This window comes from Acidovorax sp. GW821-FHT09B03 (genome assembly GCF_059418305.1).
Window position 1 is genome coordinate 1 of record NZ_JBWKPP010000014.1, and the last position, 53,864, is coordinate 53,864.

A 53,864-nucleotide genomic window follows, 5' to 3' on the forward strand; every position below is an offset into this window, starting at 1 on the left:
GGGGTCGCCTTTTCTTGGCCTACGTTCTTTTGGCGAAGCAAAAGAAGGTAGGTGCGCCGCCGGGCGCACACCCCGGCCTCCGCCCTCTGCAAAAGCATGCGTCATCAACCACCAACTCCCAACTCCCAACTCCCAATCATCAACCATCAACCCCCACATTCGCAGCGCTCGAACAGCGCATGCTGTCTTACACGCTCGTGCGCGGCATTCCGGCGCGGGGCGCGGGTCGTGCCTTCCCACAATCGGCCCCATCACACGCAGCACCACAACCGCCAGCGCAGGCCCGACATGAGCACCCACACCACCACCAGCCGCAAGACCGCCCAGCCCCCCTCGGCCCCTGCATCCATCGCTATCGCCAGCCCCGACGCCATCCAGAAAACCCTGCGCAAGGTCTTCGGCTTCCAGCGCCTGCGCCCCGGCCAGCTGGACGTGGTGCAGCGCGTGCTGCAGGGTGCCAGCACGCTGGCGGTGATGCCCACCGGCGCGGGCAAGTCGCTGTGCTACCAGTTGCCGGCCCTGCTGCTGCCGGGCACCACCGTCGTGGTGTCGCCCCTGGTCGCACTGATGAAGGACCAGTGCGACGCCTTGCGCGCCTTGGGCGTGGCCGTGGTGCAAGTCAACAGCGCCATCGGCAGCGATGAGCTGGCCGCGGCGCGCCAGGCCATCGAGAGCGGCAGCGCGCGCATCGTGCTGACCACGCCCGAGCAGATGGCCGACCCGGCGCTGATAGCCGCGCTGGCCCGGCACACGGTGAGCCTGCTGGTGGTGGATGAGGCGCACTGCATCGCCCAGTGGGGCCACGACTTTCGGCCCGCCTTCCTGGAGATCGCGCCGGCCGTGCGCGCGCTGGGGCGGCCCACGGTTCTGGCGCTCACGGCCACGGCCAAGCCGGCGGTGATGAAGGAGATCGTGTCCCAGTTCGGCATTGCCGCGGCCAACGTGGTGCAGACCGGCGCCTACCGGCCCAACCTGCAGCTGGCGGTGGAGCAACTGGGCCGCGCTGCCGACCGGCTGCCGCGTGCGCTGCAACTGGTGGCGGCCAGCCAGGGCCCGGCCATCGTCTATACCGCCACGGTCAAGAATGCGCAGGAGCTGCACGCCAAACTGGCCGCCGCTGGCGAAAGCGTCGGCCTGTACCACGGACGCCTGCCCGCTGCGCAGCGCACGCAGGCGCAGGACGACTTCATGGACGGCAGGGTGCGCGTGATGGTGGCCACCAACGCCTTCGGCCTGGGCATCGACAAGCCGGACATCCGCTTCGTGCTGCACTACCAGATGCCCGCCAGCGTGGACGCCTACTACCAGGAGGCCGGTCGCGCAGGGCGCGACGGTAACGACTCGCATTGCACGCTGCTCTACGTGCGACAGGATCGCGCGCTGCAGCAGTTCTTCGCCTCGGGCCGATATCCCACGCTGGATGACCTGCAGGCCGTGCATGCCGCACTGCTGCACACGGCACCCGAAGGGGGCTGGACGGCCGATGCAATGGTCGACGCCGTGTCGAGCCCCCGGGCCAAGGCCCTGGTGGCGCTGAGCCTGCTGCGCAGCCACAAGGTGGTGCGGCGCGACCGGGCCGGCCGTTTCACCCTGGCCCGCGAACTGGACGATGCGGCGCTGGAACCCCTGCTGGCCAGCTACCGCAGCCGCCGCGAGCAGGACAGCGCGACGCTGGAGGCCATGGTGGCCTACTCCCAGAGCGGCAGTTGCCGTTGGCAGGCGGTGCTGTCGGCACTGGGCGACGAGTCTGCTGCCGCCGATGGTTGTGGCCGCTGCGACAACTGCCTGCGCATTGCCGCGCTGTCGCGCCTGGCGCCGGCCGTGGCCACGCCAGAGCAGCCCATCGAGGTGCGCACGCAGCCGACGAGCGCCAAGCCGGCCTTCACCGGCGGCGAGGCCGTGCGCGCCAAGCGCTATGGCACCGGCCAGGTGGTCGAGGCCAATGCGCATGGGGTGACGGTGGAGTTCCCGAACGGGGCGCGGCGCACCTTTTTGCCGGAGTTCGTGCGCGCGGTGCGGCGGTCCGCGCAGGTGGCGCTCGCGGCGTGAAGCGGCCCGCCCAGCCCATGCGCAGGCGCATCCAGCGCGTTGGAGGGGCATTGCGGGTCCCCGCACCCAGTGCCAGCCCCTAGACTCGCTGGATGAACCAAACCTTCGTCAAGCTGCACGCCACCTGCCACATGACACTGTCCGCCGACGCAGACTGTGCCGTGGTGGCGGTGCTGCGCCCAAGAAGCGGGGATGCGCAGTGGATGGTGCAGGAGCGCTACGAGCTGACTCCGGTCGTGCCGATGACGGAGTATGTGGACGACCATGGCAACCTGTGCCAGCGGCTGAAGATTCCGCAGGGCCAGATGCGCATCGAGGTCGACATGATCATGATCACCGACACGCACATCGCGGTGGACGGCAGTGCCAAGGCCGTGCCGGTGGAAGACCTGCCGTTCGAGGCGCTCAAGTACCTGCTGCAAAGCCGCTACTGCCCGTCCGACAAGATGCAGGACAAGGCGCGCGAGATCGTGGGCGATGCCTCGCCGGGCTACGGCCAGGTCGAGGCCATCCGCAGCTGGGTGCACCACAACCTGGAGTACCGCTACAACGTCAGCAGCGGCACCACCGATGCGCTGGACACCCTGAACGACGGCGCGGGCGTGTGCCGCGATTTCTCGCACGTGGCCATCGGCCTGTGCCGGGCCCTCGATATCCCGGCGCGCTACGTGGTGGGCTACCTGCACGAACTCGATCCCATGGACATGCACGCCTGGTTCGAGGCCTTCGTGGGAGACCGGTGGTATGCGTTCGACGGAACCCAGGCCCATGCAAGGGGCGGGCGCATCGTGGTAGCCTACGGCCGGGATGCGGCAGACGTCGCGTTCCTGTCGTACTACGGCCCGCTCGAAATCACGCTGATGGACGTGCGGGTGCAGGAGATTGCGCTGGAGGCCCCGCTGACCTTTCCGATCAGCGCCTGATACGGGTACCCGCACAGGCCCCCCGGCACTGCAGCGCCCGCACCGCCGGTGCGGCCGCGTGCATGCACGCACCGCGTTCCGACACAGGCCATTGCGCCCAGCCCAACCATTGAATGAAGCCCATGCAGCGCCTTTGCCGGGCGCTGCATTCCCATTGAAGATGTCCCTCATCACCCTTCTTGTAGAAGACAACAAACCCATCTGCGACACCCTGGTCCCGGCGCTGGAAGAAACGGCCAACGCCCAGGTGGTTGCCATTGCCAAGACATCGAAAGGGGCCGGGCAGGCGCTGGCGCGCTGGCGCGGCAAGTGGCACCTGCTGGTGGTGGACCTGCACCTGGGCCAGGGCTCGGGCCTCGATGTGCTGCAGGCCGTCGGGCCGCGCTCGCCAGACCAGCATGTGCTCGTGCTTTCCAACCATGCCACGCCGGAGATGCGCGCACGCTGCCTCGCACTGGGTGCCGACGCGGTGTTCGACAAGGTGACCGAGCTGGCGGCCTTCTTCGAGCACTGCACGCAGCTGCCCGAAGTGGTGGCCTGAGAGGCTCACCAGCGCAGCGGTGCGGCCTCGTTGCCCCAGAAGACCCAGCGGCGCAGTTCCACATACGGTGATGTGCCGATGGCGTAGGGGTCCGCGCCCACCATGGCGTCGGCCTGTGTGCGCCGCTCCAGCCGCACCAGGTAGCCGCCACTGGTGCCGACCAGCAGCAGGCTGCCGTCGGGCGACACCTCCAGCGCGCTGATGGTGCCGCCGATGTAGTGGCGCCACAGTGCCTTGCCGCTGTCGTCCCGGGCGTGCAGGTAGCCATAGGCGTCGCCCATGATCACCATGCCCGGCAGCGTGGCCGATGCGTAGACGCGGCATTCGGTGTCGAACGGTGTGCCCTCGCTGTCCTGTGCATCGCCCACGCGGCTGGCCACGGTGTAGCCGTTGTAGAAGTGGCAGGAGTTGGCCCACAGCAGCGCGCCGTCGTGCGAGAAGCGGGTGTGGTGCGGGTAGGACTCGGTCATCAGCGTGCGCAGCACCCGGCCCTGCGCGTCGAGCAGGATGTGCATGCTGTCCTGGTCGCCCAGGGCAATGTGCCGCTCGTCGGGCGACAGCGCCATGTGCAGCATGTCCAGCGCCAGCTGGCGGGGGCCGGTGTTCTCGTCCCCGCCATCCTGGTCGTCGTCTTCGCCATCATCACTGGCGTCCGCGCCGTTCTCCACCCCCTCCTGCAGCTGGTTCTTGGGCCAGCTGCAGGGGCCGTCTTCCTCGAACTCCTGCGGGTGGATGCGCTGCACGCCGCCGGGTGTGAGCAGGTACACGCCCGTGGGGTTGCGCAGCAGCGCGCGCTGGCCGTCGTTGAAGGGGATGAGCTCGTCGCAGCGCTGGCCCAGCGCGCCTGCGGACAGGCCCAGCGCGGTGGGCAGCCCCTCGTTGCCCTGCGGCAGCGGCAGTTGCGCGATCTGGGGCCCGCCAAAGCCCTGGTGCGTGGTGATGTGCGTGCCATCGCTCTGCGCATAGCAGCGCCCGTCGTGCGAGCGGCCCAGGCCCTTGAGCGCCGGCAGTGGTGTGAGCGCCGGGCCCTGCAGCTGCACCCAGTGCAAGTCGGGGCTGTAGTCGGCACCCCTGCGCAGCACCGTGCCGGCACCGTCCGCCAGCTGGAACACCGGGCCGATGCACTGCCCCTGTTCCGACGCCAGGGCGGCATAGGCATCGGGCGCAAACGCAAAGCGCCGGCGAAACCGCCCGGTGAGGGCTTCGTCCGCCTGGCGGCTCACCACCCGGGCCAGCTGCAGCACCGTGGCGGCGCTGGCCCCGCGCGGGTCGTCGGGCAGCGGGTCGCCGGCGCCTTGCTGCCCTGCGCCGGCCTCGTCGTCCCACCGTGGTGGCTGGTAACCGGCCGCTTCGGCGGCAGCGGCGGCTGCCTGCGCCGCGCGCTGATGGGCGAGGACGGCCGCCACATAGGCCTGGCCACCGGCCTGCCATTCCCCGGACAGCCGCAGCAGTTCGGGCGGGAACACGGCCGTATCCGGCAAACCAGGGGCCAGCGGCGGCGTTGCCAGCAGCTGCACCGCGGCTTCGATGCGCCGGGTCTCGGCGTTCTGGGCCTGCTCCTGGGCCCGCTCGGCCAACTGCTTGTCGTGCGCCTCCAGCAGCGATGCCTCCGCCATGCCCACCAGGCGCAGCAGCCGCGCGCAGTGGTCGGCTGCACCGCGTGGCAGCGGCGGCCGGTGTTCGCTTTGCCGCTGGCTGTAGGTGAACTCCACCGGCTCCCGGCCCTCGCCTGGCCGGTCGATGTCGATCTGGTAGTTGCCGTGGGCGTCGTGCTCCACGTCGCCTGGGGCGTCCTCGCCGTTCTCCCAGCTCACATCGAGCGCGCGGCACCAGAACTCGCCATCGTGCATGGCGGGCTGGCGTGCGCCCAGCCACACGTCGTCGAACCAAGTGCCGCGCTTGTCGGCGTCCCACCAGTCGTTGTACTCGTGGGTGAACACGGGCAGGCGGGTGATGCGTTCGATGCGCTGGGCGCTGAGCTCTGCCTTCAGCCGCTGGTGCAGCGGGTAGCCCGCGCGCGCCTGGCCCACGGCGCGGCGCACATAGTCGAGCACGCCGCGCCATGCTGCTTCGCAGGCCTCGTGCACCTCCTCGTCGGCGTCTTCGTCCAGCGTGGTCCATTCGCCGGGTTCGCCATCGGTGAACTCGCGGTACAGCAGGGTGATGGACTCGACTGCTGCCGCAGCACGCCGGCGCCGCGTGGCCCGGCCCGGGGTTGCGCAAGCCTGCGGCACAGCCAGGTAGAACTCCCAGGTCTTCCACACCGTGATGTACACCCGGTCGTCATGCTGCGTGCCTTCCGCGTCCACATGGCGGCGGCACAGCGAGAAATGGGTCTGCCCGAACCAGCCGTCGGTGTGCTCCTCATCATCACCCTCCAGCACGGGCGAGTTCACCATGGCCTGGATATTGGCCGCGCTGATGGCCTCGTCGGCAAACAGGTCGTCGGCCAGGGGCAGGTCGGCGTGGATGTCGCGGCTGCTGCGCACCGGGCTCTGGCCTGCACGCACGGCGGCCAACACACGGTCGCGGTCCAGCAGGTCGGCCAGGCCGCCTTCGCCATCGTCGATGCCGTTGTAGAAGCCCGGGAAAAACACCAGGCCTGCGGCCTCGTTGGAGAACTCCACCAGGTTCGGTACGCCGCGCACCTCGTCGAGCAGAAACTCCACTTCCTCATCACCGTCGATGTGCACGGCGCAGTCTTCGGTGAACAGCGCCACGCGCGCCGCAAGGCCGCCGTCCACGTGCAGTTCGCCTGGCTCGCCGTGGGCCCACAGCAGGCCGTCGACCTGCAGCGTGCCCTGCACATGCAGTAGCAGTCCTTCCACCACGGCGTGCTGCAGCTGCGCATTGCCCAGCACGGTGAGGTGGCTGCTGCCATAGGCGTCGCCACCGCTCAGTGCCCCGTCGATCTGCAGATTGCCTTCGATGAGCACGAGGTACAGATGACCTGGGGGCGGCCCTGGCAGACCGGAGCTGGCCTGGGCCAGGGCGCGCAGCGCGCTGCCGGGCTGAAGGGGCGCGTCCAGGTCCAGCGCGGGCAACTGCAGGTCACCGCTGACCCAGGCCACAGTGGCCTCGGCCAGGGTGTCGGGCTCCGACTGCCATTGCGCGGCGGTCGGGCCATCGGCAGGGAGCAGGTGGGCCACTTCGGCCAGGGGTACGAAACGCAGGGTGGGCATGGGCAAGACAGGCGTGGCACGCCCGAGGGTCGTTGGGGGAATGGGCGGGGCGGTGGAGCGGGGCGCGGACAGCGGTCCGCAGTGGGCATGGCGCGACGCACCCGTGTGTTGTTGACCCCCTCCGTTCAGCCAATGTATGCGCCAACGGCGTGTGGCCGCGGCCTTCCGTCGCAATGAAGAGCCCATCCGTCGATTTGTTCCGGATTGGCGTGCCATCCTCGAACAGGTTCTAAGATGGCGGCCATCCGTTCTGTTCTGTTTCACGCCAGGAGCCGTGCTGTGAGCTTTTCCCACAAGGCGTTTGCGTTCGATGGGCACGCATTCGAACGCCAGTTGGCGCCAACGCTGCGCCAGGCGCTGGCCCAGGGCGGTACCTCGGCCCTGGAGGCTTTCATCGACACCCATCGGGCGTCGCTCAAGGACCCGTACGAAGGGGAGCCTCTGTCGCCCGACTGGCGCTCGCAGCTCGAGGCCGGCGATGTGCAGGAGCTCGCCGACTTTGCGCTCACCCGCTACTACGACCCCAAGGCGGACTTCGGTATCGGCGCAGAGTGGGCCGGCCTGGAGCCGGACCTGCCCGGCGTGCAGCGGCAGGCGTTGCTGGGCACCGCGCTGGAAGAGGGCGGCCAGGCCTTCGATCCAGGCCGCATGGGCAGTTACTTCCAGGATCAGCCGTGTGCCGCCAAGTCCCTGCAGGTGCTTGGGCATGTGGACGATGGCGGAGCACTGGGTACCTTCAAGCGCGGGTTGCAGCAGGCCGTCCGCGCGGGGCGGGGGATTTATGTCAGCTTTTGAGGCGAGCGCACTGCCGTTGGCAGCAGGCACTCATGGCAGCGGATAAAAATCGCAGCCGTTCAGTGCATGGTGCTGGCTTACTGCGCCGCCCAGCCCCCATCCATGTTCCACGCCACGCCGCGCACGTTGTTGGCGGCGGGGGAGCAGAAGAACACGGCCAGTTCGCCCAGTTCTTCGGGGGTGGTGAACTGCATCGAGGGCTCTTTTTCGCCCAGCAGCAGCTTCTTGGCGTCTTCGTTCGACAGGCCGTGCTCGGCGGCCTTGGCGTCCACCTGTTTTTGCACCAGGGGGGTCAGCACCCAGCCGGGGCAAATCGCGTTGCAGGTGACGCCGGTGGTGGCGTTCTCCAGTGCGGTCACCTTGGTCAGGCCGACGATGCCGTGCTTGGCGGCCACGTAGGCGGCTTTCTGGGCCGAGCCGACCAGGCCGTGCACCGATGCCAGGTTGATGATGCGGCCCCAGTTGGCGGCCTTCATGGCGGGCAGGGCCAGGCGCGATGCGTGGAAGGCGCTGGACAGGTTGATTGCGATGATGGCGTCCCACTTCTCGACGGGGAAGTCTTCCACGTTGGCCACGTGCTGGATGCCGGCGTTGTTGACCAGGATGTCCACGCGGCCGAACTGGCTGGCGCTGTACTTCATCATGTCTTCGATGTCGGCCACGCGGCTCATGTCGGCACCGTGGTAGGCCACCTGGGCGCCGGCTTCCTTGCCGGCGGCCAGCACTTCGGCGCGGGGCGTGTCCACATCGCCAAAACCGTTCAGTACCACGTTGGCGCCTTGTCGCGCGAGGGCTTTGGCGATACCGAGGCCGATGCCGCTGGTGGAGCCAGTGACGAGGGCCGTTTTGCCTTTGAGCATGAGTGTCACTCCGAATGAAAGATGAATATGAATTACGATGAAGGCAACGCCTTGCCAGGGCTCCTGGCCGGCGCTGATTGAACGCAGGCATTATCAAGTGCCGCTACCGGATTTCGCACCCATGATAGAACCTACGCTGAACTACGTACTGTGCCCTGGCCCCGGGGCCGCTGCGGTGCCCGCCGGTCAAGACCCTGCTGCCGCCAGGCCTGTCACAGGCCCGCAGCACCGCATGGCGTATTGGGAGTGGAATGCCACGGGCAACCCCGCGCATCCGCACGTGATCGTCTGCGTGCACGGCCTGTCGCGCCAGGGGCGCGATTTCGACGTGCTGGCCCGTCAATTGAGCCAGCACGCCCGCGTGGTCTGCCCCGACGTGGTGGGCCGCGGCCAGAGCGACTGGCTGGCCGACCCCATGGGCTACCAGATCCCGCAGTACGGCGCCGACATGGTGGCCCTGCTGGCGCAATTGCACCAGCAGGCACCCATCACCACGCTCGACTGGGTGGGTACCAGCATGGGCGGGCTGATCGGCATGGGCATTACGGGCCAGCCCGATCTGCCGCTGCCCGTGCCGGTGCGCCGCCTGGTGCTCAACGACGTGGGCCCGGTGATCCAGTGGCAGGCGCTGCAGCGCATCGGCCAGTACCTGGGCTTTCTCGCCAAATTCGAATCGCTGCAGCAGGCGGCCGATGCCATGTGGGCCATCTCCACCAGCTTTGGCCCGCACACGCCGGCCCAGTGGCTGGAGCTGTCGCGCGCCATGGTGCGCAGCCTGCCCGAAGGCGGCGTCACGCTGCACTACGACCCGGCCATTGCCGTGCCTTTCAGGTCCCTGACGCAGGAGGCCGCCACCGCGGGCGAAGCCTTCCTGTGGCAGCTGTACGACCAGATCACCGCGCGCACCCTGCTGCTGCGCGGCGCGCAGTCGGACCTGCTCTCGCACGAGACCGCGCAGGCCATGGCCGCGCGCGGCCCGCGTGCGCAACTGGTGGAGTTTGCGGGCGTGGGCCATGCGCCCACCCTGGTCGCAGCCGACCAGGTGGCGGCGGTGCGCGATTTTCTGCTGGCGGAGGAAGGTACTGCCGCCGCATGAAGACGCTTGCCCCGCCCCCCGGCCCGCTGCTGAACACGGCCGAGGCCGTACCCCAGCTGATCGCGGCCACGGCCCACACCTTGCCCGAACAGGTGAATGCGCTGGTGCGTGCCCGCGCCTTTGCCGAACCGCTGATCGCCAGCGAAGCGCTGGACTCCGGCGAGAACACCCTGGCCCATGCCGATGCGGTGGCCGCCATCCTCAAAAGCATTGGCGGGTCCGAAGCCATGCAGGCCGCCAGCTACCTGGTGTACTCGTGCGTGCACCTGAACAAGCCCGAGGAAGTGATCACCAAGGCCTTTGGCGCCAACTTTGCCGCGTTGGCGGTAGAGACCACCAAGCTCGTGCGCGTGCAGCAGCAGGCGCGCGGCGCCCAGGCGCTGGACGACCCGGCCCTGCAGACCGAGAACGTGCGCAAGATGCTGCTGGCCTTCTCGCGCGACCTGCGCGTGGTCATGCTGCGCCTGGCCTCGCGGCTGCAGACGCTGCGCTTTCACGCGGCCACCAAGCTGCCCATGTCGCCCAGCCTGGCGCGCGAGTCGCTGCAGGTGTTTGCCCAACTGGCCAACCGCCTGGGCATCTGGCAGGTGAAGTGGGAGCTCGAAGACCTGTCCTTCCGCTTTCTGGAGCCCGACACCTACAAGGAGGTGGCGCGCCTGCTCGACGAGAAGCGCGGCGAGCGCGAGGTCTACATGGAGCAGCTGCGCGCGCGGCTCGAATCGGACCTGCGTGCGCGCAGCATCAGCGCCAGCGTGCAGGGCCGGCCCAAGCACATCTACAGCATCGTCAAGAAGATGCGCGGCAAGTCGCTCAACTTCGACCAGGTGTATGACATCCGCGCGTTGCGCGTGGTGGTGCCCACGGTGAAGGACTGCTACGCCGCGCTGAGCTGGGTGCACCAGCGCTTTGCGCCCATCGTCGAGGAGTTCGACGACTACATCGCCAAGCCCAAGGCCAACGGCTACCAGTCGCTGCACACCATCGTGCGCGACGACCTCAACGGCAAGCCCATCGAGATCCAGATCCGCACCCAGGCCATGCACGAGCATGCCGAGCACGGCGTGGCCGCGCACTGGGCCTACAAGGAGGCGGGTGCCAAGGGCTATGTGGGCGTGTCGGCCACCGGCGAGTACGACGCCAAGATCGCCGTGCTGCGCCAGCTGCTGGCGTGGGAGCGCGACCTGGCCGGCCATGCGCAAAAGAGCAACGGCCTGTTCGAGGACCGCATTTACGTGCTGACCCCCGAGGCCGCCGTGGTCGACCTGCCCCAGGGTGCCACCCCGGTGGACTTTGCCTACAGCGTGCACACCAGCCTGGGCCACCGCTGCCGCGGCGCCAAGGTCGACGGCGTGATGGTGCCGCTGAACACCCCGCTGCAGAACGGCCAGACGGTGGAGATCGTCACCGTGAAGGAGGGCCGCCCCTCGCGCGACTGGCTCAACGCAGAGCTGGGCTACCTCACCAGCAACCGTGCCAAGGCCAAGGTGCGCGCCTGGTTCAACGCCCAGGCCACGCACGAAACCGTGGCCCGTGGCCGCGAGGCCGTGGAGCGCCTGCTGCAGCGCGAGGGCAAGACGGCCGTGAAGCTCGACGACCTGGCCGTGCAGCTGGGCTTCAAGTCGGCCGAGGCCCTGTTCGAGGTGGTGGGCAAGGACGAGTTCTCGCTGCGCAACATCGAGACCGTGCTGCGCCCGGCCGAGCCGCCGCCCAACAGCGACGACTACCTGCTGCTGAAAAAGCCGCGCGGCAACGAATCATCGAGCCCCAAGGGCGGGGTGCTGGTGGTGGGCATCGACTCGCTCATGACCCAGCTGGCCAAGTGCTGCAAGCCCGCGCCGCCGGACGACATACGCGGCTTTGTCACGCGCGGCAAGGGCGTGAGCGTGCACCGCTCGGACTGCAGCAACTTCCGCGAAATGGCCGCCAAGAGCGGAGAGCGCGTGATCGACGTCGATTGGGGCCTGCCCAAGGCCACGGCCGCAGACAAACCCGCCGTCTACCCCGTGGACGTGGCCGTGGAAGCCGCCGACCGCCAGGGCCTGCTGCGCGACATATCGGAAGTGTTTGCGCGCGAGAAGACCAACGTCATCGGCGTGCAGACCCAGTCCGTCAAGGGCACGGCGTGGATGACCTTCACCGTGGAGGTGGCGGATTCGGGGCGGCTGAACAAGGTGCTGGGGATTGTGGCGGGGGTGCAAGGGGTTCGGTCGGCCCGGCGCCGGTAAGGCGGTTGTGATGGGCGCCTGGAGGATGTTTAGCAAAATTTTGCTGAGACTTTCCAGGACGACCTTTTTTTGTGGCTATAATCGTGGTCTTGAACAGAACAACACAGGCGCGTAGCTCAGCTGGTTAGAGCACCACCTTGACATGGTGGGGGTCGTTGGTTCGAGTCCAATCGCGCCTACCAAGGTTCCTTCTGAAGAGACCAGCTTCAGAAATCAACGGGATCTTGAAGAAGACTGCAAACAAGCAGTCTTGGAAAAAGCAAACAGCCACCTTCGGGTGGCTTTTTTGTTTCCCCACCGGTTCCAGCTTGGCGCGCTCGCTGTCATGGCGGCTCCTGCCAGCCCACTCCGCCGTACGCCTGGAGCAGCATCTTTGCATTCTTGTGTCCCTCACCGGCCTCCCCCATGCCGACTTCTGCCCCGCATAGGCTCGCCCGTAGGTGCTTCTGCGTCCGCCCTGGCTGGGATCGACCGGCCCGAGGGACATGATGTGCAACTGCGCGCCACGCTGTGGCGTTGTCTATCACCCGTAGAGGTGGATACAAATTGAAACAGTGCGGTGTACTATCTCCGGCGGAAACCCCCGATTCGTGCCGTCGCAAGCGGTGCACTCGGCACTGCAATTGAGGCCGAGCCGAAATCAGGCGACGCGCAGCGCCCCGACTGCGCAGGAGGAGAACTCGATGCTCAAGAAAATAGCGGCCCTCGCGGCCATGCTCGTAGCGGGCGCAGCACAAGCAGCAGGGCCATATGACGGCATTTACTTCAACCCAAGCAGCAGCTCCTATTTTTCCGTCCATACCAACGGAACCTCGATGATTGCAGTGGGCCTTTCAGCGGTGCCGGCCAGCAACCTTCAGTTCACAACCGCGCTCGGCGTCGTACGGGTGAATTCAGTCGCGACGTGGGAGGTGGCCACCGGAGGCATCTCAGGCAACAATGCCATCCTTCTCGGCACCAATCTCTACGGCGCCTGCGATGTCACCTATGACATCGATTTCGTACCGGGCGCAGCCATCGTTCGCATTGCCGGTTCCATCCAATCCGCCGTCGGCCGGCAAAGCGGGATTAACTGCGCGGCGCTGACCTCGACGCCTGTGCTGACACTTCCGAAGGCATTCTGAAGGTTTCATGCCATGTGGCGGCTCGGGATCCATGCGCACCAACCCAGAGTGGCTAGAACGAGGAGAGAGGGATGAAGAAAATTGCAATCGCAGCGGCCTGCCTGGTCGTCTTTTCCGCCCTGGCCCAGAAGAAGCCCGCAGGCTGGCCGAACGAACCCACTGCCGTGTTTGGCGTGCCCATCGGTCAGAAGCTTGAAAACGACCGAATTGGCCAGTGTGGCGGCGTCAAGGCCGATGCGGAGAAGAACCCAGTTGCCGTCTGCGCAATGGAACGGCCTGGCTATGGAGGAATCATCATTGCAGGCTTCCCTGTGCCAGTGTTCGACGGCGGTTACATAGACCGGGACGATGGGGTGGTGACCTCAGTCATCCTCCATGGGAAGCACTCCAACTACCGGGACATCAAGGCGTTGCTGATGGAGCGGTATGGCAAGCCCACACGAACATGGATCGAGAAGCTGCAGAACAAGATGGGAGCCACCTTCTCCTCAGAAGCTTTGGACTGGGAGGGTAAGTCGGTAACGCTGAAACTCCGCGAGCGCTCCGACACAGTTGATCAGACGTCAGTTTTCTTCACCAGCCAGTCCCATCTCAACAAGAAGGCAACCGAGCGCGAGAAGTCGCTGAAAGAGTCGGCAACGAAGATGTGACCGCCACCCCAGAGTAGCTAGAACAAGGAGGGGAGATGAAAGCCATTCTTTTAGGCATCGCTCTTGCCACAGGTTCCGCAACGGCATGTGCCCAGGCGAGATCTGTTGCTGTGTCGGCCACGTCTGAAGATGTAGTTGGGCAGCGGTTGGTCTATCAGGTTAAAGAGGGCATTCGCAAAAGTAGTCTGATGCGCTATCAGGAATCAACGACGAATGCCGTTGTTGTAGTGCACATAGTCACGATGCCAGGTACCACGAACTCTTCGACGGTGTACTCGGCGGTGTGGACCTTAGGTCCGGATATGTTGTTCTACGATAACGTAGTGGGAGTGTGCGGAACCGAGCGTGTGGCGACCTGCGCGGAGGGGGTTGTCGCAAAGACTGACGTGTTGCGAGAGCGGTTGGCCAAGAAGTGATTCCGGCCCTTTTCTGTCCTGTCATCTCAATTACTGACGGCGAAACCATACAAGCTCGTTGCGGCGATCCTGCTGCCTATCAGCAGATCACCGTGCGCATGGCTCCATCGATGCGCCCAAGAAGCGCCAGCCCTTCGGCGAGGCCTCGCTGGCCGGCCTGTGCTTCAAGACTTGGGATCGCATTACCCCCGCCCATGTACACCGGCCGCTACGCACGCACTGAAGGAGATTTGGAGTGCCGCGGGCAGGATGTGGCGGCCGAGCAGGTGCGAGTGCGGATGGCTTCGTACTGCGGCAAATACGGGCGGGGGTATGAGGCCCTGGTCGGGCTGGAAGCCGGCGCGCGGGCTGCAGGTCGGGGCCTGTGGGTTCTACTTGGGGCGGTGGGGTCTTGGGAGTGGCGAAGAAAAGCTAGCCATGCTGATGGCAATACGTCATGATGTGTTTCAGAACGTTTCTTTGAGTATGGCAGATTGGGAAATCTCCAATACGGGAATTTTTACTAAAAATATGGAGTGAGTTAATGGGCGATAAGTTGACCGCAACGCTACTCAAGTCGATGAACATCATTAAATTTCGCGGGCTTGAGGATTTGAAATTTACTCTCGGCAATCAAGTTACGCTGATCTGCGGAAAGAATGGCACTTCGAAGTCCTCGCTTCTAGGAATTGCAGCGCAAATCTTTAGCTTTGAAAAAGACAACGTTGACGGCAGCGACTTGTCGTTTAGAACGATAACTGGAAAGCAGTTCAAGTCGTTGCCGGGCGAGCATTTTCGATTCTCTCAAGAACATGACAGTCCATCTTCAATGTCCGTTAATTTCAGTGTTTTCGACGGATATTCGGAAGCAGACTATGACTCGTCATTGGAACTGACGACTAGAACGACTGATTCTGGAATGAAGAAGGCGCGCCCGGTGGTGAGGGGCAACACTTCCGAGCCCAGCAATAAAAACACCAGTAGAAATTATACACACCCCGTTATTTATCTCAGTCTTCGTCGTTTGATGCCAATTACCAGCCGCCTGAACTACAAGGTTCATGAATATGCATATTTGGAGGAAAATCGAGAAGAATTCATGAATCTGAATAACGAATTGCTGAACAGGACCTCAACCGATTTTGCAGGAACGAAAGGAACAGTAAATTCAGCTGTAACTTTTGGAGACAATTACAATCAAGACTCAGTCTCAACGGGCGAGGATAATGTGGGGCAGATAGCATTGGCGCTATTTTCATTTAGAAAATTAAAAGAAGAGTATACAAACTATCGAGGTGGGCTGCTGCTAATCGACGAAGCAGACGCCGGGCTTTTCCCAGCCGCACAAATCAAACTCCTCGACATACTGCACAGGGAGTGCAACCATCTGAAAATTCAGGTCATAATGACCTCGCACTCCCCGACAATGATTGAACACGTGTACGGCCTCAGTCAGGTCTACAAGAGGAATTTTAAAACGCTATATCTCACAGATACATTTGGGCCTGTCCAGGCCATGGATAATTTCTCTTGGCCCGAGATATATGCTGACATTCACACGACAACCATCGCTGTTGCCGACAATGCAAAAGCACCACTGATAAATGTCTATTTCGAAGATGCGGAAGCTCAAGACTTTTATTTTCAGCTAACAATGCGTCAGCCGGTGAAGAAAATTACAAAGCCGGTCAAAAATGTTTCCCTAGGGTGCACTAACTACGTCAATTTGATTGATGTAGGAATTGACGAGTTTTCAAAAAAGAGTATTGTCGATACTCGACGCGGACGCAAGAAGTAAAGGCTCCCATTGCAAGACCATCGTATTCTTGCCGGGAGATCTTCCGCCAGATCAGCTAATCTTCGAGCATCTTTTCAACCTGCCGCCAAATGATGAAATTTGGGTCAATGAAGTCAAATTCACTAGAAAAGTCTTGACGCAGTTGGCAAGTGCTATAATTTCTGAGCTAAATATCAAAGGCGACAAAATCCGCCTGTTGGCAATGATTGAGCAAAGAAAAAATTCTTCGAAAGAGCAGAAGGCAAAACTTAGAGGTTTATTTAAAAACTTCTATAAAACCAGGGATTTTCAGGCATTCCTGAAAAAGGTTAATCCATGGAAGCACTGGATGTCTTCACACGAGTCAGAAGTTGAGGAGTTTCGGCAACAAATGAATAATACGGCTACCTATGCACTGAAAAATGGCTATGGGATGGACACTGCATTGATTGCGAGCCTCCTCCCGTTAGCGGGCAAAGGGCTGGCCAAGCCTACAAAAACCGAATAGAGTTCGCTACTATGTTCTCTAACAAGCTCTACACCCCGCTCCGCTACCCCGGCGGCAAGGCGAAGTTCGCGCCTTACGTTGCTCGCGTAATGGAGGTAAACAAGCTGGATGGGGGGCACTACCTGGAACCGTATGCGGGCGGGGCTGGAGTGGCACTTGAGTTGCTCTTTCATGGCACAGCAGCGCACATTCACATCAACGACTTCGACTCTGCAGTTTTCGACTTCTGGAGCGCTGTCACAGTCGAGCCAGAGGCCATGCTCCGCCTTCTGGCAGACACTCCAGTGAACATCAGCCAGTGGCATCACTGGCGCGCAGTTCTTCGAGGTGAAATTGAAGTTGGGCAAGTGGAGCGCGGTTTTGCCACCTTGTTCATGAACCGGACTAATCGATCCGGCGTATTGAAGGGCGGCGTCATCGGGGGGCTTGGCCAAGATGGACCTTACAAGTTGGACGCGCGCTTCAAGAAAGAAGTGTTGGCCAAGCGGATCGAAAAAATCGCCCCGCATGCTTCGCGGATCAGCGTCTACAACGAGGATGCCCTTGGCCTACTAAAGCGAAGTTCCAAGTTCCTTCCCACCAAGTCCCTCATCTATCTGGACCCTCCCTACTACGTCAAGGGCCAGGGGCTGTACCGAAACTTCTACGAGCACGATGATCATGTTCGTATTGCGAAGTTTCTACAATCTGCGACATTCCGGCGCCCTTGGATGGTCTCCTATGACAACGTTGCAGAGATCGCGGCAATGTATGCGCTGGCCAATGACCTTCAGTACGGCCTGAACTACACGGCGCAGAAAAGATATTGCGGTTCCGAGATCATGTTTTTCAAGCCTTCCCTTGAATTGCCGAGTGACATCCTGCCAGGCGAGGCTTTAGCAGCCTGAGTCTTATCCCCAAGCCCGCCCATTGCGGGCTTTTTCACGCCCACCTCCTACGCCCAATTCGTTCCTCATGCCGCCCAATGGATCCTTGCCCCAAGGAGCGCACCATGGGCAGAGACCCAGCCCCAACCAGTCCCGACTGGGGCCCCCTTTCGAAAGACTTTGCCGACCGACCAAGTCGAGGGTTCCAAACTAAACCGTGGGAACCGTCCCGCCATCGATCACATGCTCTGAACCCGCCACCGATGCCGCGCGCGGCGACACAAGGAAGGTGATCAGGTCCGCAACCTCCTGCGGCCTGGCGGGCCGCCCGACGGGGATTCCGCCGAGCCAGTCCATCACCATCTTCTTGCCGCCCTCGTAGTCGGTGCCTGCCTGGGCTGCCATTCGCTCGGCGAACACCACCGAAGCCTCGGTCTCGATCCAGCCTGGCGAGACGCGCAGCACCCGAACCCCCTTGGGCGTGACCTCCTTCGACAAGGATTTGCTGTAGGTCGAAAGGGCCCCCTTGGCCGCGGCGTAGGCGGTGGTCGATTCCGGCAGCGGAAGCACGTGCTGGATCGAGGTCACGTGCAGGATGACGCCTGCGCCCTGTGCCAGCATGGCGGGCAGCAGTGCCCGGTCAAGACGAACCGCAGACATGAGGTTCAGGTTCAGCTCGCTGAACCACATGGCGTCATCGAGGGCTGCGAAACCACCTGCTGGCGCGTTGGAGCCGCCGAGGGAATTGATCACGATGTCCGCGCCGCCCCAGCGTTCGGTGACTGCGCGCGCAAGCTGTGCCACGCCTTCTGCGGTGGTCAAGTCGGTCTGGACATACGCCACACCCTCCAGCGGCTTGTCGGGAGCAGAGCGCGCAGTGGTCATCACCTGCACGCCCGCATCCTGCAGGCTCTGGACGAGGGCCGCGCCCAAACCCTTGGTGCCGCCCGTGACCACGGCACGCTTGCCTTGAAGTTGGAGGTCGAAGCTCATGCTGTGATCTCCAGCGATGCGATCAGCCCGCGTTCAAGGCGAAAGCGGTAGGACAGGTCGATGGGGCTGCCTGGAAAGTTGCCCGTCACCTTGGCCTTAACGATCTGACAACCGTCCTCACGCTCCAACGCGAACGGCACGGTGGTAGCGCTGTACTTGGCAGATGCCTCGGCCATGAATGCCTTGATGGCATCGACGCCCGTGTACGTGTGGCCCTCGTCCTTCATGACGGCTTGCGCGGTGAAGCAACGCGCCAGCGCCTCGGGCTTGTGTTCGGCCGCAAAGTACGCGGCAATGGGTTCGGGAAGGGTCAAGGCGTTCATGTCGATGGCTCCATGGGGTTGATGAAGACCTGAGGATGCGCGCCGGGGTCCATTTAGGGAATATCCTAGAATCCGCATGGGCTGTGTAGAAAGGAATACATAATGCGCGGGTTCGAATTTGCCGAGCTGAAAGCCTTCGCTGCCGTGGTCGAACGCAAGAGCTTTGCCCGGGCGGCAGAACATCTGGGCCTTTCGCCTTCTGCGCTCAGCCAGACCATTCGGCAGCTCGAAGTCCGCATCGGCACGCGCCTTCTCAATCGCACCACACGCAGCGTTGCGCCGTCGGCCAGTGGCGAGCAGCTCTATGGGCGCATCGCCCCGCTGTTCCGGGAAATGGATGCTGCAGTGGCCGAAGCCAGTGAAGCCGCAGGACAGACCACGGGCACGCTGCGCATCAATACGCTGGGGATCGCAGCGAGAACCATCATTGCGCCCAGGCTGTCACGCTTTCATCAGGCGTACCCTGACGTGGTGCTCGACATCGTGGTCGACGACGCGCTGGCCGATATCGTTGTGGGCCGCTTCGATGCGGGCATCCGCGTGGGTGGGAGGGTTGAGAAGGACATGATTGCTGTTCGCCTCACACCCGACCTGGACATGGTTGCCGTGGCGTCCCCCGGCTACCTTGCGGCCCGGGGCACACCCAGAACACCCGCCGATCTGCACCGCCACGCCTGCATCAACTGGCGGCTGCAGATGGACGGCAGGCACTACCACTGGGAGTTCGAGAAAAAGGGGCAACGGCTTGATGTGGCGGTGGACGGCCCCGTCGTGACCAACCATGCCGACATTGGCGTTGCTGCTGCGCTGAATGGGCTCGGTATTGCCTACCACTTTGAGCGAGACGGCGTGGGTGAGCTCCTGGCCCAGGGCCGCCTGGTCCAGGTGCTGGCGGACTGGTCGATCTCGCGCCCGGGGCTGTTCCTGTATTACCCGAACAGGCAACATCGACCCGCCCTTCTCAGTGCTTTCATCGACTGCCTGCTGGACAAGGACCTGGAGGCGGCCGCGCGCAGGCCGCAGATCGCCTGATGACGCTGCGGGGCTTTGCAAAAACATCCATCACCGCGCCGAGATGATCATGCGGTGCGGCGGGTGGGTCAGCGAAAATTGGTTTGGCGATATTTCAAGTCCGGTGCACGCACAGGTCCCATGAGTGGCCATCCGCCCCGGTGAGAGTTTTGCATGTAATGCTGTGCAATCATTGCACTGTGCAACCATTGCGCATAAAATTACCCCGTGCCGACACTTGCGCGATTCCCCCAAAGCAAGATCACTATGTACGCTGGTGACCATCTTCCTCCCCACTTCCATGTGCTGATAAGCGACGGTCGCGAAGCCCTGGTGGAAATCTCAACGCTGGCCGTCATGCGTGGTTCGGTTCCCGCACGCGAACTGACCGACGCCCTGACCTGGGCAGCAGCCAACGGCGTGTATCTGTCTCAACAATGGAAGGTACTGAACCCATGAGCAAAGCTTTCACCCTCACCGCGGTGAAGGCCAAGGCAGGCGGCATTCTGCATTTGGTCTTCGCCGACGAAGCGACTTTTGATGTGGACCTGAACAAGGTCATCCAGCGGCACCCGACCCTGGCCTCCCTGGCCGATCCCGCCACCTTCAAGCGGGCCAAGCTGGGCGATTGGGGCCGCACCGTCACCTGGGGAACCGACGACCTCGAGCTGGCGGCCGACAACCTGCGCGCGCGCGCCGTGGAGCAGGCGGGCGGTTACTCGCATGAAGGCATCGTGGTGTGGATGCACAGGCACGGCATGACCCAGCAGCAGGCCGCCGACGCTCTGGGCCTGTCGCGGCGCATGCTGGGCTACTACCTGAGCGGGGAAAAGCCCGTTCCTCGCGTGGTGGCCCTGGCTTGCATCGGTTGGGTGCATGCGGCAGAGGATGAGCGGTTCGCCCTGGCCGTCTGAGTTCAGCCGGCACCTTGCCCAGGTAGTTGGCGGCCTTGCTGGAGCGGTTCCGTCACTTCGTGCTGCCCCCGCGTCGCACCGAGCGCAGCTTTCCCAGGGTTTTCAAAAATCGCGCTCCCGAATTTCCAACAAAAAATCCAGTCAGGGTTAACTGACTGGCATTGCGGCAGCGCCAGGGCTTTTTCACGCCCACCTCCTACGGCCCGGCGCCGCGACAGGGCGCCCAATGTTTCTTTCAACAGGAGCGCACGATGGCCACAGACCCCAAAGACCACCCCCTGCACCAAGTGCCGGACAACCTGCCCCGGCCGCCCGGCGACCTGCCGCCCAGCACCGAGCAGCCGGCTCGCCCCAACGAGCCGTTGGACCCGAGCGCGCCAGACACTGCGCCCTGAGTCGGACGCTGGCGCGCTGTCAGCACCCTTTCGCTTCCGCCCGCTCAGTGCGGGCTGCTACCTCGCTCCTGCACAATTGCCCCATGCTGTCATCCCTGCGCATGGACAAGCCGAGCCCAGCCACTCGCGTTGTGCTCGTGCTCATCAATCTTTTAGGCCTCAGCCTGTGCGCAGGGGTTGTCGCACTGCTACGAAGCCCTTGGCATAGCCCAGCCATGCTGGTGAACCAGCTGGCTGCGGTGGCTTTTGTGCTGGCACTGTGCGCTGCGGCGCTTGGCGGCGTTCCGGGTCGGCTACACGCTCTGGCCGGCGCGGCCAACGCACTCGCGCTGGTCGGTGTGTTGGGCTTGGCAGCGTGGGAGTTGGCGAAGGCTGCGCCGTGGCAATCGGCAGCAGGATTTGCTGCCATGGCGGGGGCCATCCCGGCTATCAATACCGCTTGGTGGCTTCTGCAAACGCGCATCCATAGCGACAGGGCTGGATGATCAGGCTGGTTGCGGCCTGAGGGCCTTTTCAATACATCCTGCAAAGCGCCCTGGACCGTGCGGTATGGGCATCACACCGGCAAGGTGTCGAGGAGGGACCGGTTGATCCGCAGGTGCTCCTCGATCTGGGTGATTCGGGCGTCGATGGCTGCCGTGGCTTCGCGGCCGTTGTCCATGGGCAGCCGGGCTCTTTTGTAGACCCAGATCGGAGCAGCAATCAAGGCCGCCAGCCAGGCATATGCAAGTACGGTCCCCATGACTCCATCGATGTCAGGGATGGTGAGCAGACCGAGGAGGAAAGTCACGCCAAAGGTGATCTGCGCGTACTTGCGGCGGGCCCGCTTGGCGCTTTCCAGCTTCGCCTTGGCAGCCAGGAGGATGCCGGCCCTGGCCAGCTCTGCCTCGGTGAGTTCTTTGGTCAGGCGCGGTATGGCCAGTTCTGCTGCGGTACGGGCCGTTGCGCGCTGCACGGCCTTCAGGTCGGTCTCGGCTTTTGGTGCCGGGATGGCGACGCCAGAGCGCTCGATGATCTGCGCGGTCCCGCAGTAGTCGCACGAAAAGTACCCGAGATCCTCCCCGACCTCCAGGGGGGCGGTACAGCTTGCGCAGGACAGTTTCAGCAAACGCACGCAGGTCTCCTGTTCATTCAATCAGCCAATGCCATGGCGGTGACTGAATGTAATCGGATTGGGTGATTTCTGCGGGCCGGTCGGGTCACCCAAACCGGTGATCCAAGACCCCGACGGGCCTTCACCCCGCATGAGGACGCGGCGCTGCTGTGCGCCGATGCCTCAGCCTCTCAGGCCCCACCCGTGCGGGACGGGCGCAGATTTCAGGCGCGCTGGGCGCACTGCTCGCGCTGCCCGGCACGATCTCCATGGGAGATCGTGAACGGGCCTTCACAGCCGCGTATAGCAGCCCTTGCCCGCGATCGAAAGGTCGGCCGTGCGCTCGACGGTGGCTGCGTCCGGCAGTACCGACGGCGTGCTGTCGGCAAGGATGCACAGCGAAGCGCCCTTGCGTGCCCAGACCGCGGGCGTGACCACGGGGACTGCGGCCGGGGCCGTCCAGGTGCCCCAGAAGGCGGTGGCCGTGGCGGTGCTGCCGGTGCGCGCCAGCACGAAGCTGCCGCCGCCGCCGGCTGGGCCGGGTGCCGGGGTGCCCGTGCCCGAGCAACTGGCGTCGCTGTACATCACCAGGCCGAGTGTCACGTTCACGCGGGTCTCGCTCTCGCGCGTAATGCGCCAGAGACCGCGGCCCCACTGGTTCGGCCGCACCTGGCTGCACAGGTCCTGCTGCCAGTCGCCGTCGGGCAGCGCCACGCTCGTGGCGCAGGCCACTTCTACCGCGCCGACATTCGTGCTGCCCACCGTGCCGCTGCCGCTGCGCACCGTGCAGCCCTGGCCGGCGGGCTGGGTGCGGATGGTGACGGCATAGGCCGCGCCGCCGGCCAGTGCCGTCGAAAAGGTAAACCCCCCGTTGCTGCCCACGGCCAGGTCGTCGCCGCCGTTGTTCTGCAGCGTGAGGCTGGTGCCCGCGGCCAGGCCGCTAACGTTGCCGCCCACGGTGTAGCGCGCGGGCGGCAGGTTGCCGCATTGCACCGCGACGCTGTTCACGTTGCCGTTGGCAGTGCCGCTGCCCTGGGCCACGGTGCAGGTCTGCCCGGCCGGCTGGCTGCTCACCGTCACCGCATAGGCGCTGCCCGTGGCGATGCGGCTGCCAAAGGTGAAACCGCCATTGGCGCTGACGGCGAGGTCGGCGCCGCCGTTGTTCTGCAGGACCAGGCGGCCGTTCGCGGCCAGCCCGCTGACGCTGCCGCCGAGCGTGTAGCCGTCACCGACGGGGGGCGTGCCGCCGCTGTTGTCGTCGTCCCCGCCGCCGCAGCCCGCCAGGGCGAGTGTCATCGCCGTGGCGGCGAACAGGGCAATACGCTGTGTGCTGGTGCGCATGGTCATTCCTTTGCTGGTTGAATATGAACAACCGGCAATTGGACTGGCACACGGCCCGCCTGTGTTTGTCAGTTCTGACAGTAGACGGGCACACCTTGGTGCAGCTTTGATCCCACGAAATCGAATCAGGAGCCCATCCATGGCGCGAGGGCTGGATATTCAGCGAGGTGGCCGCATCTGCGGAGGTCTGCGGCCCCGCCGCGCCACCCTTGCCCGCCATGCCGCTGCGCCCGCTGACCATCCTCACAACCCTTCTGCACCTGTACATCGGCCTGCGCCTGGTGGGGGCGCTGTCTGCATGGCCCGGTGCCGGGCCTGCGCTCGCGGTCGCTCTGCTGCTCTCGGCCATCGCCTTGCCGATGCCCTTCCAGCACCGCTCCGGCCGCCGTGGCGCCGCGCACCCCGCGTGGACCTGGCTGGGCCTGCTGGCCATGGGCTGGTTCTCGTCGCTCTTCCTGCTCACGCTGCTGCGGGACCTGGTGCTGGTGGCTGCGTGGGCCGGCGGCTGGATGCAGGAGGGGGGCGGTGCGGCTCGGGCCGACAGTGCGGCAGCGGTGGTGGCCCTGGCCACCCTGGCATCCCTGCTCGGGTTCTGGAACGCGCGCCGTACCGCCGGTGTGCGGCGCATCGATGTGCCGCTGGCCGGGCTGCCCGCGGCGCTGCAGGGCTTCACCATCGTGCAGCTGAGCGACCTGCATGTGGGGCCCACCATCCGGCGCGGCTACATCGCGCGCATCGTGGGCCGCGTGAATGAACTCAAGGCCGATGCCATCGCCATCACGGGCGACCTGGTGGACGGCAGCGTGCCCGAGCTGCGCGAGCACATCGCGCCGCTGGCCGACCTGCAGGCGCGCCACGGCAGCTTTGTGGTGACGGGCAACCACGAATACTACGCGGGCGCCGGCCCGTGGATTGCCGAACTGCGCCGGCTGGGCCTGCGCGTGCTGCTCAACGAGCATGCAGTGCTGCGGCCAACGGAGGGCCAGGGCGACGCGGATGCCCTGGTGCTGGGCGGTGTGACCGATTTCACGGCGGGGCACTTCGATGCCAGCCACGCCAGTGATCCGCAGCGTGCACTGCTAGGCGCGCCGCCCGAGGCCCTGACCCGCGTGCTGCTGGCGCACCAGCCACGCAGTGCGCCGGCCGCCGCGCAGGCGGGCTTCTCGCTGCAGCTGTCGGGCCACACGCACGGCGGGCAGTTCTGGCCGTGGAACCTGTTCGTGCCCTTGCAGAACCCCTTCGTCGCCGGGCTGCACAGGCTGCAGACCATGTGGGTCTATGTGAGCCGCGGCACCGGTTACTGGGGGCCGCCGATGCGGCTGGGGGCACCGTCGGAGATCACGCTGATACGGTTGGTGGCGGCCTGAAATATTGTGTTTGCGTGCCGCAAAGCTGTCGAAAAGCAGCCCGCCGAACGCAGGGCCTGTCACATCTTGGACGCCGACTCTTTCAGGGCCTTTTCGCGCTCTGCGGCCTTTTTCCCAGCATCCTCAACGTACACAAACAGGGCCGTGGTCTTGTCCACCGTCTCGTTGCGTTCGTGGAGCGTCAAGTTCACTTTGCTTCCAAACCAATACGAAACCTCTGACGAAAAAACCGCTCCCATCTTGTTCTGCAGTTTCTCCACTGTTGTCTTTTGGGGCTTGCCGTACCGCTCAACCAGAAGCGCCTTGATGCCTGCATAGTTGGTTTGCTTGCCATTGAGCATGACCGCCTTCACTACTTCATCTTCGCGATTGATGTAGCCATCATTGAAGACATCCACAGGGAATCCAGCGATCAGCACCCCTCCATAGCTTGGTCGGGACATGGAGCAGACCGCAACGGGGTTTTTTTCCGGGTCGGCCTTTGTGCCACCACACTCGCTGATGCGTTCGTTCTCCAGCTTCGCACCAAGAGGCACCCCGAAAACGGCAGTGGGCTCCTTCGGCCATGCCGGCTTCTTCTGGGCATAGGCGGACAGTGCGAGCAGACAGGCTGCGGCGATTGCAATTTTCTTCATCGTGCTCCCATGTTCGAAGGCAAAACGCTGGCTCAGCGCAAGTGACTGAATGTAATTGCAATTCGCGGCGTGGGAGCATGGCTTTGCTTCGCTCCAATGGGTGTGCACTCGCCGGGGTGGGGCCGTGCGGTCAGTATCGAATGCAGTGGAAGGGTTGCCCGTGCCGCTGGAACAGCAGGGGCCATGAATCTGCCCGCTGTGGCGAGGTTGAGCGTGCGTGATGTGCACCGCGGCTGCCGGCCGAAGGCCGGGACAGCCTTGATGGCTCAGCTTGTTTCGAGGAAGAAATCCATGGGAATCAACTCTACGCCCCAGCCGCCCGCCTCGCCCAGCGTGGCCGCCGGGTGCATGGACGCCAGGCGCACGGCCTCCTCGCGGCTGTCCGCCTCGATGATGAACAGGCCGCCCACCATCTCCTTGGACTCGGTGTAGGGCCCGTCGCTGATCTGCGCCTTGCCGCCACGCGGGCGTAGCGAGACCCAGTTCTCGGCGTCGCCCAGCGAGGCGGACACCAGCACCTTGCCGGTGGCGCGCATCTTCTCGTCGAGGGCAGGGCACTGGCTCACCAGGGCCTGCACGTCGGCGGGCGCCATGGCGGCGAATTTTTCAGGGGCGAAGTAGGCAAGGCCGAGGTATTTCATGGCGCAGTCCTTTTACAGGTGGGTTGAGGTTGCTGCCACTACGACGAAGCGGGCGACCGGGAATCGACAGGATTCGAAAAAATTTCCTGCGCTGCAAGAATACCCGTGGCCCCGAACGGCCCGGTTTTCAGCGGCAGGTTAAAATCCGCCCCAACGCTCCGGGGTGCACGCAAGTGCTGAGATCCACACCCGAGAACTTGAACCGGGTAATTCCGGCGGAAGAAGAGCTGTCACCCCCCCCGGCATGGGAGCGCTTGGCTGCGCTGCCCGGCGCCATGGAGCGGGTGGCCTCGGAGCATCCTGTCAAAGATAGACCCAAAGGATGCCCATGGACAAGGCCACACCGCTGGTGGCGGACCTCCTCGATTTCATTGCGATGGATGGCTGCACGGACGCGCAGTTCGACCAGATGGCACTGCGCCTGTTTGCGCACCAGCTCGCGGCCAATGAACCGTTCCAGCGCTTTTGCCGGCTGCGGGGCGTCAACGCCCGCAGCGTGAAGACGTGGAGCGACATCCCCGCCGTGCCCATCGATGCCTTCAAGGCCCTGCCGCTGCGCTGCGCGCCGCCGGCCGCTACCGACCGCATCTTCATGACCAGCGGCACCACGCGCGGCGGCAACACGCGCGGGCAGCACTTCCACCCGCTGCTCGATGTGTACGACCTGTCGATGGCGCGCAATTTTGCGCAGCGCTTCATGCAGGGCACCGAGCGCATGCCCATGGGCATTCTGTTCCCCGACGAGGTGGCCATGCCGAACTCTTCGCTGGCGCACTACCTTGATTTGGCCAAGTCGGCTTTCGGCACGGGCGCCAGCCAGACCTTCATCACACCGCAGGGCATGGACCTCGACGGGCTGTGGGCCGCCCTGGAAGCGGCCGAGCGCAGCGGCGAGCCCTACGCACTGCTGGGCGCGAGCTTCAGCTTCGTGCACGTGATCGACGCCTTGCGCCAGCAGGGCAAGAGCTTCCGCTTGCCGCCGGGCAGCCGCATCCTGGACACCGGCGGCTACAAGGGCCAGTCGCGCGAGCTGCCGCTCGACGCCTTCTACAACGAGCTGTCGCAGGCGCTGGGCGTGCCGCGCACGCACTGCATCAACATGTACGGCATGACGGAGCTGAGCACGCAGTTCTACGACGATGGCAATGCATCGGTGCCCTCGGTCAAGTCGGGCCCGCACTGGATCCGCTCGCGCCTGGTGGACCCGGTCACGGGGCACACGGTGCCTGCCGGCGAGCGCGGCATCCTGGTGCACTGCGACCTGGCCAACTTCAATTCGGTCACCACCATCCTCACGGAAGACGTCGGCCTGGACGCCGAGGGCGGTTTCCTGCTGCTGGGCCGCGCCGAAGGCGTGGAGGCCAAGGGCTGCTCGCTCGCGGTCGAAGAGTTCGTGCGGGCCACTGCGGCATGAGCATCCCGCGCATCCAGGCAGGCTACCTGCCGGGGCTTGATGCCAGCGAGGTCGACTGGCAGGTGCTGCGCTTTGCGCAGGGCGGCCAGGCGCTCGATGTCGAAGTGCCGGTGCTGTCCGCCGCGCAGATGGATGCGCTGGCCGCGCGCGTGCGCCAGGCCAGCGCACGGCACCTCAAGACCATGGCGGTGTCGCAGATCATTGCCGTCATCGACCAGGCTATTGCCCGCCTGCTGGACCGCAGCGACCCCTACCGCCAGCAGGCCGAAGCCTACCTGCCCCTGGTCAGCGGCTATGACAGCGACATGGTGCGGCTGGGGCTCACGGGCTTCTTCAAGACCTTCCGCGCGGCGCAGCTGCACCGCTTTGTGGCCGAGGATTTTGCCAACCCCCAGCTGCTCGACGGCTTTCAGCCCACGCCCAAGGGCGGCGCGGTGCGCGCCTTCGGCCCCGACCTGCTGGTGCACAACTGGGCTGGCAACGTGCCCGCGCTGGCGCTGTGGAGCCTGGTCTGCGGCCTCTTGGTCAAGGCCGGCAACATCGGCAAGCTGCCCAGTGCCGAGCCCCTGTTCGCGGGCTGGTTCGCGCGCCTGCTGGCCGAGGTGCACCCGCCGATTGCCGACTGCCTGGCCGTCGTCTGGTGGCGCGGTGCGGGGGAGGAGGGGGCCTCGGCGCTCTACGCCCAGGCCGACACGGTGCTGGCCTATGGCGGCAACGAGGCGCTGGACGCGATCCGCCAGCGCCTGCCGGTGACCACGCGCTTTTTGCCCCACGGGCACAAGCTGGGTTTTGGCGTTATCAGCGCCACCGCGCTCGATACGCACAAGGCCCCCGCCCTGGCGCGGCTGGCCGCGTGGGACGTGATGCGCTACGACCAGCAGGGCTGCTATTCGCCGCATGTGTTCTATGTTCAGCGCGGCGGGGCGGTGTCGCCGCGCGTGTTTGCCGACTACCTGGCGGGCGAGCTGGCCAATCTGCAGCGGCGCTTTCCGCGCAGGCCGCTTTCTGTGGAGGACTCGGCCGCCGTGGCCAAATGGCAGCAGGGCGTGGAGTGGACGGCGCTGTCTGCCTCGGCGACGGAATCCACCGATCGACTGATTGGCTCGCCCCAGGCCGCGTGGAGCGTGGCCTGCAGCGATACGCCCCAGCCCCTGGCGCCCACCGCCACGCAGCGCACCATCCAGGTGGTGGGCGTGGATGCGCTCGATGAGGTGGTGCCCCTGGTGGCGCCGCACAGCCGCTTTCTGCAGACCGCCGGGGTGGCGGCTGCGCCAGCAGAGCTGTTCCGCCTGGCCGGGCTGCTGGGCGCCGCGGGCGTCACGCGCATCAGCGCCGTTGGCTCGATGAGCGCGCCCGAGGCGGGCTGGCACCACGACGGCCGCTTCAACCTGCTCGACCTGGTGCGCATGACCGAGATCGAGCAGTCCGCCGAGCTGGCGGCCGAGCCGTTTGCCCCTTATGCAGACTGAGGGCCGGCCATGAGCTTTCTTGCGATGGAGCAGCTGGTCTTCACCTACCCCGGCCGGCCGCCGGTGGTGGATGGCATCGACTGGCACATGCAGGCCGGCGAAATCCACTGCCTGGTGGGCCGCAGCGGCTGCGGCAAGACCACGCTGCTGCAACTGGCCGCGGGCCTGCTGCGGCCGCAGTCGGGCCGCGTGCTGTTGCAGGGGCAGGAACTGCTGTCGCCCGGGCCGCAGCTGGGCTTCATGTTCCAGGCGCCGACCTTGCTCGACTGGAAAAGCGCCATCGACAACGTGCTGCTGCCCGTGTCCCTGCAGCGCCGCCCGGGTGCGGCCGATGTGGCGCGGGCGCGGGCGCTGCTCGACCAGCTGGGCCTGGCCACGCATGCGCAGCACTACCCGCGGCAGCTCTCTGGCGGGCAGCAAAGCCGCGTGGCGCTGGCGCGCGCGCTGGTGCTGGAGCCCGCGCTGCTGCTGCTCGACGAGCCCTTTGCCGCGCTCGACGCCATCACCCGTGCCGAGCTGCAGGACGACCTGCTGCGCACCTGCCGCCAGCACGGCACTACGGTGCTGTTCGTCACGCACGACATCCGCGAGGCGGTGTACCTGGGCGACCGCATTGCCGTGATGCATGCCGGCCGCATCGTGGACGACATCCGCGTCGACCTGCCGGGCCCGCGCCAGCAGGCCATGCGCGACGAGGTGCCTTTCAACCGCTTGTGCGGCTGGGTGCGAAGAAGCATGGACGGGGTCGCCGCATGAAGCTGACGACCTTGCAAACCCGGCTCCTCTCCGCTGCGCTGCTGCTCATGCTGCTGGCGGCGTGGGAGCTCACGGTGCGCCGCTCCGGGCTGTCGGCGCTGGTGCTGCCCGCGCCGTCCTCTGTGGCCGCCGCGCTGTGGAACGGCGTGGCCACCGGCTACTTCTGGCCCCATGTGCGGGCCACCCTGTCGGCGCTGCTGCTGGGGCTGGCAGGCGGCAGCGTGGCCGGCCTGCTGATGGGCATGGCCCTGGCCGAATCGGCCCTGCTGGAGCGCGTGTTCCGGCCCTATGTGGTGGTCAGCCAGGTAGTGCCCAAGCTGGCGCTGGCGCCGCTGTTCGTGCTGTGGTTCGGCTTTGGCATTGCGCCCACGGCGCTGATCACGGGGCTGATCTGCTTTTTTCCGCTGATGGAGAACACGCTGACGGGCCTCAAGCACGTGGACCCGCAGCGCCTGCAGCTGTTTCGCATGCTGGGTGCCACGCGCTGGCAGACGCTGCTGCGGCTCAAGCTGCCGGTGGGGCTGCCCTCCATCCTGGCCGGCCTGCGCATGGCCGTGGTGCTGGCGCTGGTCGGCGCCGTCGTCGGCGAATTCATCGGTGCCAGCCAGGGCCTGGGCGCCGTGGTCATCGCCTCGCAGGGAATGATGGACACCGCCCTGATGTTCGCCGCGCTCTTTCTCATCGCCCTCATCGGGCTGGTGCTCTACCAGGCCACGCTGCTGCTGGAGCGCCGGCTTCTGACCCCTTACCTCGACAACCCTTGATTGCCATGAACCGCTTCACCCACCCCATGCCCCTCTCCCGTCGCACCGTGCTTGGCGCCGCCACAGGCCTCGCCGCCTTGCCCTTCGCCGGCCTGGCCACTGCGCAGTCCAAGGGCAAGATCACCGTCGGCGGCTGGAGCAAGCCCATCAGCGAAATCACCAACCTGCTGGCCGAGCCGGACAAGGGCTTCTTCAAGGCCCAGGGCGTCGAGCTGGGCTACGCACCCGGCGCGGGCGGCGGCGATGCCATCCGCAACATGCTCAGCGGCCAGGCCGATGTGGCCTTCACGGACCCCGGCTCCTTCTTCACTGCGCTGGACAAGGGCGAAAAGCTCACGGCCATCTACGACATCTACCCGCAGAACGTGTTCAACGTGGTCTCGCTCAAGTCCGCCAACATCCACAAGCCAGCGGACCTGAAGGGCAAGAAGATCGGCGTGTACAGCCTGGCCAGCGGCACGCGCCAGAACCTGCTGGTGATGCTGCACCAGGCGGGGCTCAAGGAGTCGGACGTGACCATCGTCGTCACCGGCCTGCTCAACTTCGCGCCGCTGCTGCAGGGCCAGGTCGACGCCACGGCCGCGACCGATACCGGCCTGGTGGTGGGGCAGCGCAAGGGCCTGGGCGAGGTCAACGTGATGCAGGTGCGCGACTACCTGAACGTATCGAGCGACCTGTTCGTGGTGCGCCAGGAGGGCTACCAGGAGAAGAAGGAACTGCTCCGGGCCTTCCTCAAGGGCTACCGCGACAGCGCGGCCTGGATGATCGCCAACCCCGAAGAGGCCGCGACCCTGGCCGTCAAGCACGCCATCGACGGCACGCAGCGCGACATCAACCTGGAGGTGATCCGCCTGCGCAATGCCTCGTCGACCCCGTCCGCGTCCGGCAAGCTGGGCGCCTTCAACCTCGACTCGCTGCAGAAGGCAGCCGACGCCTACCGCGCGCTGGGCCTGGTGCAGCGCCAGATCAAGGTGGCCGACGTGGTGGACACCAGCTTGTTGCCATAAGAGGAGAGCAAGCCATGAAGTTCCAGGGCAAGGTGGTGCTGGTCACCGGCGCCAGCCGCGGCATCGGTGCCGCGATCGCCAAGGCGTTTGCGCAGGAAGGGGCGACGGTCGCCATCAACCACCTGAGCAATGACGCGGCAGCCGCCGACACCGTGGCGGCCTGCCAGGCCGCCGGCGGCGATGCCTGGGCCGCCAAGGCCGACGTAGGGTCGGCGCCAGCGGTGCAGGCCATGGTCGACGCGGTGGTGCGCGAGCTTGGGCCCATCGACATCGTGGTGAACAACGCCTTTCGGCCCTATGCCTTCGACCCCCAGCGCCGCACGCTGTTCGACGACCTGCAATGGAGCGACTACCAGGCGCAGTTCGACGGCGCGGTGGGCGGCGCCTTCAACGTGTGCCGCGCGGTGCTGCCGCAGATGCGCCAGCGGGCGCAGGGTGCCATCGTCAACATCGCCAGCAACCTGGTCGAACACCCGGTCGTGGCCTACCACGACTACACCACGGCCAAGGCCTCGTTGGTGGCCTTCAGCCGCAACCTGGCCACCGAGTTCGGGCCTTTGGGCATCCGCGTGAACTGCGTGGCGCCCGGCCTCGTCTACCCCACGCAGGCCAGCGAATCCACGAAGGAGTCTTTCCGCGAATCGCTGATGGCCGCCACGCCGCTGCGGCGCATCGCCCGGCCCGAAGACATCGCCGGGCCCGTGCTGTTCCTGGCATCGGACTGGAGCGGGTTCATGACCGGGCAGGTGCTGTTCGTCGATGGTGGGCTGGTGATGCGCTAAGCGCTTGCGGTGGGAGGGGCGGTCAGGGGCGGTGTGAATCGGGCAGGAGCAGAATCTTCCCCACACTCACCCCCGTCTCCATGCGCCGGTGCGCGCCGGCCGCGTCCGCCAGCGGGTAGGTGCTGTCGATCACCGGCCGCAGCGTGCCGTCGGCCAGCGCGCCCATCCAGCGCTGGGCAAAGCGCTGCGTCATGGCCTGCTTGACCTCGGGCGGGCGCGATTTCATCACCGTGCCGTAGATCTGCAGGTGGCGGTAGAGCAGCACGTCGATGGGCAGTTGTGCGCCCTCGGTGGCGCCGCCCAGCAGGCCCACGACCGCCATGCGCCCGCCCACGGCGAGCGAGCGCACGTTGCGTTCCAGGTAGGGGCCGCCGATGAAGTCGATTACCACGTCCACGCCCTTGCCGCCGGTCTGCTCGGCCACCACGGCCTGGAAGTCCTCGCTGCGGTAGTCGATGAACACGTCGGCGCCGAAGCCCCGCACGGCATCGCGCTTGTCGGCGCTGGCGGTGGCGAACACGCGCGCCCTTGCGGCATGGGCCAGTTGCACGGCGGCCGAGCCCACGCCGCCCGCGGCCGCGTGGATGAGCACGGATTCGCCCGCCTGCAGCCGCGCCAGGTGGAACAGGGCCTCGTGCGCGGTGACGAACACCTCGGCGATGGCGCCGGCCTCGGTGAGCGAGAGGTTGTCTGGCACGCGCATGGCCATGCGGTGGTCGATGCGTGAATACTCCGCATACGCGCCGCCGCCCACGATGCCCATGACGCGGTCGCCCACGGCAAAGCCCTGCACCTCGGGCCCGACCTCGGCCACGGTGCCGGCGATCTCCAGGCCCATCAGGTCCGAGTCGCCGAAGTAGGCGCGGCCATAGGCGCCCTTGCGGTGCGAGAGGTCGGCGCGGTTCACGCCGATGGCGGCGTTGTGCACCAGCAGGTCGTGCGGGCGCACTTCGGGGCGGGCGATCTCGCGCGCCACGAGCACTTCGGGGCCGCCGAATTCATCGAAAACAATGGCTTGCATGCTTGGGGTCCTTTTTTTCCGATCCAGGGATGGTCCAGAGCTTAGGGTACGAATGCGCCTGTGAAATGCAGCATTTTTGCGTTGATGTGATGCAAAATTGCATCATATGAACTGGGACGACACGCGCATCTTTCTGGCCCTGACCCGCAGCCCCTCATTGCGCGCCGCCGCCCGCAGCCTGGGCGTGGACCAGGCCACCGTGGGCCGGCGCCTGCAGGCGCTGGAGGCCGAGTTGGGCACCACGCTGTTCCTGCGCGCCAAGGGCGGCTACCAGCTCACCGCCGCGGGCGAGGCGGCGCTGGGCGCCGCGCGGCGCATGGAGGCCGCGGCAACGGACCTGCGCACCCGCATCGAGGGGCAGGACGAGAGCCACGCCGGGCTGGTGCGGGTGACCAGCTCGGACTCCATCGCCATCGATTTCCTGCTGCCCGCCATCGAGCGCCTGCAGCAGCGCTGGCCCGGCATCCGCGTGGACCTGGAGGTGTCCACCCAGGTGCTGAGCCTGAGCCGCCGCCAGGCCGACATCGCCTTTCGCAACGTGCGGCCCGATGCGCCCGACCTGGTGGTGCGCCGCGTGGCCTCCTGGCCCGTGGGCCTGTTCGCCAGCGCGGCGTATCTGGAGCGCTTTGGCATGCCCGTGCCCGATGACGAACTGCGCGGCCACCACCTCGTGGCCTATGGCCCCTACCTGGAGCAGCGGCCTTACCCCACGGCGGCCGAGGTGCCTGCGCGCCAGGCGCGCATCGCCATGGCGGTCAACTCCGGCCTGCTGGTGCGCAAGGCGGTGGCCGCCGGTATCGGCCTGGGCGAGATGCCGGTGCACCTGGGCGAGCGCGAGCGCCTGGTGCGCATCTGGCCCGAGCGGCGGCGCGCCAGCGACCACGAGGTCTGGCTGGTGATGCACCCCGACCTGCAGCGCACGGCGCGGGTGCGGGCGACGGCGGAGTTTTTGTCACAGGCGCTGGGGGCGGGTTGAAGCCCCGGGTGTGCCCGGTCACCGGGCGTGCCGCGCCGCCCCCTCGGCAATCACCGCATCCCACGGCGCTGGCGACGGGAACAGCTCTTGCAGAAACCCGATGAAGGCCTTGACGTTGGGGCTGGCGCGCCGGCTCTCGGGCCAGACGGCGGTGATGGGGGGCATGTGGGTCGCGAAGTCCTGCAGCACGGGCACGAGCAGGCCACGCTCCACATATGGTGCGGCAATGAACGATGCCGACATGCCGACGCCGCCCCCGGCGGCGATGGCCTCCACCACCGCATCGCTCACGTCCACCACGATGGCCGCGTCGGGTGTGAACTCCACCGTGCGGCTGCCCACTTCGAACACCCAGCGCATCAACTGGCCCGAGGCCTGGTAGCGGAAGTTCACACAGTCGTGGTCCTTCAGGTCCTCGGGCCGGCGCGGTGTGCCGTGGTCGGCCAGGTAGGCGGGTGACGCGAATGCGCTGACGCGGGCCTGCGTGAGGCCGCGCGAGATCAGGTTCGAATCGGCCAGCTCGCCGATGCGGATGGCCACGTCGATGCCTTCCTGCACCAGGTCGACGAAGCGGTCCGCAAGCCGCAGGTCCACCTGCACCTGGGGGTAGCGGCGGCGAAACTCCGGCAGGGCGGGTGCCAGCAGGCGCGTGCCGATGGGCAGCGGCGCCGCCACCTTGAGCGTGCCGGAGGGTTCGGCCCGCACGGCGGCGGCGGACTGCACCACGTCCTCGGCGGCGCGCAGCAGGTGCAGCGCGCGCTCGTGCAGCTCGCGGCCCTCGGGCGTGAGCACCAGCGAGCGGGTTGTGCGGGTGAACAGGCACAGGCCCAGTTGCTGCTCCAGCCGCTGGATGGTCTTGCTCACGGCCGATGGCGACACCGACAGCGAGCGCGCCGCCGCGGTGAAGCTGCCTTGCGAGGCCGCGCGGGCGAACGCAACGATGCCGGTCAGGCGTTCCAGGCTGATTGGTTCCGTCATGGCATAAAACAAGTGATTTACCAAGTGATTATCAAGCAGAGGGAGAAGATCGACACTGCCCACCTGTTTTTTTGATTCAGGAGATGGCAATGGCGACGACAGCAACGATGAAAGCGGTCCGGCTGCACGCATTTGGCGGCCCCGAGGTGCTGCGCTGCGAGGACGCGCCCAGGCCCACGCCGAAGGCCGGCGAGGTGCTGGTGCGCGTGCACGCGGTGGGCATCAACCCGCCGGACTGGTACCTGCGCGAGGGCTACCGCATGCTGCCGCCCGAGTGGCAGCCCGCCATCGCGCTGCCCACCATTCCGGGCACGGACGTCTCGGGCACGGTCGAGGCCGTGGGGCCGGGCGTGCAGGGCCTGGCCGTGGGCGACGAAGTCTTCGGCATGCTGCGCTTTCCGAGCTATGGCGAGAGCGCGGCCTATGCCGAGTACGTGGCGGCACCTGCCACCGACCTGGCGCGCAAGCCCGCCGGCATCGGCCACGTGCAGGCCGCCGCGGTGCCCATGGCGCTGCTCACGGCGTGGCAGTTCCTGGTGGCGCTGGGGCACGACCATCCCAACCCGCTGCAGCCGCACAGGCACCAGCCGGTGCCGCTGGCCGGCAAGACCGTGCTCGTCAACGGCGCGGCCGGTGGGGTGGGGCACCTGGCAGTGCAGGTGGCCAGGCAGCAGGGGGCGGCGCAGGTCATCGCGGTGGCGTCGGGTGGGCACGAGGCCTTCTTGCGCGGCATCGGCGCCGATGGCTTCATCGACTACACCCGGCACGCGCCCGAGGATGTGGCGCGCGGGGTCGACCTGGTGCTGGACACCCTGGGCGGGCCCACCACCGGCCGCTTTCTGCAGACGCTCCAACCCGGCGGGGCGCTGTACCCCGTGTTCCCGCTGGGCTACGGCGGTGCCGAGGACGCTGCGCGGCAGGGCTTCACGGTGTCGGCCACGCAGGTGCGCTCCAGCGGGGCGCAGCTCGGGCAGCTGGCTCGCCTGCTCGACGCGGGCACGGTGCGCGTGGCCATCGACAGCACGTTTGCACTGGCCGATGCGCGCAGCGCGCACGAGCGCGCGGCGCGCGGGCACATCCGCGGCAAGATCGTGCTCACGGTGCGCTGAGCGGGGCCGGCGGGCGCTGCGCCCTCAGAGGTCCCGCACCAGGGGGTAGGCCTTGACCAGGCAGGCGACACCCAGGCCGGTGAAGGCGATGGCCGGGCCGTAGTCGCCCATCAGCCAGTAGGCGACGTACATGGCGGCGGAGATCCATTTCGCATTCATGGATGGCTCCCCAGGGTGGAAACACATCACCACCCCTGCGGCGAGGAGACCGGTGCCCAGCAGGGAAAAGCCGATCCAGGCCAGCGGATGCGGCGCCTGGTCGGCGGCGGCATGGGTGGGTGGAGCAGGCTCCTTGCCCTGGCGGGAAGCCCACAGGATCGCTGCAGCGACCGCGATCACGCCGAAAAGTAGGTAGAAGTTGGGCACAGGGGGAGCGGGTTTTGCGGGCCCTGCATTGTGGGCCCGGGTGCCCGCATTTCCAACGGCAAATGGGCAGCGGCAGCCGCCTGGGCCTACCCGTTGATCCCCGCCATGCGGGTCAGCAGCCGGTTGAGCGTGTCGACCTCGGCGCGGGTCATGCCGGCGGTGATCTCCGACTCGCGCTGCACCACGTAGCTGCGCAGCTGGGCCAGCACGCGCTCGCCCTTGGGGGTGATGCGCAGCTCGTTGGAGCGCTTGTCCGTGGCGGACTGCTTGCGCTTGACCAGGGCCATCTCCTCCAGCCGCACGATGGCGGGCACCAGGCTGGACTTTTCCAGGCCGATGGCGCTGGCCAGGCGCGAGTGGCTCAGGCCCGGGTTGCAGCTGAGCAGCTCCAGGATCTCGAAGCTGCCCGGGCTGAGGCTGGTGCCCTCCACCTCCATCGAAAAGTCCTTGAAGGTCCGCAGGTAGGCGATGCGCAGCTGCCTGCCCACCAGGGTGGGCAGGACGCCCATGCGCATCGCGCCCTTGCCATCGCTATCGAGGGCGTCTGCATCGTGGGGGGCTTGGCTGGCACTCATCGGTTGCGGAGTCTCCTGGGTTTCGGCAGAACCTGCCGCGGGTAAACCCCAGGGCAAATTGGTTTGACGTCGAACCATATCACACCTAAACTAGTTTTACATCGAACCAATTTGCATGGTCCGGGAACAGGGGCAGCAAGCCCTCAAGGAGACAAGCGATGAAATGGATGATCCACGTGGCCGCCCTGGCCATCGGCCTGTCGGCCCTGCCGGGCAGCTGGGCGCAGGCCCCGGATGCCAAGGCCTATCCCACCAAGCCCGTGCGGCTGGTGGTGCCGTATGCAGCAGGGGGTGGGGGGGACGCGGTGTTCCGCCTGGTCACCGAGCCGCTGGCCGCGCGGCTGGGCCAGCCGCTGTACTTCGACTACCGCGCCGGGGCCGGTGGCACCATCGGCCTGAACCTGCTGAGCAAGGCCGAGGCGGATGGCTACTCGCTCGGCGTGGGCAGCAGCGATGCCGTGGCGCTGGCGCCCAACTACCACGCCCGGCTGGGCTACGACCCGCAAAAAGACCTGCTGCCCATCGCCATCGTGGCCGAGATGCCGCTGGTCCTGCTGGTCAAGGCCGACTCCCCCATCAATGGCTACAAGGACCTGGTGAAGATGGCGGCCGACAAGCCCGGCTCGGTGGCCTATGGCACGCCCGGCTCGGGTTCGGCGTCGCACATCATGGGCGCGCTGCTGGCCAGCGGCTCGGGCGTGGAGTTCACGCACATCCCCTACAAGGGCACGGCCCCGGCGATCCAGGACCTGCTGGGCGGCCAGGTCACCACCATCATCACCTCGGGCTTCGATGCCGTGCCGCTGGACAAGGCCGGCCGCGTGCGTGCGCTGGCGGTGTCGGGCACCCAGCGCTACGCGCTGCTACCCAAGACACCCACGGCCAGGGAGCAGGGCGTGGACCTGGTCGACGAGCTCAAGGTCTGGTTCGGCGTGTTCGCGCCGGCCGGCGTGAGCAAGGCCATCGTCGCCCGCCTGTCACGCGAGATCGACCAGATCATCTCCACCGAGCAGTTCAGGACACGCTCGGCCGAGCTGGGCTTCGTGCCCATCCACACCACGCCCGAGCAGTTCCAGCTGCGCGTGCAGGAAGACACCACGCGCCTGGCGGCGCTGGTGCGCCGCACCGGCGTCAAGCCCGACTGATCCCCGCGCCACCACGAGAACCGACCCATGATTGAAGACTGCTTCATTTTCGACAACGTCATCCACCTGTACGACCTGTCCAACGCCAACGTGCGCCAGGACGTGGCCGACGCGCAGGAGGCGCGCGACCACACGCTGGAAGAGGTCGCCCGCCTGCGCTGGACGGGCTACCCCCTGCACGAGGACAAGGCCTTCGACTGGGGCCGGCGCTGGGGCGTGGACGACATGTACGACCTGGTGTTCAAGAAGGCCCCGACCGACATGGCCATGGCCCAGGTGGTGCCCATGTTCGACTGGTTCAAGGACTGGTATGCGCCGGTGAAATCGCAGCACGCGATGGCACAGGCCCACCCCGGGCGCGTGTTGCTGTGCGGCGGCGTGGACCCGGCCTACCAGGGCCTGTCGGCCGCGCTGGAGCAGATGGAGTACCAGGTCAAGGAACTGGGCGCGCGCTCGCTCAAGTTCTACAACGGCCATGTCAACACGCGCCAGTGCTGGCGCTGCGACGACGAGAAGATTGCCTACCCGCTGTACGAGCGTGCGCGCGAGCTGGGCATCAAGGTGATCCAGTTCCACAAGGGCAACCCGCACGGCCTGCAGAACATGGAGTACCTGAGCCCCATCGACCTGCAGGCCCCCATGCGCGACTTCGCGGACATGGATTTCATCGTGCACCACTTCGCGCTGCCGTACTTCGACGAGATGGTGTCCATCACCGCGCGCTTTCCCAACGTCTACCTGTCGCTGGCCGGCTACATGGCGATGTACCGCATCGCGCCGCGGCGCGTGCAGCACCATATCGGGCGGCTGCTGCAAGTGGGCGGTGCGGGCAAGCTGCTGTGGGGCTCCGAGGCGGCGCTGGCCGGCGGCCCCAAGCCCTACCTGGACGCCTTCATGGGCATGCAGATCCCCGACGACCTGCGCGACGGCTACGGCTACCCAGAGATCACGCACGAGGACAAGCGCGCCATCCTGGGCGAGAACTTCGCGCGGCTGATGGGCGTGGACATCGCTGCCAAGCGGGTCGAGTTCGATGCCCTGGGGCGCTGACATGGCCACCGCTGCCATCGACACCCAGGCCCTCGCCACGCGCATCGCATCGGTCAACGTGCTGGTGCGCTCCCATGCCGGCGAGATCGAGCTCGTCGGCGTGGCCGGCGACGGCCGGGTCACCGTGCGCTACACCGGCATGTGCGCGGGCTGCGACTACCGCCCCGTGACCACCGCCGGCACCGTGGAGCCCGCGCTGCTGGACGTGGCGGGCGTCACCTCCGTGGCGGTGGCCGGGCCCCGCATCTCGGAAGCCGCCAGCGCGCGCATTGGCGCCACCCTGGACCAGACCGCGGCGCGCGAACGCGCCGTGCAGCTCGTGCGGCAGATCGAACACGACAAGAGGAAATCCATCCCATGAAACTGGCCACCTACCTTCCCGCCGGCCGGCGCGAGCCGCGCATCGGCATCTACCTGGAGCATGCCGGTGGCGCCTACCTGGTCGATGCCGTGCGCGCCTATACCCAGGTGCTCTCGCAGGTAGACCGCGAGCCCGGCGCGGCCGCCACGGCCACGGCGCTCATCACGCACGACATGAAGACCCTGCTGGCCGGCGGTGCCACGGCCATGGCCGCATGCCAGCGCGCGTTCGACCAGGTCCGGCACTGGCTGGGCAGGGGCGCCGGTGGCGTGCAGCAGCTGCTGGAGTGCGGTGTGCTGCATGGGCGTGGCAGCGTGACCCTGCTGGCACCCATCCCGCGGCCGGGCAAGGTGGTGGCCATCGGGGCCAACTACCGCGCGCACATCGAGGAGGGGCGCGACACCGGCGCCATCACCGAGCTGCCCAGCTACCCGCCGGCCTTCCTCAAGATGTCGACCGCGGTGGTGGGCTCGGACCAGCCCATCGTCTACCCCGGCTTCGGCCACGAGCTCGACTACGAGGTCGAGCTGTCGATGGTGGTGGGCCGCAACTGCCGCGACGTGGCCGCCGAGGACTGGCTCGACTGCGTGGCCGGCTTCACCATCGTCAACGACCTGAGCATGCGCGACGTGATCCTGGAGGAGAAGGCCTCGGGCATCGTGTTCGCGGGCAAGAACTTCGAGTCGGCCTGCCCGATGGGGCCATTTTTGGTCACGCGCGACGAGATCGCCGACCCCGGCAACCTGCGCATCGGCCTGCGCGTCAACGGCCAGGTGCGGCAAAGCGATTCCACGCGCAGCATGCTGTTCAGCTGCGGCCAGATCTTTGCGTACTGGTCCCGGCTGGGGCTCGAATGCGGGGACGTGATCACCACCGGCACGCCGGGCGGCGGCGCCGGCTTTCACCGCAGGTTCCCCGAGCGCCTGCTGCAGGTGGGCGATGTGGTGGAAGCCGAGATCGAGGGCCTGGGCACGCTGCGCAACCAGGTCGTGAAAGCCGATGCGCACCCCCGTTTTTGATGCCATGCAGAAAAGGAAACCGACCATGAAAAAACTGTTTGCGTTGTGGGCTGCGGCCCTGTTGGTGGTGGGCTGCTCGTCGCCGGGGCCCGGCGCGCCGGCCCCATCGGTGGAGCAGGCCAACACCCGGCTGGTGCTTGAGTTCTACGAGGTGGTGCTCAACGGCAAGAATGCCGATGCCGCGGCCCGCTACGTGGCCGGGGACTACATCCAGCACAACCCGCGTGTGCCCACGGGCCTGGCGCCGCTGCAGGGCTTTGTGCGCGAGCTGCAGCGCAGCGCGCCGCAGGCACGCTCCACCGTCAAGCGCGTGGTTGCCCAGGGCGACCTGGTGGTGCTGCACTCCCATGCGCAGCGCGGCGGGCCCGACGACCGGGGCATGGCCCTGGTGGACATCTTCCGCGTGCACCAGGGAAAGATCGTCGAGCACTGGGACGTGATGCAGCCCGTGCCCGAGACCGCCGCCAACCAGAACGGCATGTTCTGAACCCGCCGCGGCAGCACACCGGCTGAACACCGGCCGCACCCTGACCACCACAGCCCCGTGACCGCTGGCCGTCCGCCGGCGGCGGGAGCGTGCGCCCACGCCGCCCATGAATCAGGGGCGGGGCCCAGCAGTTCCTGCATGCGCTTCCTGGTGCCCGGCTTGCCCGGTGCCTGGCCGCCGCATGCCTGAAGCAAGCAACCAAGCAACCAAGCAAACCAACTGGATGGATGGAGACAATCCCATGAAGAAGACAGCAACCCTGTTGGCCGTATGGGCCGTGGCTGGCACGGCAGCGGCGCAATCGTCCGTGACCCTGTTCGGCGTGGTCGACGCCACGCTGCAGCACATCTCGAACACGGGTGGCGCCAGCGTCAGCCGGCTGACCAATTCGGGCTTCAGCAACTCGCGCCTGGGCTTTCGCGGCGTGGAGGACCTGGGCGGCGGCCTGTCCGCATCGTTCTGGCTCGAGGCGGGCCTGAACAACGACGATGGCACCGGCCTGGCCACCAACAGCAACAACCAGGCTTCGGGCGCGGCCCCGGCGGCTGCAGGCGGGCAGGGGCTGACCTTCAACCGCCGCTCCACCGTGAGCCTGGCGGGCCCCTGGGGCGAGGTGCGCCTGGGCCGCGACTACACGCCGCAGTTCTGGAACCTGACCATCTTCGACCCGTATGGCAACGTGGGCGTGGGCGCCACGCTGACCTTCGGCAGCATCGTCACGGGCGCGCCCTTCACCGCGGCGCGGGCCTCCAACAGCATCGGCTACCTGCTGCCGGGCAACCTGGGTGGCTTCTATGGCCAGGTGATGCACTACCGCGGCGAGAACGCCAGCAATGCCGCGGGCGGCACCGCCAGCGACGGCACGGGCATCGGGGCGCGCTTTGGGTACGCCAGCGGGCCTGTGAACGTGGCGCTGGCCCTGGGCCGCACCCAGCGCGCCGGGGCGCTGGGCGATATACGGCAGGCCAACATCGGCGCGCAGTGGGACCTGGGCGTGGCGCGGCTCATGGGCCAGGTCACCCGCGACACGGGCTCTGCCAGTGCCGTGGCAGGCGGCCCGGCGCTGCGTGCCGACGGGCATGGCTGGCTCGCCGGTGCCCTGGTGCCCGTGGGCGTGGGCGAGGTGCGGGTGTCGTACTCGCAGTACCGGCAGGAGTTTGCCGCGTCCGACAACCGCGCGCGCAAGCTGGCACTGGGCTATGTGCACAACCTGTCCAAACGCACGGCGCTGTACACCACCTATGCACGCTTGAACAACCGTGGCGGTGCGTTCGCCACGGTCACCCAGGGCGCGGGCAGCCCGGCGGCCAACGGCAGCTCCAGCGGCTTCGACGTGGGCTTGCGCCACAGCTTCTGAGCACTGCCCGCGGGCTTTCCGATCTCCGAGGTGTTGGGGCTGCCGGCCATGCAGGGCTGGCAGCCCGCTTTTTTTCGCGCGGGTGCGCGCCGTGCCATACTGTGGCCCACAACAACCGCGAAAAACGGCCGTTGGCCTTCGCCAGGTGGGCACACCCCCTGCAGCCAGCGGCCGCGCACACGCCATCGGCCCCCACAGGGGTGATCCGGCCAGCGTTTCCCCCGACATCCGTCGGACCTTGTTGCGAGCACCTTGAACTGTGCCCGCACAGACTGGAACGCCTGCCGCCATGCACCACCGTACCCCCTCCCTCTTCGCCATCTACCTGTGCGTTGCGCTCGATGCCATGGGCATCGGCCTCGTGTTTCCCATCCTGCCCGCGCTGGTGCAGGACGTCACCCAGGCGGCCCAGGTGGCGCCGGTCATCGGTGTGATGGCGGCGCTCTACGCCGCCATGCAGTTGGTGTGCGCGCCGGTGCTCGGTGCGCTCAGCGACCGGCTCGGGCGCCGGCCCGTGCTGCTGCTGTCGCTGGCCGGGGCCTGCGCCAGCTACCTGCTGCTGGCCTGCGCACCCAGCCTGCCGCTGCTGCTGCTGGGCCGCGCTGTCGCGGGGCTCACCGGCGCCAACATGTCGGTGGCCACGGCCTACCTCACGGATGTGACGCCCGAGGACCAGCGGGCCCAGCGCTTTGGCCTGTTCAACGCCATGTTCGGTGCGGGCTTCATCGCCGGGCCGGTGTTGGGTGGCCTGCTGGGCGACCACGGGGTGCGGCTGCCCTTCATCGCGGCGGCGGTGCTCAACGGCGCCAACTTCGTGCTGGCATGGGTGTCCCTGCCCGAGTCGCGCCAGGGCCGCGGGGAGCGCATCGACCTGGCCGCCTTGAACCCGCTACGGCCGCTGGCCTGGGTGTTCTCGCAACGGCAGTTGCTGCCCCTGGTGCTCACCTTTTTCATGCTCGCCGCGACCGGGGAGGCCTATGGGGTCTGCTGGGCCCTGTGGGGCGGCGACGCCTTCCACTGGAACGGCACCTGGATCGGGCTGTCGCTGGGTGCGTTCGGCGTGTGCCAGATGCTCGTGCAGGCCTTCGCGCCCGGGCCGGCCAGCCGCTGGCTGGGCGAGCGCGGCGCGGTGCTCACGGGTGTCGCCTGCGCCTGCGGGGCCCTGGTGGCCATGGCCTTCATGCGCCAGGGCTGGATGGTGTTCGTGGCCATGCCGGTGTTTGCGCTGGGCAGCATCGGCACGCCTGCGCTGCAGGCGCTGGCCAGCCGCCAGGTGGGTGCCGACCTGCAGGGGCAGTTCCAGGGCGTGCTGGCTTCGGCCATCAGCCTGGCGTCCATCATCGCGCCGCTGGGCTTCTCGGCGTTCTACCACGCCGTGCGGTCGGACTGGCCCGGCGCCATTTGGCTGGTGGTGGCGGCGGTGTACGCGATAGCCGTGCCGCTGGTGGTGCTGGGAACGCGGCGCTCCCGCATACCGGACAGGGTGTAGCAGATTTGCCATGGTTTTCGAGTATCGGGATTCCGACAAGCCAAACTTTTATCTTGGCGCCTGGGCCGTGCCTGCGGGCAGAATGGGGTGATGACACGCACCCCGGACATCGCCCTTACCGATCAGGAACAAGCATGGCTGGGCCAGATCGACTTCAGCCGCCGGCACGACGATGCCACCGTGCGCTCGCTGGAGCCCATGGCGCGGCTGTTCGAATCGCTGCAGGGGCGGGGCGCCATCCCTGTGGAGCGCATTCGCTACTACACCGTGCCCGACCGCTATCCCGCAGGGCGCGGGCGCTCGCGCGAGGACTGGTTCGAGGCCAACGGCAGCCCCGCCGGCGGGGCGCACCTCGCCGCCAGCTTTCTGCCCCGGCTCGAGTACTACCTGTATGGGCCGAACCTTCCGGCCGACATCCTGGCGGCGTTTCGGCAGGCCGCGCTGTCCGATGGCCGGCTTTCCAGCTGGGAGATCGAGCGGCTCAAGCCCAGCGCCATGCAGGTGGTCAAGGCACTGCCGCAGGAAATCTCGCTTTCGGCGGAGGAATTCCTGAAGCTGGCCTTCGAGTGCGGTGCACAGCCGAGCGCGGCGACCTCGCTGTGGGAATCACTGTGCAAGGCGCGGCGGTAGGTTGGTCAGACAGGGCACCGGGCGGCAAGACCCGCCATGCAGCAAGGGCAGCCAGCGGCCTGCTGCCTGCGGCTTGTGGCGCACAATGGCCTGCACCTGTGCGATTTTCGCGGGGGCTGGCCTTTTTTCCCTGCGAAAGTGAACCGACATGAATGATTTCGAACAGCGCCTGCTCGCCACGGCGCATGTACGTGCGCTGGCCGCGGAGATCCGTGAGGAGGCCGCCCTGTCCGCAGAGCGCACGGCCAGCAAGACCGCGCAGACCTTCAACCGGATTGCCTGGAACGCCAGCAACCCCGTGATCGACTTCGTTCCGAACGCCCTGGACGAGTTCGCGAAGGTGGCAGACATCATCCGCAGCCATTCGGCCACCCCATCGGCATAGCGGGCTGGTCGTCTGTGCTGGCGGGGCCCTCGTGCGGCGCAGTGGGTGGCATTGCCGGGCGGCGGTTGCCGAAGGCGCTCTGGCAGCATCGGAGAAGACGGTATGGCAGCGAAGTTCACCGACTACCTGGACGCGGTCACGCCGCACAGGATCGCGTACTCCACGCAGGAGTCGGGCTCGGCGCTGCGCGAGTTCCTGGCGCTGGTCGACGAGTACCGCAGTGCCCTGGCAACCCTGGGCATCACGGTAGGCCAGCACAGCGGCGATGGCGAGAAGCTGCTGACCTTCGGCACGCCGGTGGGTGACATCGACCTGTCCCGCCGCTGGATCCTGGGCGGCGAGAACTACATGGACCGGGTCGCCGTGTTCAGCTGCGCATCGCGGGTGCCGCTGCAGGGCGATGTGGTCCTGGCCTTCGTGCGTTTCAAGGCCGCATCGAACCAATGGGTGCTGCCGGATGGCCAGCCGTTCCCGTTCTCCGGCGGACGGTACCAGCGCAGCGGGGTGGCCACCGCCTTGCAGCATGCCATGGCGCACAAGCTGCGGCTCGACACCGAGGCACTGCTGCCCTGAGCTGGGGCGGAGCACGGCAGTCGAGGGTGGCTTTGTAGGCATTGGCTGACGCGCGGGGCCACCCACCCGCCGTACAGTGGTCCATCGATGTGCTGGCGTGCTGCCCTGCGGGGTTGCCAGCGTGGACAGAAAAGGACCTGCCGATGGCCATGGTGACAACGGAGCACCGCTTGCGGTGCAGCGATTCGGACAGCTGCTGGGTGACCCTGGTGCGCGGTGAGAAATGGTCGGTGGTGTCGGTGGAGCTGACCGGGGGCGAGGTGCTCAACGTAGGCCCCGAGGACGCTTTCGATACCGAGGACGAGGCCCTGGCCCACGCGCGCAGCTGGGTGTGCGAGCACAGCGGCAAGGTGTTCGAGTAGCCGCCGCTCCTGCGATCCATCCTTTCCTCTCCTTTTCCTCCCCTTCTTTTTCGTGCGCTCTTCGTGCGGTATGTCACATCCGCACCCATTTCCAAAGTGCGATCGGGTCCGTCTGCTGCGAGGATGGGAACTTGTCTGACACGGACGGCTGGGCTTGCCAGCTACCTTTGCATACATCCAACCCGGGAGAGCACCATGAACACCAGCAAACCATTCCAGCGCCAGATGTCCTTTGCCGATGCCGGCCTGGCAGATGACGGTGAGCTGGAGTTTGGCCAGTACGGCCCGCGCGTGATGTGGCTGGCCGCCGCCGCGGTCATGCTGCTGGTGGCCGTGGTGACTTTGGCTGCCGGCTGAAGAGCGGCTCCGGCGCGGCCGGTTACCGCAGGCAACGCCGCTTGCCGCAGCGCCGGCCCGCGCGCACACTGCGGGTGGGCCGACAGGACTGCAGGGGGGCGGCACCTGCGCACCAACCACACAAAGATACCGGGGGAAATCCACCATGAGTACCATGCATCCACTGGCACGCGGCGCCGCTCTGGGCGCTGCGCTGCTGTTGTCCTGCGCCGCCATGGCGCAGGACTATCCCTTGCGCTCGCGCGATGAGCTGGGCCCCAGGGCGCGCGCGCAGTACGACCGCTGTGTGGACAACGCCACCAACAAGCCCACGCCCACGGGCATCCAGATCGCCCTGCGCGTGTGCGACGAGAACTTCCTCATGGCCCGTGTGCCGGGGGAGCGCACGCCGCGCCTGAGCGCCGAGGCGCGGGCCAAGCGCCTGGCCGAGGAGTACAACTCCGACGCGCGCGAACGGCGCGACGGGCGCATCCTGTCCACCTCGGCCACGCATGCGGGCCGGCATGTGACGGTGAAGTTCCTGGTAAGCCCAGCCGGGGTGCGGCCGGATTTCGAGGCCGTGGTGGAGCGCGAGCTGATGGGCACGCTGTGCCGTGATCCGCATGTGGTTCCCGACCTGCAGGCGGGTGTGCGGCTGAGCTACATCTACGACGACACCGCCATGCGCCGCTTGGCGAATGTGACGGTATCACAGTCCAGGTGTGGCGAATGGCCCTGGAACCGCATGTAAAAAGCGCTTTCTGCTGCCAAATCCATGCTGCAAAGCCGCCCTCCGGGCGGCTTTTTTCGTGGCGCCACGGGGCTGGCCGGGGTGCGGGTTTTCCGCAGCCAGGAATGGCATTTGTCCGACAGCCCGGACGCTCGCCGGCCGTTAACTTCAGTGCACCACACAAGCCAGGAGGAACCACATGAAAAGCATGAGCAACACATCGGGCCACTACGGCATGCTGCAGGGCGTTGACGGTGCGGGCGATTCGCGGGTGTTCGGCGTGGCCGCCACCATCGCGGTGCTCCTGGTCGCGGCCGTGGTGGCCTTCAAGATGGCCGGGCCGGAGATCAAGGCCAGCGTGCTGAGCCACCTGCCCGTGGCGTCCCAGCCCCTGGCGGCGCAATCGGCGTCGGCCCCGTCCCCGCGTGCGGACACGCCTGCACACGGCCTGACCATCGGCGAGCACTGACACGCCAGCGCAGGTGCATTTTTGCCCGTGGACGCCAAGCCGCTGCGGGCCGCAATACGTCAAGCAACAGCCCATCGGGGCACCAGGTTTTTGGCGGCTGTCACAACTGGAGGGCACAGCTGCAGGCACCATGGAGGCCTGTTTCTTGCAGACGCCTTTTCTGTCTGCAATCCGCCTTCTTCGCCTGCTCCATGGTCCTGTACAAACCCGGCTCCCAATTCCTCTACAAAGGCCGCGTCGTCACCGTCGACTACATCATCATCCGCAAAACCGGCATGTGGATCCGCCTGGTGGGGCATGAGGAGTCGTGCCTGCCCGAGGCGCTGACGCCGCTGTGAGCCCCCGCGGCCCACGCGCCATGCCTTTCGGCGGGTGCAGGGTTCCGTCAGGGTGAATTGATGCTTGCCGGGGTCTCGGGATTCACATCTGACTCGGGCGGGTGGGGTGCCGGGGCCGTGGGTGTGGTGTCACCGCGCTTGGGCGCCGTGTCCGCAGGCTTGCGTTTGCCAGCGGTGGCATCGGTTTCCGTGAAGGCCGGGGTGGGGCGATCCGGATCTTTGCGGGGCTTGCTGTCGGGTGATGGGGACTGAGTGGCCATGGGGCCTCCGCGGCTGCGCAAAAGTACAGTGTGCGCAGGCATCCGGGGCGCGGCTGTAGGACGATGCCGCTACCCGGGCGGCCATCGCACGCAGGCCACAACTGGCGGGCCGCGTTTCTGTCTGCCTATTTCTGGGTCTTGGCGGCGGCGCTTTGCTTGGCGTCGATCTCGCGCAGCAGGTCGTTGGACTTTTCGAGTGCTTCGGCCGTCTCGTTGAGCTGCTGCTCAAGCTCGTCGGTGCGTTCCACGGCGGCCTGCAGGTCACCCTCCAGCGAATCGGGCGGGATTTGCGTGGACAGCACGGCGTGAACCACGTTGAGTTCGCTGGCCGTGGCCTTGATCTGCTCGGCCGCTTCGGCGTTCTGGTTCAGCACATCGGCGATTTCTGCGGCCTGGGGTGGGGTGGCATCACGGGACATATTTCAGGCTCAGTGGTGGAAAAGATCACACAATCGTGTAGCAGCCCCTACACGCGGGGCATATGCCTACACGCCGGATTCGGTTGCGCGCTTAGATTGTAGGCAGCTTCCCTCTATCCGGTGTAACCGGCACGGTCCACGATGCCTTTCATCACCATCCTTGTCGAAGACAACAAAATGATCAGTGAGACCCTGGTCCCGGCATTGGAGGAGCTGGCCAATGCACGCGTTGTTGCCATTGCCGCCACGGCCACCGGCGCCCGGCACGCGCTGGAACGCTGGCACGGCCAGTGGCAGCTGATGGTGGTGGACCTGTTCCTGGCCGCCGGCTCCGGCCTGGAAGTGCTGCAGGCCGTGCGCCAGCGCAATCCCGGCCAGCATGTCTACGTGCTCTCCAACTACGCCACGCCCGACATGCGCCGCCGCTGCCAGGCGCTGGGCGCCGATGGCGTGTTCGACAAATCCACCGAGCTCGATGCCTTCTTCGCGCAGTGCATGGCGCTGCCCGATCCCGCTCCCGGTTGAAGGTGGGGCGGGTCAGAGCGTGCCCACCCCATGAACACCCGGTGGTTCAAATGGGTTTGAGAAGGTACAGTGCGCCATCATTGGGCCATTGGTGGGCGATTCCCGAGCGGGGACCCATCTGCCCACAAGAACGTGTTCAACGAGACACCCCATGCAACTGAGCGCAGCCGCGTTATCCACCGTCATCAACAGTGCCACCGACACGGCCATCATCGCGCTGGACAGCCGTGGCGCCGTGCTCAGCTGGAACCCCGGTGCCGTGCGCCTGCTGGGCTGGACCGAGGACGAGATGCGCGGCCAGACGCTGCTGCGCATCTTCCCTGAGGAGACGAACCCCCAGGCGCGCGTGACCGAGGAGATGGCCGATGCCCTGGCCAAGGGCCGGGGCGGCCACGAGGGCTGGCGCATGCGCTCCGATGGTTCGCGCTTCTGGGCCGTGGGCGAACTCACGCCAGTGACCGACCCTGCTGCCGCGCCCGTGGCCTTTGTGAAGGTGCTGCGCGACCGCACGCAGTGGAAGGTGTCCGAGGATGCGCTGCGCGAGGAAAAGCGCACGCTCGAGGTGCTCAACCGTGCCGGTGCCACGCTGGCGCGCGAGAACGACCTGGCCAAGGTGGTGCAGGCGGTGACCGATGCCGGCGTGGAGGTCACCGGCGCGCAGTTCGGGGCCTTCTTCTACAACCTGGTGAACGAAGCCGGCGAGAGCTACACCCTGTACACCCTGTCGGGGGCACCGCGCGCGGCGTTCGAGGACTTTCCCATGCCGCGCAATACGGCGGTGTTCGGCCCCACCTTCGGGGGCGAGGGCATCGTGCGCTCGGACGACATCACCCAGGACCCGCGCTATGGCCACAGCGCGCCCTACCACGGCATGCCCAAGGGCCATCTGGCCGTGACCAGCTACCTGGCGGTGCCGGTGGTCAACCGCGCCAGCGAAGTGATCGGCGGGCTGTTCTTCGGTCACTCCCGTGCGGGGGTGTTCACCGAGCGCTCCGAACGCTCGGTGGCGCTGCTCGCGGCCGAGGCGGCCATTGCCATCGACAATGCACGTCTGTTCGAGGCCGCGCAGCGCGAGATCGAAGAGCGCCGCAAGGCCGAGGCCGCGCTGCAGACGCTCAACGCCACGCTGGAGTCGCAGGTCGCCGAGCGCAGCGAGCAGCTGCGCCTGCACGAGGAGGCGCTGCGCCAGGCACAGAAGATGGAGGCCGTGGGCCAGCTCACCGGCGGCATCGCGCACGACTTCAACAACCTGCTGCAGGGGATCATGGGCAACCTGCAGCTGCTGCGCAAACGGCTGGGGCAGGGCGTGCAGGGCGCTGCGGCCGACCTGGACACCTACGTGGGGCGGGCCCTGTCCTCCACCTCGCGCGCGGCGGGGCTCACGCACCGGCTGCTGGCGTTCTCGCGCCGCCAGCCGCTCGATCCCAAGGCCGTGCGGGCCAATCCGTTGGTGATGTCCATGCAGGATCTGCTGCTCCAGACCATCGGCGAAAAGGTGGAGCTTGCGCTGCAGCTGTCGCCCACGCTGTGGACCACGCTGTGCGACGAGAACCAGCTCGAAAGCGCCATCCTCAACCTGGCCATCAACGCCCGTGACGCCATGCCGGCCGGCGGCCGCCTGACCATCGAAACCCAGAACGCCGAGCTCGACGCGGCCTATGCCGCCGCCCTGCACGGCGTCAAGCCCGGCCCCTACGTGTGCATCAGCGTGACCGACACGGGCACGGGCATGACGGCCGAGACCCTGGCCCATGCCTTCGAGCCCTTCTTCACCACCAAGGCGGTGGGCGAGGGCTCGGGCCTGGGACTGTCGATGATCTATGGCTTCACCCGCCAGTCCGAAGGCCATGCACACATCTTCAGCGAGTACGGGCAGGGCACCACGGTCCGTATCTACCTGCCGGCCCACTTCCATGCCGAGGACCGTCCCGCTCACCCATTGCCCGCGCCCGCCGCCACGGCGGCAGCGGCCAAGGGCGAGGTGATCCTGGTGGTGGAGGACGAAACCCTGGTGCGCGAGATGGTGGCCGAGGTGTTGCGCGACCTGGGCTACCAGGTGCTGGAGGCGCACGACGGCCTCTCGGGGCTGGACCAGCTGCGGGTGCGCGAGCGGCGCATCGACCTGCTCATCACCGACGTCGGCCTGCCGGGGCTCAACGGCCGCCAGGTGGCCGAGGCGGCCAGCGCCGAGCGGCCGGACCTGAAGATCTTGTTCATGACCGGCTATGCCGAGAAGGTCTCGGCCTCGCAGCCGTTTGTCTCCCCCGGCATGGAGATCCTCACCAAGCCCTTCGAGGTGGACGACATGGCGCGCCGGGTGCGCGCCCTGCTGGATGGCAGCGTGGAGCGCCGATGAGAGCCGATGAGCGCCGGTGACCCCTGTCTGCCCGCAGGCCGATAATCGGCGCATGCAGTTCCAGCCCGTTCTTGAAGAAATCGTCCAGGCCTTGCGCCCAGAGCTCGGGGCCGAGGGCCAGGTGGCCAACTACATCCCGGCGCTGGCGCGGGTGCCGGCAGCGCAGTTCGGCATCGCGCTGCGCACCTGCGACGGCCAGGAGGCGCAGGCCGGCGACAGCGCCACGCCGTTCTCGATCCAGAGCATCTCCAAGCTCTTCGCGCTGACCCTGGGCATGCAGGCCCTGGGGGACAGCCTGTGGGAGCGCATCGGCCGCGAGCCCTCGGGCAACCCGTTCAACTCGCTGGTGCAGCTCGAAGCCGAGCAGGGCATGCCGCGCAATCCCTTCATCAACGCGGGCGCCATCGCCGTCACCGACCGCCTGGTCAGCCGGGGCGATGCCAAGGTCGCCATGCTGGAGCTGCTGTCCAGCCTGTGCAACGAGCCGGTGCACTTCGACGAAGAGGTGGCTGCCTCCGAGGCGGCCACCGGCTTTCGCAACATTGCGCTGGGCAACTTCATGAAGAGCTTCGGCAAGATCGACAACGATGTCGCCGCCGTGCTGGATGCCTACTTCCACCACTGCGCGGTGGGCATGAGCTGCCTGCAGCTGGCGCGCGCCACCGGCTACCTGTGCCGCGACGGCCGCCACCCGTTCAGCGGTGAGCCACTGCTCACCGAGCGGCAGACTCGCCGCATCAACTCACTGATGCTGACCTGCGGCACCTACGATGCCGCCGGTGAATTCGCCTTCCGCATCGGCCTGCCGTGCAAGAGCGGTGTGGGCGGCGGCATCGTGGCCGTGGTGCCCGACCGCCTGAGCCTGTGCGTCTGGTCGCCCGCGCTGGACGGGACCGGCAATTCGCTGCTCGGCATGCGCGCCCTGGAAATGTTCACGGCCAGGACGGGGCTGTCGGTGTTCTGAGCCCCAGGCGCCCCAGGGTGCTTGTGCCCCCGGCCTCGCCACGGCCCTGGCGTTCGCCGAGCGGGGCGCCTGGCCGGCCGGCCGGGATGGGCCTGTGGGTCACAGCACGCTCGCGGGCGTCTCGTCGGTGGCAAAGCCCGCGCGGCCCTGGCCCTTGGCCTGGTAGAGGGCCATGTCGGCGCGCCGGGTGAGGGTGGTGGGCCTGCCGTCCGCCGATGGCGCGACGCAGGCCACGCCGATGCTCAGCGTGACCCAGGGCCCCAGGGGCGAGGCGCCGTGGGCGATGCGCGCGGCCGCCATCGCGTCCAGCAGCCGCTGCGCGACCAGGCGGGCGCCCTCCATGGTGGTCTCGGGCAGCAGGATGGCGAACTCCTCGCCGCCGTAGCGCATGGCGCGCTCGTGCGAGCGCCACAGCGCATCGCGCAGCACGCTGGCCACGCGCCTGAGGCATTCGTCGCCCGCCTGGTGGCCGTGCCGGTCGTTGAAGCGCTTGAAGTAGTCCACGTCCACCATCAGCAGCGACAGCGCGGAGCCCTGGCGCGCGTTGCGCGCCCACTCGGCCAGCAGCGTGTCGTCGAACAGGCGGCGGTTGCCCAGGCCGGTGAGCGCGTCTTGGTAGGACAGCTCGGACAGGGTGGCGTTGAGCCGCTCGAGCTCCAGCGCGGCCTGCTTGCGTGCCGTGATGTCCTGGAAGGCCCCCGCCAGGCGCACGATGGCGCCATCGCGGCGGATGGCCTCGCCCTGCGTGCGCACCCACAGCAGGCGCCCCTTGGCGGAGACGATCTGCAGCTCCAGGTCCCAGGGCGTGCCGTGCTGCACGCACCTTTCCACGGCGGCGTCGATCAGGGGCCGCGATGCCGGGGTGTAGTAGTCGAGCGTGCGCGGCAGGTCGGGAGCGCTGCCGGGCTCCAGGTCGTGGATGCGGTAGACCTCGTCGGTCCATTGGGACTGTCCCGTGGCCAGGTCCCGCGTCCAGCCGCCGATCCGGGCGATCTCGCCGGAGCGCTTTTGCAGCAGGGCGGCATCCGCCAGTGCCGCCTCGTTGGCCTTGCGCTCGGTGATGTCCATGAAGGTGCCGATCATGCGCAGGGGTGCGCCGCCCTCGGCGCGCTCGGTCACCTTGCCGCGGCTGAACAGCCACACGAACTGCCCGCCATCGCCTACGCTGACGCGGAACTCGTTTTCGTAGGCCGGGCTGGCCCCCTTGAGGTGGCTGGCGAAGGCGGCGGTGTTGCCGGCCCGGTCGGCCGGGTGCAGCGTGGCGGTCCATTCATCGACGGAGCGGACCACCTCGGCATCGCCGTAGCCCAGCATGCGCGCGCCCCGGGCGTCGATGCGCAGCTGGCGCGCGTCCACCTGCAGCTCCCACAGGCCCAGCTGCGCGCCGTCGAGCGCACGCTCCAGGCGGGCCGCCGTCAGCTGCAGCGCGGCCTGCGAGGCCTCTTCCTGCGCCAGCAGCCGGCGCAGGCGGCGGCGCTCGAACAGGCGCAGGCCGGTGGCCAGCACCAGCACGGCGGCATACAGGGTAGCATACAGGCGCACCTGGGCGTACCAGGGGGCGTAGACCTCCGAGCGCTCGCGGCTCACGGCCAGCACCACGGTGTTGTCCAGCCCCAGGCCCTGCGGCTTCACGCTGGCCAGCACCACCAGCCGCTCGCGGCCGGTGGCCGGCACCAGGCCCTCGTACA

General features: G+C 66.8%; 58 protein-coding genes and 1 tRNA gene (1 of these 59 running past the window's edge). 45 read left to right on the top strand and 14 right to left on the bottom strand.

Annotated features, from left to right (window positions below):
• Positions 1–288: 288 nt before the first annotated feature.
• From AC07PA_RS21985 to AC07PA_RS21995, 3 genes are all read left to right on the top strand, one after another.
• Entirely contained in the window at positions 289–2,049 is a 1,761-nt protein-coding gene (locus AC07PA_RS21985; protein ID WP_494606556.1) for a RecQ family ATP-dependent DNA helicase, read from the top strand.
• Positions 2,050–2,141: 92 nt separating this feature from the next.
• The gene (locus AC07PA_RS21990) at positions 2,142–2,972 is read left to right on the top strand and encodes a transglutaminase-like domain-containing protein (RefSeq protein WP_494606554.1); all 831 of its coding nucleotides are present in this window, start codon (positions 2,142–2,144) and stop codon (positions 2,970–2,972) included.
• Between the two features lie 160 nt (positions 2,973–3,132).
• On the top strand, positions 3,133–3,513 hold the full coding sequence (locus AC07PA_RS21995; RefSeq protein WP_494606552.1) for a response regulator: 381 nt from the start codon (positions 3,133–3,135) through the stop codon (positions 3,511–3,513).
• 5 nt (positions 3,514–3,518) lie between these two features.
• On the opposite strand, the gene AC07PA_RS22000 is transcribed toward AC07PA_RS21995, so the two are convergent.
• Entirely contained in the window at positions 3,519–6,695 is a 3,177-nt protein-coding gene (locus AC07PA_RS22000) for a WD40 repeat domain-containing protein (RefSeq protein ID WP_494606550.1), read from the bottom strand.
• A gap of 279 nt (positions 6,696–6,974) precedes the next feature.
• Here AC07PA_RS22000 and AC07PA_RS22005 point away from each other — a divergent pair, with 279 nt between their 5' ends.
• Entirely contained in the window at positions 6,975–7,490 is a 516-nt protein-coding gene (locus AC07PA_RS22005; RefSeq protein WP_494606548.1) for a hypothetical protein, read from the top strand.
• A gap of 77 nt (positions 7,491–7,567) precedes the next feature.
• On the opposite strand, the gene AC07PA_RS22010 is transcribed toward AC07PA_RS22005, so the two are convergent.
• Positions 7,568–8,350 carry a 3-hydroxybutyrate dehydrogenase gene (locus AC07PA_RS22010; RefSeq protein WP_007858353.1) on the bottom strand — a complete coding sequence of 261 codons (783 nt, stop codon included), beginning with the start codon at positions 8,348–8,350 and terminating at the stop codon, positions 7,568–7,570.
• Positions 8,351–8,471: 121 nt separating this feature from the next.
• On the opposite strand from AC07PA_RS22010, the gene AC07PA_RS22015 reads away from it, so the two are divergent.
• The 9 genes from AC07PA_RS22015 to AC07PA_RS22055 all read left to right on the top strand — a co-directional run bounded on the left by AC07PA_RS22015 (position 8,472) and on the right by AC07PA_RS22055 (position 17,012).
• On the top strand, positions 8,472–9,446 hold the full coding sequence (locus AC07PA_RS22015) for an alpha/beta fold hydrolase (protein WP_494606546.1): 975 nt from the start codon (positions 8,472–8,474) through the stop codon (positions 9,444–9,446).
• A complete protein-coding gene (locus AC07PA_RS22020) occupies positions 9,443–11,671 on the top strand; it encodes a RelA/SpoT family protein (protein ID WP_494606544.1) in 2,229 nt (742 codons plus the stop codon). Before AC07PA_RS22015 ends, AC07PA_RS22020 begins: the two co-directional genes overlap by 4 nt.
• 105 nt (positions 11,672–11,776) lie before the next feature.
• Positions 11,777–11,853, top strand: a tRNA-Val gene (locus AC07PA_RS22025).
• A gap of 501 nt (positions 11,854–12,354) precedes the next feature.
• Positions 12,355–12,795, top strand: a complete 441-nt coding sequence (locus tag AC07PA_RS22030; RefSeq protein WP_494606542.1) for a hypothetical protein — start codon at positions 12,355–12,357, stop codon at positions 12,793–12,795.
• A gap of 71 nt (positions 12,796–12,866) precedes the next feature.
• The gene (locus AC07PA_RS22035; RefSeq protein WP_494606540.1) at positions 12,867–13,445 is read left to right on the top strand and encodes a hypothetical protein; all 579 of its coding nucleotides are present in this window, start codon (positions 12,867–12,869) and stop codon (positions 13,443–13,445) included.
• Between the two features lie 35 nt (positions 13,446–13,480).
• Positions 13,481–13,861, top strand: a complete 381-nt coding sequence (locus AC07PA_RS22040; protein WP_494606539.1) for a hypothetical protein — start codon at positions 13,481–13,483, stop codon at positions 13,859–13,861.
• A 523-nt stretch (positions 13,862–14,384) separates the two neighbouring features.
• The gene (locus tag AC07PA_RS22045) at positions 14,385–15,638 is read left to right on the top strand and encodes an AAA family ATPase (RefSeq protein ID WP_494606537.1); all 1,254 of its coding nucleotides are present in this window, start codon (positions 14,385–14,387) and stop codon (positions 15,636–15,638) included.
• Entirely contained in the window at positions 15,607–16,125 is a 519-nt protein-coding gene (locus AC07PA_RS22050; RefSeq protein ID WP_494606535.1) for a hypothetical protein, read from the top strand. The genes AC07PA_RS22045 and AC07PA_RS22050 overlap by 32 nt, the downstream gene beginning before the upstream one ends.
• A gap of 11 nt (positions 16,126–16,136) precedes the next feature.
• Positions 16,137–17,012, top strand: a complete 876-nt coding sequence (locus tag AC07PA_RS22055; RefSeq protein WP_494606533.1) for a DNA adenine methylase — start codon at positions 16,137–16,139, stop codon at positions 17,010–17,012.
• Between the two features lie 189 nt (positions 17,013–17,201).
• On the opposite strand, the gene AC07PA_RS22060 is transcribed toward AC07PA_RS22055, so the two are convergent.
• Both AC07PA_RS22060 and AC07PA_RS22065 read right to left on the bottom strand, forming a co-directional pair.
• Positions 17,202–17,984: an SDR family oxidoreductase gene (locus AC07PA_RS22060; RefSeq protein WP_494606531.1), complete on the bottom strand. Its 783-nt coding sequence runs from the start codon at positions 17,982–17,984 to the stop codon at positions 17,202–17,204.
• Positions 17,981–18,307: a nuclear transport factor 2 family protein gene (locus AC07PA_RS22065; protein WP_494606530.1), complete on the bottom strand. Its 327-nt coding sequence runs from the start codon at positions 18,305–18,307 to the stop codon at positions 17,981–17,983. The genes AC07PA_RS22060 and AC07PA_RS22065 overlap by 4 nt, the downstream gene beginning before the upstream one ends.
• A 102-nt stretch (positions 18,308–18,409) precedes the next feature.
• Between AC07PA_RS22065 and AC07PA_RS22070 the strand changes: the two genes are divergently transcribed.
• The 5 genes from AC07PA_RS22070 to AC07PA_RS22090 all read left to right on the top strand — a co-directional run bounded on the left by AC07PA_RS22070 (position 18,410) and on the right by AC07PA_RS22090 (position 21,112).
• On the top strand, positions 18,410–19,339 hold the full coding sequence (locus AC07PA_RS22070) for a LysR family transcriptional regulator (RefSeq protein WP_494606529.1): 930 nt from the start codon (positions 18,410–18,412) through the stop codon (positions 19,337–19,339).
• A 246-nt stretch (positions 19,340–19,585) separates the two neighbouring features.
• A complete protein-coding gene (locus AC07PA_RS22075; protein ID WP_494606527.1) occupies positions 19,586–19,777 on the top strand; it encodes a DUF4160 domain-containing protein in 192 nt (63 codons plus the stop codon).
• On the top strand, positions 19,774–20,232 hold the full coding sequence (locus AC07PA_RS22080) for a DUF2442 domain-containing protein (RefSeq protein ID WP_494606525.1): 459 nt from the start codon (positions 19,774–19,776) through the stop codon (positions 20,230–20,232). Before AC07PA_RS22075 ends, AC07PA_RS22080 begins: the two co-directional genes overlap by 4 nt.
• A 251-nt stretch (positions 20,233–20,483) precedes the next feature.
• Entirely contained in the window at positions 20,484–20,627 is a 144-nt protein-coding gene (locus tag AC07PA_RS22085) for a hypothetical protein (RefSeq protein WP_305744876.1), read from the top strand.
• 83 nt (positions 20,628–20,710) lie between these two features.
• Positions 20,711–21,112 (top strand): hypothetical protein, encoded by a 402-nt coding sequence (locus tag AC07PA_RS22090; protein WP_494606523.1) that lies wholly within the window; start codon positions 20,711–20,713, stop codon positions 21,110–21,112.
• Positions 21,113–21,183: 71 nt separating this feature from the next.
• Here the strand turns inward: AC07PA_RS22090 and AC07PA_RS22095 are convergent, their stop codons facing one another.
• Together AC07PA_RS22095 and AC07PA_RS22100 are read right to left on the bottom strand one after the other, a co-directional pair.
• Positions 21,184–21,741 carry a TFIIB-type zinc ribbon-containing protein gene (locus AC07PA_RS22095; RefSeq protein ID WP_494606521.1) on the bottom strand — a complete coding sequence of 186 codons (558 nt, stop codon included), beginning with the start codon at positions 21,739–21,741 and terminating at the stop codon, positions 21,184–21,186.
• A gap of 270 nt (positions 21,742–22,011) precedes the next feature.
• A complete protein-coding gene (locus tag AC07PA_RS22100; protein ID WP_494606519.1) occupies positions 22,012–23,061 on the bottom strand; it encodes a hypothetical protein in 1,050 nt (349 codons plus the stop codon).
• A 218-nt stretch (positions 23,062–23,279) separates the two neighbouring features.
• Between AC07PA_RS22100 and AC07PA_RS22105 the strand changes: the two genes are divergently transcribed.
• Positions 23,280–24,428, top strand: a complete 1,149-nt coding sequence (locus AC07PA_RS22105; protein WP_494606701.1) for a metallophosphoesterase — start codon at positions 23,280–23,282, stop codon at positions 24,426–24,428.
• A gap of 59 nt (positions 24,429–24,487) precedes the next feature.
• Here the strand turns inward: AC07PA_RS22105 and AC07PA_RS22110 are convergent, their stop codons facing one another.
• Together AC07PA_RS22110 and AC07PA_RS22115 are read right to left on the bottom strand one after the other, a co-directional pair.
• Positions 24,488–25,063: a hypothetical protein gene (locus AC07PA_RS22110; protein ID WP_494606517.1), complete on the bottom strand. Its 576-nt coding sequence runs from the start codon at positions 25,061–25,063 to the stop codon at positions 24,488–24,490.
• Between the two features lie 266 nt (positions 25,064–25,329).
• Positions 25,330–25,704, bottom strand: a complete 375-nt coding sequence (locus tag AC07PA_RS22115; protein WP_494606515.1) for a YciI family protein — start codon at positions 25,702–25,704, stop codon at positions 25,330–25,332.
• 328 nt (positions 25,705–26,032) lie between these two features.
• Here AC07PA_RS22115 and AC07PA_RS22120 point away from each other — a divergent pair, with 328 nt between their 5' ends.
• From AC07PA_RS22120 to AC07PA_RS22145, 6 genes are read left to right on the top strand one after another with little or no spacing between them, the layout of a single operon-like run.
• Positions 26,033–27,118 (top strand): LuxE/PaaK family acyltransferase, encoded by a 1,086-nt coding sequence (locus AC07PA_RS22120; protein ID WP_494606513.1) that lies wholly within the window; start codon positions 26,033–26,035, stop codon positions 27,116–27,118.
• On the top strand, positions 27,115–28,587 hold the full coding sequence (locus AC07PA_RS22125; RefSeq protein WP_494606511.1) for an acyl-CoA reductase: 1,473 nt from the start codon (positions 27,115–27,117) through the stop codon (positions 28,585–28,587). The genes AC07PA_RS22120 and AC07PA_RS22125 overlap by 4 nt, the downstream gene beginning before the upstream one ends.
• A gap of 9 nt (positions 28,588–28,596) precedes the next feature.
• Positions 28,597–29,343 (top strand): ABC transporter ATP-binding protein, encoded by a 747-nt coding sequence (locus tag AC07PA_RS22130; RefSeq protein ID WP_494606509.1) that lies wholly within the window; start codon positions 28,597–28,599, stop codon positions 29,341–29,343.
• The gene (locus tag AC07PA_RS22135; protein WP_494606507.1) at positions 29,340–30,107 is read left to right on the top strand and encodes an ABC transporter permease; all 768 of its coding nucleotides are present in this window, start codon (positions 29,340–29,342) and stop codon (positions 30,105–30,107) included. Before AC07PA_RS22130 ends, AC07PA_RS22135 begins: the two co-directional genes overlap by 4 nt.
• Positions 30,108–30,133: 26 nt before the next feature.
• A complete protein-coding gene (locus AC07PA_RS22140) occupies positions 30,134–31,114 on the top strand; it encodes an ABC transporter substrate-binding protein (protein WP_494606505.1) in 981 nt (326 codons plus the stop codon).
• 14 nt (positions 31,115–31,128) lie between these two features.
• Positions 31,129–31,896 (top strand): SDR family oxidoreductase, encoded by a 768-nt coding sequence (locus AC07PA_RS22145; protein WP_494606503.1) that lies wholly within the window; start codon positions 31,129–31,131, stop codon positions 31,894–31,896.
• A gap of 22 nt (positions 31,897–31,918) precedes the next feature.
• On the opposite strand, the gene AC07PA_RS22150 is transcribed toward AC07PA_RS22145, so the two are convergent.
• A complete protein-coding gene (locus AC07PA_RS22150; protein WP_494606501.1) occupies positions 31,919–32,917 on the bottom strand; it encodes an NAD(P)H-quinone oxidoreductase in 999 nt (332 codons plus the stop codon).
• A gap of 106 nt (positions 32,918–33,023) precedes the next feature.
• On the opposite strand from AC07PA_RS22150, the gene AC07PA_RS22155 reads away from it, so the two are divergent.
• The gene (locus AC07PA_RS22155; protein ID WP_494606499.1) at positions 33,024–33,893 is read left to right on the top strand and encodes a LysR family transcriptional regulator; all 870 of its coding nucleotides are present in this window, start codon (positions 33,024–33,026) and stop codon (positions 33,891–33,893) included.
• A gap of 18 nt (positions 33,894–33,911) precedes the next feature.
• Here the strand turns inward: AC07PA_RS22155 and AC07PA_RS22160 are convergent, their stop codons facing one another.
• Positions 33,912–34,871, bottom strand: a complete 960-nt coding sequence (locus AC07PA_RS22160; RefSeq protein ID WP_494606497.1) for a LysR family transcriptional regulator — start codon at positions 34,869–34,871, stop codon at positions 33,912–33,914.
• 89 nt (positions 34,872–34,960) lie between these two features.
• On the opposite strand from AC07PA_RS22160, the gene AC07PA_RS22165 reads away from it, so the two are divergent.
• Entirely contained in the window at positions 34,961–35,980 is a 1,020-nt protein-coding gene (locus tag AC07PA_RS22165) for an NADP-dependent oxidoreductase (RefSeq protein WP_494606495.1), read from the top strand.
• Between the two features lie 24 nt (positions 35,981–36,004).
• Here AC07PA_RS22165 and AC07PA_RS22170 read toward each other — a convergent pair whose 3' ends face one another.
• Both AC07PA_RS22170 and AC07PA_RS22175 read right to left on the bottom strand, forming a co-directional pair.
• Positions 36,005–36,346 (bottom strand): hypothetical protein, encoded by a 342-nt coding sequence (locus tag AC07PA_RS22170; RefSeq protein ID WP_494606493.1) that lies wholly within the window; start codon positions 36,344–36,346, stop codon positions 36,005–36,007.
• An 86-nt stretch (positions 36,347–36,432) separates the two neighbouring features.
• Positions 36,433–36,921, bottom strand: a complete 489-nt coding sequence (locus AC07PA_RS22175) for a MarR family winged helix-turn-helix transcriptional regulator (RefSeq protein ID WP_494606491.1) — start codon at positions 36,919–36,921, stop codon at positions 36,433–36,435.
• Between the two features lie 158 nt (positions 36,922–37,079).
• Here AC07PA_RS22175 and AC07PA_RS22180 point away from each other — a divergent pair, with 158 nt between their 5' ends.
• The 15 genes from AC07PA_RS22180 to AC07PA_RS22250 all read left to right on the top strand — a co-directional run bounded on the left by AC07PA_RS22180 (position 37,080) and on the right by AC07PA_RS22250 (position 47,652).
• Positions 37,080–38,066, top strand: coding sequence for a Bug family tripartite tricarboxylate transporter substrate binding protein (locus tag AC07PA_RS22180; RefSeq protein ID WP_494606489.1), 987 nt, complete (start codon positions 37,080–37,082; stop codon positions 38,064–38,066).
• 27 nt (positions 38,067–38,093) lie between these two features.
• Positions 38,094–39,116: an amidohydrolase family protein gene (locus AC07PA_RS22185; RefSeq protein WP_494606487.1), complete on the top strand. Its 1,023-nt coding sequence runs from the start codon at positions 38,094–38,096 to the stop codon at positions 39,114–39,116.
• Position 39,117: 1 nt separating this feature from the next.
• Positions 39,118–39,477 carry a NifU family protein gene (locus AC07PA_RS22190; protein WP_494606485.1) on the top strand — a complete coding sequence of 120 codons (360 nt, stop codon included), beginning with the start codon at positions 39,118–39,120 and terminating at the stop codon, positions 39,475–39,477.
• Entirely contained in the window at positions 39,474–40,496 is a 1,023-nt protein-coding gene (locus AC07PA_RS22195) for a fumarylacetoacetate hydrolase family protein (RefSeq protein WP_494606483.1), read from the top strand. The genes AC07PA_RS22190 and AC07PA_RS22195 overlap by 4 nt, the downstream gene beginning before the upstream one ends.
• A gap of 25 nt (positions 40,497–40,521) precedes the next feature.
• On the top strand, positions 40,522–40,983 hold the full coding sequence (locus AC07PA_RS22200; protein ID WP_494606481.1) for a nuclear transport factor 2 family protein: 462 nt from the start codon (positions 40,522–40,524) through the stop codon (positions 40,981–40,983).
• A 241-nt stretch (positions 40,984–41,224) separates the two neighbouring features.
• Complete coding sequence (locus tag AC07PA_RS22205; protein WP_494606479.1) at positions 41,225–42,340, top strand: porin; 1,116 nt, start codon at positions 41,225–41,227, stop codon at positions 42,338–42,340.
• A gap of 289 nt (positions 42,341–42,629) precedes the next feature.
• A complete protein-coding gene (locus AC07PA_RS22210; RefSeq protein WP_494606477.1) occupies positions 42,630–43,829 on the top strand; it encodes a TCR/Tet family MFS transporter in 1,200 nt (399 codons plus the stop codon).
• 90 nt (positions 43,830–43,919) lie between these two features.
• Positions 43,920–44,459 carry a hypothetical protein gene (locus tag AC07PA_RS22215; protein ID WP_007858264.1) on the top strand — a complete coding sequence of 180 codons (540 nt, stop codon included), beginning with the start codon at positions 43,920–43,922 and terminating at the stop codon, positions 44,457–44,459.
• Positions 44,460–44,607: 148 nt separating this feature from the next.
• On the top strand, positions 44,608–44,844 hold the full coding sequence (locus AC07PA_RS22220) for a hypothetical protein (RefSeq protein WP_145696388.1): 237 nt from the start codon (positions 44,608–44,610) through the stop codon (positions 44,842–44,844).
• A 102-nt stretch (positions 44,845–44,946) separates the two neighbouring features.
• Positions 44,947–45,417 carry a hypothetical protein gene (locus AC07PA_RS22225; RefSeq protein WP_494606475.1) on the top strand — a complete coding sequence of 157 codons (471 nt, stop codon included), beginning with the start codon at positions 44,947–44,949 and terminating at the stop codon, positions 45,415–45,417.
• Positions 45,418–45,560: 143 nt separating this feature from the next.
• Positions 45,561–45,779: a hypothetical protein gene (locus AC07PA_RS22230; RefSeq protein WP_007858249.1), complete on the top strand. Its 219-nt coding sequence runs from the start codon at positions 45,561–45,563 to the stop codon at positions 45,777–45,779.
• A 195-nt stretch (positions 45,780–45,974) separates the two neighbouring features.
• Positions 45,975–46,136: a hypothetical protein gene (locus AC07PA_RS22235; RefSeq protein ID WP_494606473.1), complete on the top strand. Its 162-nt coding sequence runs from the start codon at positions 45,975–45,977 to the stop codon at positions 46,134–46,136.
• A 145-nt stretch (positions 46,137–46,281) separates the two neighbouring features.
• Entirely contained in the window at positions 46,282–46,866 is a 585-nt protein-coding gene (locus AC07PA_RS22240; protein WP_007858245.1) for a hypothetical protein, read from the top strand.
• A gap of 187 nt (positions 46,867–47,053) precedes the next feature.
• Complete coding sequence (locus tag AC07PA_RS22245; RefSeq protein WP_494606470.1) at positions 47,054–47,314, top strand: hypothetical protein; 261 nt, start codon at positions 47,054–47,056, stop codon at positions 47,312–47,314.
• 191 nt (positions 47,315–47,505) lie between these two features.
• Complete coding sequence (locus tag AC07PA_RS22250) at positions 47,506–47,652, top strand: hypothetical protein (protein WP_007858237.1); 147 nt, start codon at positions 47,506–47,508, stop codon at positions 47,650–47,652.
• 385 nt (positions 47,653–48,037) lie between these two features.
• Here the strand turns inward: AC07PA_RS22250 and AC07PA_RS22255 are convergent, their stop codons facing one another.
• On the bottom strand, positions 48,038–48,331 hold the full coding sequence (locus AC07PA_RS22255) for a hypothetical protein (RefSeq protein WP_007858235.1): 294 nt from the start codon (positions 48,329–48,331) through the stop codon (positions 48,038–48,040).
• Between the two features lie 141 nt (positions 48,332–48,472).
• On the opposite strand from AC07PA_RS22255, the gene AC07PA_RS22260 reads away from it, so the two are divergent.
• The 3 genes from AC07PA_RS22260 to AC07PA_RS22270 all read left to right on the top strand — a co-directional run bounded on the left by AC07PA_RS22260 (position 48,473) and on the right by AC07PA_RS22270 (position 52,176).
• Positions 48,473–48,856: a response regulator gene (locus AC07PA_RS22260; RefSeq protein ID WP_007858234.1), complete on the top strand. Its 384-nt coding sequence runs from the start codon at positions 48,473–48,475 to the stop codon at positions 48,854–48,856.
• Positions 48,857–49,007: 151 nt separating this feature from the next.
• Positions 49,008–51,212, top strand: coding sequence for a response regulator (locus tag AC07PA_RS22265; RefSeq protein WP_494606467.1), 2,205 nt, complete (start codon positions 49,008–49,010; stop codon positions 51,210–51,212).
• A gap of 52 nt (positions 51,213–51,264) precedes the next feature.
• Positions 51,265–52,176, top strand: coding sequence for a glutaminase (locus AC07PA_RS22270; protein WP_007858232.1), 912 nt, complete (start codon positions 51,265–51,267; stop codon positions 52,174–52,176).
• A gap of 99 nt (positions 52,177–52,275) precedes the next feature.
• Here the strand turns inward: AC07PA_RS22270 and AC07PA_RS22275 are convergent, their stop codons facing one another.
• Positions 52,276–53,864, bottom strand: the 3' portion of a protein-coding gene (locus tag AC07PA_RS22275; RefSeq protein WP_494606699.1) for a sensor domain-containing diguanylate cyclase. Its footprint extends 673 nt past the window's final position; the window shows 1,589 of its 2,262 coding nt (coding positions 674–2,262); the start codon falls outside the window, past its right edge; it ends in the stop codon at positions 52,276–52,278.

Excerpts from the sequence above, each read along its gene's own strand:
- AC07PA_RS22230 (WP_007858249.1), top strand. The coding sequence starts at position 45,561 with ATGGCCATGGTGACAACGGAGCACCGCTTGCGGTGCAGCGATTCGGAC.
- AC07PA_RS22055 (WP_494606533.1), top strand. The coding sequence starts at position 16,137 with ATGTTCTCTAACAAGCTCTACACCCCGCTCCGCTACCCCGGCGGCAAG.
- AC07PA_RS22140 (WP_494606505.1), top strand. The coding sequence starts at position 30,134 with ATGCCCCTCTCCCGTCGCACCGTGCTTGGCGCCGCCACAGGCCTCGCC.
- AC07PA_RS22110 (WP_494606517.1), bottom strand. The coding sequence starts at position 25,063 with ATGAAGAAAATTGCAATCGCCGCAGCCTGTCTGCTCGCACTGTCCGCC.
- AC07PA_RS22235 (WP_494606473.1), top strand. The coding sequence starts at position 45,975 with ATGAACACCAGCAAACCATTCCAGCGCCAGATGTCCTTTGCCGATGCC.
- AC07PA_RS22265 (WP_494606467.1), top strand. The coding sequence starts at position 49,008 with ATGCAACTGAGCGCAGCCGCGTTATCCACCGTCATCAACAGTGCCACC.
- AC07PA_RS22085 (WP_305744876.1), top strand. The coding sequence starts at position 20,484 with ATGGCCACAGACCCCAAAGACCACCCCCTGCACCAAGTGCCGGACAAC.
- AC07PA_RS22175 (WP_494606491.1), bottom strand. The coding sequence starts at position 36,921 with ATGAGTGCCAGCCAAGCCCCCCACGATGCAGACGCCCTCGATAGCGAT.
- AC07PA_RS22045 (WP_494606537.1), top strand. The coding sequence starts at position 14,385 with ATGGGCGATAAGTTGACCGCAACGCTACTCAAGTCGATGAACATCATT.
- AC07PA_RS22120 (WP_494606513.1), top strand. The coding sequence starts at position 26,033 with ATGGACAAGGCCACACCGCTGGTGGCGGACCTCCTCGATTTCATTGCG.
- AC07PA_RS21990 (WP_494606554.1), top strand. The coding sequence starts at position 2,142 with ATGAACCAAACCTTCGTCAAGCTGCACGCCACCTGCCACATGACACTG.
- AC07PA_RS22020 (WP_494606544.1), top strand. The coding sequence starts at position 9,443 with ATGAAGACGCTTGCCCCGCCCCCCGGCCCGCTGCTGAACACGGCCGAG.
- AC07PA_RS22130 (WP_494606509.1), top strand. The coding sequence starts at position 28,597 with ATGAGCTTTCTTGCGATGGAGCAGCTGGTCTTCACCTACCCCGGCCGG.
- AC07PA_RS22225 (WP_494606475.1), top strand. The coding sequence starts at position 44,947 with ATGGCAGCGAAGTTCACCGACTACCTGGACGCGGTCACGCCGCACAGG.
- AC07PA_RS22090 (WP_494606523.1), top strand. The coding sequence starts at position 20,711 with ATGCTGTCATCCCTGCGCATGGACAAGCCGAGCCCAGCCACTCGCGTT.
- AC07PA_RS22155 (WP_494606499.1), top strand. The coding sequence starts at position 33,024 with ATGAACTGGGACGACACGCGCATCTTTCTGGCCCTGACCCGCAGCCCC.
- AC07PA_RS22190 (WP_494606485.1), top strand. The coding sequence starts at position 39,118 with ATGGCCACCGCTGCCATCGACACCCAGGCCCTCGCCACGCGCATCGCA.
- AC07PA_RS22115 (WP_494606515.1), bottom strand. The coding sequence starts at position 25,704 with ATGAAATACCTCGGCCTTGCCTACTTCGCCCCTGAAAAATTCGCCGCC.
- AC07PA_RS22210 (WP_494606477.1), top strand. The coding sequence starts at position 42,630 with ATGCACCACCGTACCCCCTCCCTCTTCGCCATCTACCTGTGCGTTGCG.
- AC07PA_RS22015 (WP_494606546.1), top strand. The coding sequence starts at position 8,472 with ATGATAGAACCTACGCTGAACTACGTACTGTGCCCTGGCCCCGGGGCC.
- AC07PA_RS22000 (WP_494606550.1), bottom strand. The coding sequence starts at position 6,695 with ATGCCCACCCTGCGTTTCGTACCCCTGGCCGAAGTGGCCCACCTGCTC.
- AC07PA_RS22260 (WP_007858234.1), top strand. The coding sequence starts at position 48,473 with ATGCCTTTCATCACCATCCTTGTCGAAGACAACAAAATGATCAGTGAG.
- AC07PA_RS22150 (WP_494606501.1), bottom strand. The coding sequence starts at position 32,917 with ATGCAAGCCATTGTTTTCGATGAATTCGGCGGCCCCGAAGTGCTCGTG.
- AC07PA_RS22160 (WP_494606497.1), bottom strand. The coding sequence starts at position 34,871 with ATGACGGAACCAATCAGCCTGGAACGCCTGACCGGCATCGTTGCGTTC.
- AC07PA_RS22270 (WP_007858232.1), top strand. The coding sequence starts at position 51,265 with ATGCAGTTCCAGCCCGTTCTTGAAGAAATCGTCCAGGCCTTGCGCCCA.
- AC07PA_RS22195 (WP_494606483.1), top strand. The coding sequence starts at position 39,474 with ATGAAACTGGCCACCTACCTTCCCGCCGGCCGGCGCGAGCCGCGCATC.
- AC07PA_RS22030 (WP_494606542.1), top strand. The coding sequence starts at position 12,355 with ATGCTCAAGAAAATAGCGGCCCTCGCGGCCATGCTCGTAGCGGGCGCA.
- AC07PA_RS22200 (WP_494606481.1), top strand. The coding sequence starts at position 40,522 with ATGAAAAAACTGTTTGCGTTGTGGGCTGCGGCCCTGTTGGTGGTGGGC.
- AC07PA_RS22105 (WP_494606701.1), top strand. The coding sequence starts at position 23,280 with ATGCCGCTGCGCCCGCTGACCATCCTCACAACCCTTCTGCACCTGTAC.
- AC07PA_RS22240 (WP_007858245.1), top strand. The coding sequence starts at position 46,282 with ATGAGTACCATGCATCCACTGGCACGCGGCGCCGCTCTGGGCGCTGCG.
- AC07PA_RS22010 (WP_007858353.1), bottom strand. The coding sequence starts at position 8,350 with ATGCTCAAAGGCAAAACGGCCCTCGTCACTGGCTCCACCAGCGGCATC.
- AC07PA_RS22245 (WP_494606470.1), top strand. The coding sequence starts at position 47,054 with ATGAGCAACACATCGGGCCACTACGGCATGCTGCAGGGCGTTGACGGT.
- AC07PA_RS22145 (WP_494606503.1), top strand. The coding sequence starts at position 31,129 with ATGAAGTTCCAGGGCAAGGTGGTGCTGGTCACCGGCGCCAGCCGCGGC.
- AC07PA_RS22060 (WP_494606531.1), bottom strand. The coding sequence starts at position 17,984 with ATGAGCTTCGACCTCCAACTTCAAGGCAAGCGTGCCGTGGTCACGGGC.
- AC07PA_RS22125 (WP_494606511.1), top strand. The coding sequence starts at position 27,115 with ATGAGCATCCCGCGCATCCAGGCAGGCTACCTGCCGGGGCTTGATGCC.
- AC07PA_RS22080 (WP_494606525.1), top strand. The coding sequence starts at position 19,774 with ATGAGCAAAGCTTTCACCCTCACCGCGGTGAAGGCCAAGGCAGGCGGC.
- AC07PA_RS22040 (WP_494606539.1), top strand. The coding sequence starts at position 13,481 with ATGAAAGCCATTCTTTTAGGCATCGCTCTTGCCACAGGTTCCGCAACG.
- AC07PA_RS22070 (WP_494606529.1), top strand. The coding sequence starts at position 18,410 with ATGCGCGGGTTCGAATTTGCCGAGCTGAAAGCCTTCGCTGCCGTGGTC.
- AC07PA_RS22135 (WP_494606507.1), top strand. The coding sequence starts at position 29,340 with ATGAAGCTGACGACCTTGCAAACCCGGCTCCTCTCCGCTGCGCTGCTG.
- AC07PA_RS21995 (WP_494606552.1), top strand. The coding sequence starts at position 3,133 with ATGTCCCTCATCACCCTTCTTGTAGAAGACAACAAACCCATCTGCGAC.
- AC07PA_RS22065 (WP_494606530.1), bottom strand. The coding sequence starts at position 18,307 with ATGAACGCCTTGACCCTTCCCGAACCCATTGCCGCGTACTTTGCGGCC.
- AC07PA_RS22180 (WP_494606489.1), top strand. The coding sequence starts at position 37,080 with ATGAAATGGATGATCCACGTGGCCGCCCTGGCCATCGGCCTGTCGGCC.
- AC07PA_RS22215 (WP_007858264.1), top strand. The coding sequence starts at position 43,920 with ATGACACGCACCCCGGACATCGCCCTTACCGATCAGGAACAAGCATGG.
- AC07PA_RS22255 (WP_007858235.1), bottom strand. The coding sequence starts at position 48,331 with ATGTCCCGTGATGCCACCCCACCCCAGGCCGCAGAAATCGCCGATGTG.
- AC07PA_RS22165 (WP_494606495.1), top strand. The coding sequence starts at position 34,961 with ATGGCGACGACAGCAACGATGAAAGCGGTCCGGCTGCACGCATTTGGC.
- AC07PA_RS21985 (WP_494606556.1), top strand. The coding sequence starts at position 289 with ATGAGCACCCACACCACCACCAGCCGCAAGACCGCCCAGCCCCCCTCG.
- AC07PA_RS22035 (WP_494606540.1), top strand. The coding sequence starts at position 12,867 with ATGAAGAAAATTGCAATCGCAGCGGCCTGCCTGGTCGTCTTTTCCGCC.
- AC07PA_RS22205 (WP_494606479.1), top strand. The coding sequence starts at position 41,225 with ATGAAGAAGACAGCAACCCTGTTGGCCGTATGGGCCGTGGCTGGCACG.
- AC07PA_RS22185 (WP_494606487.1), top strand. The coding sequence starts at position 38,094 with ATGATTGAAGACTGCTTCATTTTCGACAACGTCATCCACCTGTACGAC.
- AC07PA_RS22220 (WP_145696388.1), top strand. The coding sequence starts at position 44,608 with ATGAATGATTTCGAACAGCGCCTGCTCGCCACGGCGCATGTACGTGCG.
- AC07PA_RS22100 (WP_494606519.1), bottom strand. The coding sequence starts at position 23,061 with ATGCGCACCAGCACACAGCGTATTGCCCTGTTCGCCGCCACGGCGATG.
- AC07PA_RS22075 (WP_494606527.1), top strand. The coding sequence starts at position 19,586 with ATGTACGCTGGTGACCATCTTCCTCCCCACTTCCATGTGCTGATAAGC.
- AC07PA_RS22250 (WP_007858237.1), top strand. The coding sequence starts at position 47,506 with ATGGTCCTGTACAAACCCGGCTCCCAATTCCTCTACAAAGGCCGCGTC.